This is a genomic window from Streptomyces sp. NPDC031554 (assembly GCF_055580685.1).
The window spans coordinates 258,538-315,921 of sequence record NZ_JBVIKX010000006.1 but is presented as its reverse complement, the minus strand read 5'-3'; the positions used below and the strand labels follow the sequence as shown (position 1 = coordinate 315,921).

The window sequence follows — 57,384 nt, the reverse complement described above, 5'->3', positions numbered from 1 at the left end:
GACGTGGCACGTACGCTGAGTGCATGACCATTCCGGGCCGGGGTCTGCACGGCCGCGTACTCGACACCCTCGGCCCCGCCATCACCGCGGGTGAGTACCCTCCGGGCAGCGTCCTGCGCACCGACGAACTGGCCCAGCGTTTCGACGTCTCACGCTCCGTGATGCGTGAGGCGGTCCGCGTCCTGGAGTCGATGCACCTGGTCGAGTCGCGGCGCCGGGTGGGCGTGACCGTACGCCCGAAGGCCGAGTGGAACGTCTACGACCCGCAGGTCATCCGCTGGCGGCTGGCCGGCGCCGACCGCCCCCACCAGCTGCGCTCCCTCACCGTCCTGCGTTCGGCGATCGAACCGGTCGCGGCGGGCCTGGCGGCGCGCAACGCCACGGCGGAGCAGTGCGCCGAACTCACCGAGTGCGCGCTCGGCATGGTGGCCAACTCGCGCGGCCACCGGCTGGAGGGCTACCTCCTCCACGACGTGGCCTTCCACCGCGTGATCCTCACGGCCTCCGGCAACGAGATGTTCGCCCGCCTCGGGGACGTCGTCGCGGAGGTCCTCTCGGGCCGCACCCAGCACGAGGTCATGTTCGAGGACCCCGACCCGGCCGCCGTCACCCTGCACGTACGGGTCGCGGAGGCGGTCCGCGAACGCGACGCGGACCGCGCGGAGAGGCTGACGCGCGAGATCACCGTCGGCGCGCTCCAGGAACTCGACATCCTGGCGCCGTGACGCACCCCGCGACCCGCCCCGCGTCCCGGGCGGCGCGGCCCTACCCCTCCGGGAACTCCCCGTCCACGTACACCCAGGCGCCCGCCACCCGCTCGAAGCGGCTGCGCTCCCGCAGCGCCCCGCCCCGGTAGGAGGCCCGGAACTCCACGACCCCCGTGGCGTGGAACGCGGAACCGTCGACCGTGTCGAGGATCTCCAGCCCCGTCCACCGCGTCCCCGGATCGAGGTCCAGCCGCCCCGGCCGGGTCCGCGGGTGCCAGGTCCGCAGCAGGTACCCCGCGTCGCCCTTCACGAAGGCGCTGTAGCGCGACCGCATCAACGCCTCGGCGGTCGGCGCGGCGGCGCCCGAGTGGAAGCGGCCGCAGCACTCCGCATAGGTCCCGGACAGCCCGCAGGGGCAGTTACGCGTGCTCATGACGGCCATTGTGCGGGAAACACGCCCCGGGGTGCGTCCGACCGTTCCCGCCGGGCGCGCGACGCGAAGGGCCGGACATGCCCTAGTGACCCGAGTCGGAAGTTCTTCGTCAGATGGGCGGTCGTCAACCGGATGCGGTGCGGCCGCCAGGTCCGCCCCGGCCTGCTGGAGTCCGGCCTCCGGCACGCCGAGCAGCCCGCTAGAACTACCCGAAAACCTTCGACTCAGGTCACTGGACGGCCGCCCGCGTGCCGGCCCGCGGCAGCGGCGGCAGCGCCGTCGCGTACAGCCACGCGTCGAACAGGTCGTCCAGCGGCTCGTCCGCGAACCGTGCCGCGTGCGCCGTGAAGGCCGCCGTCGTCACCGCGCCGCCGCGGTGCAGACCGAGCCAGGCGCGCAGCATCCGGAAGAACGCCTCGTCGCCCAGTGCGCAGCGCAGCGCGTGCACGGTCAGCCCGCCCCGCTCGTAGAGCCGGTCGTCGAACATCGACTTGCGGCCGGGGTCGGCCAGCCTCAGGTCCTGCGGCAGGGCGGAGAGCGACCGGTGCGCGGCGAGGGCCAGTTGCTGCGCCGTACGCCCGCCCGAGCGCTCCGACCACAGCCACTCCGCGTACTTGGCGAAGCCCTCGTTCAGCCAGATGTGCCGCCAGTCGGCGATGGACACGCTGTTGCCGAACCACTGGTGCGCCAGCTCGTGCGCCACCAGCCGCTCCGAACCCCGCGCCCCGTCCACGTGGTTGGCGCCGAACAACGACAACCCCTGTGCCTCGACGGGCACGTCGAGTTCCTCCTCGGTCACCACGACCGCGTACTCGTCGAACGGGTAGGGCCCGAAAAGCTGCTGGAAGAGGTGCATCATGCCCGGCTGGCGCGCGAAGTCCCGCGAGAACTCCGGCAGCAGGTCCGCCGGGATGTGCCCGTGCTGCGGCACCCCGCCCAGCCCCGGGTCGCCCAGCAGCACGGTCTGGTACTTGCCGATCGACAGCCCGACCAGATAGCTCGACGTCGGCGCCGACTGCTCGTACACCCAGGTCGTCGTGGACGCCTTCGTCGTCCGGGTCAGCAGCCGGCCACCCGCCACCACCGCGTACGCCGACGGCGTCGTCACCGAGATCTGGTACGACGCCTTGTCGGCGGGCCGGTCGTTGCACGGGTACCAGGACGGCGCCCCGACGGGCTGGCTCGCCACCAGCGCCCCGTCGCCCAGCTCCTCCCAGCCGATCCCGCCCCAAGGGCTGTTGACCGGCTTGGGGTTGCCCGCCCAGTGCACCTCCACGGTGAACGCGGCCCCCGACCGCAGCGCCTTGGCGGGCCGGACGCGCAGCCTGCCGCCGCGGTGCGTGTAGTGCGCCGGCCGGCCGTCCACCCGCACCCGGCCGATCTTGAAGTCGGCGAGGTTGAGCTGGAACTCGGGGAGCGGCGAACGGCCGGCTATCGCGTTGATCCGGGCCGTGCCCGCGAGCCGGTTCGGCCCGGGCCGGTAGTCCAGCGTGAGCTCGTAGCGATGCACCCGGTACCGGGAATCACCGTTGGCCGGGAAGTACGGGTCCGCCCCGCCTGCCTGCTGAACTGCCACTGCCGCGTCCGCTCCCTGCGCCGTGCCGCCACTCCCCGCCGGTGTCCCGTCGTCCGGTTCCGAGCGGCCGGCGTTCAGGGACGCCACGCCTCGATCGGGTTGCCGAGCCAGCGGGTGTCGTCCGGGACGGACTCCGCGGCCATCACGAGCGACGCGGGGCCCAGGGTCGTACGGGCCCCGACCGTGCTGCCGGGCAGCACGATCCCGCCAGGGCCCAGCGTGGCACCCTCACGGAGGACCACAGTATCCGTCCGCAAGATCCGGTCGTGGAAGAGGTGAGTCTGGAGCACGCAGCCCCGGTTGACCGTGGCCGCGTCCCCCAGCGTCACCAGGTCCGCCTCCGGCAGCCAGTAGCTCTCCACCCACACGCCCCGGCCGATGTGCGCGCCGAGCCCGCGCAGCCACGCCGACAGCACCGGCGTGCCCGCCACCGGACCGGCCAGCCACGGCACCGCCACCACCTCGACGAAGGTGTCCGCCAGCTCGTTGCGCCACACGAAACCGCTCCACAGCGGGTGCTCCCCGCGGCGGTGCCGCCCCACCAGCAGCCACTTCGCGACGATCGACAGCAGGGCCGCCGCCCCGCCCGCCCCGAGCAGCACCGGCCCGGACAGCAGGGGGGCCCACGCCCCCAGCGCGCACAGCGCGGCCACGGTCAGCACCGCGAGACCCGCCGAGCAGAACACCGGCACGATCCGGCACAGCTCCACCAGCGCGCGCGCCCACAGCAGCCGCGCCGGCGGCTCGTAGGTGCGGCTCCGGTCGCCGTCGGCCGTCGCCCGCGGCAGCTTCACCGGCGGCAGCCCCAGGTAGGAGCTGCCCTTCTTCGCCTTCTTCGGCGTCGCCGACAGCACCCCGACGAGCCCGCCGTCCGGCACGCTCCGCCCCGGCGCGGTCATCCCCGAGTTCCCGAGGAACGCCCGCCGCCCGATCTCCGCGCGCCCGATCCGCACCCAGCCGCCCCCCAGCTCGTACGGCGCGGTCAGCGTGTCGTCGGCCAGGAACGCGCCCTCGCCGACCGTGGTCAGGCTGGGCAGCGCCAGGACGGTCGACACCTCGGCGCCCTTGCCGATCCGCATCCCGAGCAGCCGCAGCCACACCGGCGTCGCCAGCCCGGCGTACAGCGGGAAGAGCGTCTCGCGCGAGCGGTCCATCAGCTGGGTGACCGTCCAGGCCTGCCAGCCGATCCGGCCGTGCGTCGGATGCGTGCCCTCCCGCAGCCCCACGCTCAGCAGCCGCACGGCGACCAGGAGCAGCAGCGCGTACGCCAGCCCGTAGGCGAGCGTGGCCGGGACCAGCGCCAGGGCGGCACCCCGCAACGGGGCGTCCGGCGGGACGAGGGGGTACGCCACGAGCAGCGCGGCACCGGCAGCCGACACCGGCAGCAGCGTCAGCCCCGCCCCCGAGACCCCGTACAGGGCCCGCCACAGCCGGCTCCGCGCCGGCCGTTCCTTCGGCCAGTTGCGCTTGGCCTTGCCGACCTTGACCGCGGGCGCACCCGCCCAGCGCTGCCCGGTCGGGATCCGGCCGGTGACGGCCGAACCCGGCGCCACCTCGGCCCGCTTGCCGACCCGGGCCCCCGGGAAGAGGATGCTGCGCGTGCCGACGACGGCGTGCGCGCCGACCCTGACCGGGCCGATCTCCAGCCGGTCGCCGTCCAGCCACCAGCCGGAGAGGTCCACCTCGGACTCGACGGCCGCGCCCCGGCCCAGCCGGAGCATCCCGGTGACCGGCGGCAGCGCGTGCAGGTCCACGTCCGGACCGATCCTCGCCCCGAGGGCGCGGGCGTACCGCTGCAGCCAGGAGCCGGTCAGCGAGGTCGCCCCGCTGAACTCGACGAGCCGCTCGGCGGCCCACAGCCGCAGGTGGACCCCGCCGCCCCGCGGGTGACGGCCCGGCGTCACCCCCCGCAGCAGCAGCCGCGCCCCGCCCGCGCCGAGCGCGAGCCGGCCGGGCGGGCTGAAGAACAGCAGCGCGCCCGCGACCACCAGCCACCAGGGCGCGGTCGGCAGCCATCCGTACGCGGGCAGGACGTTGCCCGCGGCGGCCAGGACCAGCGTCCAGCGCAGCCCCAGCAGCGTGAACAGCGGCAGGAGCAGCAGCACCTGCGCCAGCTGCGCACGACGCGGCATCGGGGCTACGGTGCGCCGGGAACCGTCGCCGCGCGCGGACTCCTCCAGGTACCGGGCCAGCTTGCGCAGCGTCGGCCGCTGGTAGACGTCGAGCACGGCGGCGCTCGGGTACCGGGTCCGCAGTCGCGTCGTCAGCTGCGCGGCGGTCAGACTGCCGCCGCCGATCGCGAAGAAGTCGTCACGGGCACTGCCGACCGGGACGCCGAGGACCGCCGTCCACTGCTCGGCGAGCCAGGCCTCGGTGCCGTGGAGCCGCTCGGCCGGCCCGCCCGTCTCCAGGCCCTCCAGCGGCCACGGCAGCGCGGCCCGGTCGACCTTGCCCGACGTCCGGGTCGGCAGGTCCGCCACCGGCGCGAGCAGCGGCACGAGCGCGGCGGGCAGCGCCGCACGGAGCCGGTCCACGGCCGCGGCCCGGTCCCAGCCGTCCGCCGCGACCACGTACCCGACGAGGAGCTGGTTGCCGCCGCGCGCGGTGCGCACGGCGGCGGCCGCGCCCGCGACCCCGGGCAGCGCCTGGAGCGCCGCGTCGACCTCGCCCAGCTCGATCCGCCGCCCGCCGAGCTTGACCTGCTCGTCGGCCCGCCCGAGGAAGACCAGCCCCTCCGGCTCCGCCCGCACGAGGTCACCGCTGCGGTACGCCCGCTCCCAGCCCAGCGACTCCAGCGGCGCGTACTTCTCCGCGTCCTTCCCGGCGTCGAGGTACCGGGCGAGTCCGACACCGCCGATCACCAGCTGCCCGCTGCCGCCCATCGGCACCGGCTCACCGGCCTCGTCCACGACGGCCAGCTCCCAGCCACGCAGCGGCAGCCCGATGCGGACCGGCTCCGCTCCGCCCATCAGCGCCGCACAGGCCACCACGGTCGCCTCGGTCGGCCCGTACGTGTTCCAGACCTCGCGCCCCTCGGTCACCAGCCGCTGCACCAGGTCGGGCGGACAGGCCTCACCGCCGAAGATCAGCAGACGGACGTCGTCGAGGGTCTCGGGCTCCCAGAGCGCGGCGAGCGTGGGCACCGTCGAGACGACGGTGATCTCCTGCTCCACCAGCCAGGGACCGAGGTCGGCACCGCTCCTGACCTGCGCCCGCGGCACCGGCACCAGACAGGCGCCGTACCGCCAGGCCAGCCACATCTCCTCGCAGGAGGCGTCGAAGGCGACGGACAGCCCCGCCATCACCCGGTCGCCCGGCCCGATCGGCTCGTCGGTGAGGAACAGCGCGGCCTCGGCGTCCACGAACGCGGCGGCGCCGCGGTGGCTGACGGCGACGCCCTTGGGCTTCCCGGTGGAGCCGGAGGTGAAGATGATCCACGCGTCGTGTCCGGCCCCGGGCCGCGCGGCCGGCGCCCCGGAGCGGCCGTGCACGGTCAGCTCGTGCCCGGCACCGACGACGGCCCCGACCCCGGCCTCCCCGAACACCAGCTCGGCCCGCTCGTCGGGGTCCTCGGCGTCCACGGGGACGTAGGCCGCCCCGGCGGCGAGCACGGCGAGGATCGCCACGTACAGCTCGTTCGTCCCCGACGGCACCCGGACCCCCACCCGGTCGCCGAGACCGACCCCGGCACCGGCCAGCCGGCGGCGCAGCCGCTCGACCTCGACGGCCAGCTCGCGGTAGGTCAGCGCCGTGGTGCCGTCGTCCAGGGCGGGCTCGTCGGGGTACGAGCGCACCGACGCGTCGAGGATGTCCACGAGGGTGCGCGGGGAGGCGGCGGGGCCGCCCGAGAAACGCGCCGTGTCGCCGAACCGTCCGCGGATCTCTTCGTCGAGCAGGCCGAGAGCGCTGCTCTCGTCTGTGGCTGCCATCGGGACCTCGCGTCTCGTTCCCGGAGCCCTCCGGGGCGCTGGCGGGCCCGCAGGTCTGCCTGGGGTTGTCCGACTCCAGCCCGTAACAAGCCGGAAATTTTAGTACGACGCTAGGCTCGCCCCCCTTGTGCCGGCCAGCCGGGACCGCCGAACGGGGCGCGCCGGGGGCGGCGGGACCGCCGTGACCTGGCGATCTTCGAACCAGGGAGAGATGCCCCACAGCAACGGGTGAGGGCCCCGACCTGACGGTCGGGGCCCTCACCCATCTCGCGTGTCCGAGGGGGGACTTGAACCCCCACGCCCGATAAAGGGCACTAGCACCTCAAGCTAGCGCGTCTGCCATTCCGCCACCCGGACAAGGTGTCTTTCGCGCGGGTTTCCCCCGCGGTGACGTCGTAAACATTACCAGGCTTTCCGGGGTGCCCGATCACGGCCCGCCCGCCGCCCGCCGCCCGCCGCCCGCCGCATCCGGCGTGAACGGCGTGAACGGCGTGTGACGGGCCGGGACCGGTCTTGGGCGCGGGCGCGGGGGAGGGGGAGGATGAGGGGAACCACCAGCAGCGACAGCGGGAGGAAGCAGCGTGAGCGCGACGGACGACACGGCCAGGGGCGTCACCGGCGAGGACGAGGTCGTGGACCTCTGCCGCGAGCTGATCCGGTTCGACACCAGCAACTACGGCGACCACTCGGGTCCGGGCGAGCGCAAGGCGGCCGAGTACGTCGCCGAGAAGCTCGCCGAGGTCGGGCTGGAACCGAAGATCTACGAGTCCCACCCGGGGCGCGCCTCCACCGTGGCCCGCATCGAGGGCACGGACCCCTCGCGGCCCGCGCTCCTCATCCACGGCCATCTCGACGTCGTCCCCGCCAACGCGGCCGACTGGACCCACGACCCCTTCTCCGGAGAGGTCGCCGACGGGTGCGTGTGGGGCCGGGGCGCGGTCGACATGAAGGACATGGACGCGATGACCCTGGCGGTCGTCCGCGACCGGCTGCGCTCCGGACGCAGGCCGCCGCGCGACGTGGTCCTCGCCTTCCTCGCCGACGAGGAGGCGGGCGGCACCTACGGCGCCCGGCACCTCGTCGACCGTCACCCCGACCTCTTCGAGGGCGTCACCGAGGCGATCAGCGAGGTGGGCGGGTTCTCCTTCACGGTGAGCGAGGAGCGCCGGCTCTACCTGATCCAGACGGCCGAGAAGGGCATGCACTGGATGAAGCTGGCGGTGGCCGGCACCGCCGGGCACGGCTCGATGATCCACCGGGACAACGCGATCACGGAGCTGTCCGAGGCCGTGGCCCGGCTCGGCCGCCACACCTTCCCGGTACGGGTCACCAAGACCACCCGGGCCTTCCTCGACGAACTGGGCGACGCGCTCGGCACCCCGCTGGACCCGGAGGACATGGAGTCCACCCTCGCCCGGCTCGGCGGCATCGCCAAGCTGATCGGCGCGACCCTGAGCAACACGGCCAACCCCACCCAGCTGAACGCCGGTTACAAGGTCAACGTCATCCCCGGCGAGGCCACCGCCCACGTCGACGGGCGCTTCCTGCCGGGACACGAGGAGGAGTTCCTCGCCGACCTCGACCGGATCCTCGGCCCCCACGTGCGCCGTGAGGACGTGCACTCCGACAAGGCCCTGGAGACCTCCTTCGACGGGCCCCTGGTCGAGGCCATGCAGTCCGCGCTGCTCGCCGAGGACCCCACCGCCAAGGCGGTCCCCTACATGCTCTCCGGCGGCACCGACGCCAAGTCCTTCGACGACCTCGGCATCCGCGGCTTCGGCTTCGCGCCGCTGAAGCTGCCGCCGGAGCTGGACTTCGCCGGCATGTTCCACGGCGTCGACGAGCGCGTGCCCGTGGACGGCCTCCGGTTCGGCGTCCGCGTGCTCGACCGCTTCCTCGACGCCTCCTGAACGGCACCCCGCTATTCGGCAGCGTGTACGGGAGCGACTGGAAAGAGTGAATGCGCCGATAAGCACGTAGCCCCATTACTTCCTCGTCGTTACTGCTGATGCGACCCGTTGCTTGGGGTCGCATTGCCAACAAGGAGGAATAATGCTCAAGAAGGTCGTTGCTGCTGCGGCTGCCACCGGTGGTCTGGTTCTGGCGGGCGCGGGCATGGCCGTCGCCGATTCGGGTGCCCAGGGTGCCGCCGTGCACTCCCCGGGCGTCGCCTCCGGCAACGTGGTCCAGGTGCCCGTCCACGTCCCCGTGAACGTCTGCGGCAACACGATCTCGGTGATCGGGCTGCTGAACCCCGCCTTCGGCAACGTCTGCATCAACAAGTGACGTCGACTCGCTGAGGGGGCGTCCACGCCGTCGGCTCCGGAGCGCACACCGTGTGCTCCGGGGCCGACCGGTCTTTTCTCCTGGCATTTGTGCGAAATCCGAATGACATGAGAAAAGAAAGCCGAAGAAGTCGTAGTGCCCGGAGGGCTCGCGAAGCTGGAAGGATGCGAGCGATTCGGGACGAGATCGAAAGCAGGGATTCAGTAATGCGACAGGCCACCCGTAAAAGCCTCATGACCGTCGCCGCGGCGACAGGAGTGATCGCCGCCGCCGGGGGCTACGCCCACGCCGACTCCGGCGCGAGCGGCTACGCCTCCGACTCGCCCGGCGTCCTGTCCGGCAACAACATCCAGGCGCCGGTGCACGTGCCGGTCAACGTCTGCGGCAACACCGTCGACGTCGTCGGGATCCTCAACCCGGCGGTCGGCAACTCCTGCGCCAACCGGAGCACGGGACACGACGGTGACAAGAGCGGCGGGCACAGGAACGGCGGCGGTAGCCACGCCGGGAACGGCGGCGGCCACGGCGGCTCGGGCTCGCACGCCGGCTCCGGCCGCCACGGCGGCTCCGGCTCGTACGGCGACCCGGGCTCGCACGCCGGCCGGGGCGGCGCGCAGGCGGACGGCCACACGTCCGGTTCGCCCGGCGTCGGCTCCGGCAACAACGTCCAGGTGCCGATCGACCTGCCGGTCAACGTGTGCGGCAACAGCGTCGACGTCGTCGGAATCCTCAACCCGTCCCTGGACAACGAGTGTGTCAACGACAGCGGCCCCGGCCGCGACTACGGCACGCCTCCCGGCGAGGAGGAGACGCCCGACACACCGGACAAGGGCAAGCCCGGCCACCCCCAGGACGAGGTCACCCCCGCCAAGCCGGGTCACGTGACCCCGGTGGGACACTCCTCCGTCCACTCCCCGCAGCTCGCGGAGACCGGCAGCGGACTGCCGCTGGGCCTCGCGCTCCCGGCCGGCGCCGGCGCGCTGCTCGCGGGCGCGGTCCTCTACCGCAAGGCGCGCGCCTCGGCCTGACGGCCTCCGGCACCGCACAACGGAGCGGGCCCCGCCTCGGCGGGGCCCGCTCCGTTTCCGTCGTCACCGGTTCACCACGTGGCGCGTACCTGGCGGATGATGCGCCGGCGCAGCCGCACGCGGCGGCTGCCGTCCCGCAGCAGGCTCAGACGGTCCAACTCCCAGTGTCCGTACTCCGCATGGTCGGTCAGCAGACGTGTCGTGTCCTTGCGGGAAACCCCGCGCGGTACGTAGACGTCGACAAATTCGTATTCCGGCATCGCATCTATTGTGCGGGCTGGGGCCCGGTACGGATAGCGTCTGCACTATGTCTGATGCTGCGCAGCCCACCGCTGCCGAGGTACGCGCCGCCGCCGAGGCGGTCAAGACCGCGCTCGACCGCCACCTTGCGGCGGTCGAACGCCGGACGGGTGAGGACGACCCGGCCGTCTACGAGGCGTTCAACGAGCTGGCCGCTGCCGCGGAGGCGTACGACGAACTGCTCTACGACCGTTACGACGAGGTCACCCCCTTCGAGATCCCCGGCGCCGACGACTCGCTGCCGCCCTACGCGGGACCCGAGGAGCCCAACGCCCTGAGCGTCCTGATCCGCCGCGACTACGCGGTGGCCGAACCGCAGCGGCTGCTGGCGCAGGCCCGGCGGGTCGAGGCGGCCGAGTTCGAGGACGGCGCGGACACGGAGGCCTCCGGGACCGTCCACGGCGCGCTGGGACTGCTCTTCGGCGAGTTCGAACCCGACGAGATCGCCTCCCGGCACAAGGAGTTCGGCCTGGAGGAGGGCGACTCCACGCTGTGGGTGCTGGCGGCCGACGAACCCGCCGAGCCGGGCGAATGGCTGGAGACGCCCTTCGAGCAGCCGGATCCGCAGCAGGTGGTGTGCCGCTTCGACGTCAGCTCCGTCTTCGACGACGACATCGACGACGACATCGAGGACGAACTGACGGACGACGAGGAAGAGGAAGCGGAGGACGAGGACGACGAGGCGGCGGAGGAAGGCGATCTGGAGCCCTTCGACGCCGAGCGGGCCGACCGCTAGCGGAACGGCCGCGTCGGCCCCCGCGGGGACGGCGGCGGTCACGGCGGGGAGTCGCTCCCCGGCCGTGACCGCCGCCGTCCCACGTCTTCGCGACGTCAGCGCTTCGCGACGTCAGCGCTTCGCGACGTCAGCCCGCCGCCGGGACCTGCGCGCGCAGCAGGGCCGGCAACCGGGTCGTGCGGGGCTTCGCCGTGACCTCGGCGACCGCTCGGGGCAGCGCCTGCTCGACCCCGTGGACCACGGACAGGTGGCGCTCCGCCCGGCCGAAGGCCGTGCAGACCCAGGGGCGGGACAGGACCTGCGCGGCGTCACCGGGCAGCACCACGACCGCCGCCGGCCACCGGCTGCCCACCGCCTGGTGCGCCGTGAGCGCCCATCCGTGCCGGACGCAGTGCTCCACCCGCTCCTTCGGCACGACCACGGTCGCACCGGCCAAGGACAGGTGCAGCCCCTCCGCGTCGGCCGTCACCACCTGGCCCGTCACCGTACGGCCCGGAACGGGGGAGTAGGCGATCCGGTCACCGGGGTCGAAGCCGCCGAACCGGCCGGGGCCGGGGTTGAGACGCTCCTTCAGCGCCGCGTTCAGCGCGCGGGTGCCGGCCGCGCCGCCATGACCCGGGGTGACGACCACCGTCTCCCTGGCGGTGACGCCGAAGGCCCGCGGCACGGAGTCCGAGACGAGCTGCACCGTGCGGTGCACGGCCTCGCCGGCGTCCCGAACCGGCACGATCACGATCTCCTTGCCGGGCGCCTCGACCTGGTTCAGCTCACCGACGCCCACCCCGGAGACCAGCTCGCCGAGCGGCCCCGGGTCCGGGACGCGGGAGGCGACCTGCGGGCACACCCGGGCGGCGAGGAGATCGGCGAAGACCCGGCCCGGCCCGGCCGACCACAGCAGCGCGGGGTCGCCGCTGAGCACCAGCCGGGCGCCGTCCGGGAGCGATTCCACCACCATCGCGGCGGTCTCCACATCCAGCTGCGGCGCGTCCAGCAGGATCAGCAGGTCGAGGGCGAAGGCGCCCTCGGCGTCCCGGCCGGGACCCTCGGCGCCGGACAGCAGTCCGGCGAGGGTGACGACGGAGCCGTCCCCCTCCTTCGCCGTGTCCCTCTCGTCCGCCGTGTCCGCCGTGTGCACCGCGTTCAGGTGCGCCGCCAGCCGACGCCGTCCGTCCGGTGTGTGGCAGGCGGCGAACGCACGCACCCCCAGGGACCGGGCGGCGGCGAGCAGGGCGGCCGGTTCGGCGCGCGCCGCCTCGCCGCCGGTGTGCACGACGAGGCCGTGCCCGGCGACCGCGCGGATCAGCTCGGCCGTACTGCCGGACGCCCGGGCGGCGGCGGACTCCCACCGCGTCGGGGTCTCCTCGGCCGGGGCGTTGGCCACGCGGGCCAGACCGTCGGCGAGGCTCTCCTCCGCGAGCGCGTACCGCTCGAGACCGACGAGGACCCGGACCGGGCCGGTCTCCTCCCCGCCGTCCTCGCCGTCCTCCTCGTGCTTCTCGTCCGCGGCCACCGGGGCCGCGGTGGCGCCGGGCTCCTCCAGGGCGTCGTGGAAGGCGAGGGCCTCGCCCTCGGCCAGGGTGCTCTGCACGGCCGCGTCCGCGTCCGGGACCCCCTGCCGGGCCAGCACCGCCGTCAGCGTCGGCAGTTCCAGCGCGGTGTGCCCGGCCAGGGCCGCCTGCTCCAGCAGCCAGACGGTCACCGCCTGGCCCCGCCGCTCGTCGTCCGGGGCGCACTCCGCGCCGAGCAGCGCCCGCGCGAAGCCGTCCGCCTGCTCGGGCCGCACGCCGGGGACGCGCAGCAGCTGCCAGGGGTCCTCCTCCAGGGCCTGCGCGGCCCCCTCGCCGAGAGCCTCGCAGGCCCGCGCCGCCAGCGCCTCGGGAGCACCGCCACCGGCCAGCACCCGCCGTACGGCCTCGACGGCGTCCGGTGCCGGCGCGGTGGCGACGGGCGCCGCGGCCACCGGCTGCGGGCGTCGCACGGGCTCCGGCGCGGTGGGACGCGGGGCGGGTTCCGGATCGGCGAACACGGTGGCCGCGGGCTTCTCCCCACCCTCCACCGCCCGTACGGCCGCGAGGAGGTCGGCCGCCCTGCCGCTCAGCTTGGCCCCGGCGGGGACGGGACCCTGCTTCTCCGCCTTGCGCCGCTCGATCCGCTCACGCTCCAGCTTCTGGGCGGCGAGTTCGGCCTCGGCCTCGGACAGCTTCCGGGCGGACTCCTCGGTCGCGGACTCCTCGGTCGCGGACTCCGGCACGGTGACGCCGTCGGACCCCGGCACGGTGGCGTCGGCCGCCGCGGAGCCGGCCTGCGGTGAGCCCTCGGCGGGCGGGGCGTCGTCCGGGGTGCCCGGCCCGGTGTTCTCCGTGGTGCTGGGGGGCTCCGGCTCCGTGCTCACAGCGTGCTCCAGTCGTGATCGGGATAGCGGTGCACGGGCGCCGACACGTCGTCGAGCGCCCGGCAGATCTCGTCAGGAAGACTAAGGGCCTCCACTGACAATGCCGCCGTGAGCTGCCGCGCGTTGCGCGCGCCGACGATCGGGGCGGTCACTCCGGGCCGGTCGCGGACCCAGGCGAGGGCGACCTGGAGCGGGCTCACCGCGAGCCCGTCCGCCGCGGTCGCCACGGCGTCCACGATGCGACTCGCGGTGTCGTCGAGGTAGGGCTCGACGAACGGCGCGAAGTGGCCGGAGGCGGCGCGGGAGTCCGGCGGCAGGGCGTCGCCGCGGTACTTGCCGGTGAGGACGCCCCGGCCGAGCGGGGAGGAGGGCAGCAGACCGATGCCCAGGTCCAGCGCGGCCGGCAGCACCTCGCGCTCCACACCACGCTGGAGCAGGGAGTACTCCATCTGCGTGCCGGCCAGCCGGGTGCGCGCGCCCGGTGCCGCCAGCTGCCAGGTGGCGGCCTTGGCGAGCTGCCAGCCGCAGAAGTTGGAGACGCCGGCATAGCGGGCGCGACCGCTGGAGACCGCGATGTCGAGGGCCTGGAGGGTCTCCTCCAGCGGGGTGCCGGGGTCGAAGGCGTGCACGTGCCACACGTCGACGTGGTCCGTGCCGAGCCGGGCGAGCGAGGCGTCCAGGGCCGCGAGGAGGTGACCGCGGGAGCCGTCGAAGTGCCGGTCCGGGCCGGGCACGCTGCCGGCCTTCGTGGAGACGATCAGGTCCCGGCGCGGCACCAGGCCCTCCATGAGCCGCCCCAGCAGGTATTCGGCCTCCCCGTCGCCGTACACGTCCGCCGTGTCGACGAGGGTGCCGCCCGCCTCCCAGAACGTCTTCAAGAGGTCCGCCGCGTCGTGCTCGTCGGTGTCACGGCCCCAGGTCAGGGTGCCGAGCCCGATGCGGGACACACGCAGTCCGGTGCGACCGAGATGCCTCTGCTCCATGGACGCCGAGATTACTGGCCGGAACTGGGCCGTGGGTCGCCTGTGGACAACGGAGTCCCGGGCGGGCCGGGACCGGTTCGGGCAGGCCGGGGGCCCCGCGGGCCGCCGCGACCCTCGCCACACCGGCCTCCCCCGGGGCCGCCCCCGCGCTACTGTCTCCGCAACAGCGTCGTTACCGATCAGTAAGGGGAATCGGCCATGCAGCTCGGGATCAACCTCGGCTACTGGGGTGCCGGAATGGACGGGGACAACCTGGCCGTGGCACAGGAGGCCGACCGGCTGGGATACGTGGTCTGCTGGGCCGCGGAGGCCTACGGCTCGGACGCCGCCACCGTGCTCAGCTGGGTCGCCGCCCAGACCGAGCGCATCGACGTCGGCTCCGCCATCTTCCAGATCCCGGCCCGCCAGCCGGCGATGACCGCCATGACCGCCGCCACCCTCGACTCGTTGTCCGGCGGCCGCTTCCGCCTCGGCCTCGGCGTCTCGGGCCCGCAGGTCTCCGAGGGCTGGTACGGCGTCAAGTTCGACAAGCCGCTGTCCCGCACGCGCGAGTACGTCGAGATCGTCCGCAAGGCGATGACGCGCGAGCGGCTGTCGTACGAGGGCGAGCACTGGACGCTGCCGCTGCCGGGCGGGCCCGGCAAGCCGATCAAGCTGACCGTGCACCCGGAGCGCGAGCACATCCCGCTCTACATCGCCGCGATCGGCCCGAAGAACCTGGAGCAGACCGGTGAGATCGCCGACGGCGCCCTGCTGATCTTCCCGTCCGCCGACCACATCGAGGACACCGCGATCAAGCACCTGCGCGCGGGGCGCGAGAAGGCCGGCAAGACGCTGGACGGCTTCGACGTCTGCCCGACGCTGCCGCTGGCCGTCGGCGCCGACGACGACGTCGAGCGGCTCGCCGACACCTTCCGGCCCTACACGGCGCTCTACGTCGGCGGGATGGGCAGCCGCAAGCAGAACTTCTACAACCAGCTCGCCCGGCGCATGGGCTACGAGCAGGCCGCGGACGAGATCCAGGACAAGTACCTCTCCGGGGACAAGCAGGGCGCCGCGGCGGCCGTTCCGCACGAGCTGATCGACCGGACCACGCTGCTGGGCTCCACGGAGCGCATCGCCGACCGGATGAAGGCCTATGCGGCGGCCGGCGTCACCACCCTCACCCTCGCCCCCGCCGGCTTCACGCTCGACGAGCGGCTCGCCTCGCTGCGGGCGGGCGCCGAGGCGCTGGAGCTGGCCGGACTGGCGTAGCACGGGCCGGTCCCCGCCCCGCCGGCACGGCGAGGACGAGCGGGAAAGAAGTCAGCGGCCGTGGTGGGGGCTCGGGGGTCTTCCCCGCCACGGCCGTCACGGGGAACAACGCCCCGCGGCGCGCGCGGTTACGCCTCCCGCGCGAGCTTCTCGGCTCATCCGTTCGGCGCAGTCGTTCCGGCACAGCTGTTGCAGCGCTTTCCCCTCCGCACTTGACTCGTTCTGCGCGGAGCCTGCGGAATCCCCCGGGACGCAGAGAGGTGTCTCACGATGCTTTCGGCCAAGAGCCTGTTCCAGGAGATCCTGGACGACGACGAGTCCTTCCGGCTGTTCTGTTCCATCGCCGCGAGCGGGGAGTCGCAGGGCGGCTGGGAGAACGCGCGGATCGCCGCGCTCGTCCCGCCGGACCAGCGCGACCTCGCTCCCAAGATCGCCCGGCACGGCGCCGACGAGGACAAACACGGGCGGATCTTCAACGCCCTGCTGGGCAAGCGCGGTCTCGAGGCCGTCCCGGTCCCGCCCGACACCGACTACACGATGCTCCTGGAGCGCGGCGGCATCGGCCTCGCCCACGACCGGCTCGAGGCCGACCTGCCGCTCACCGTGCGGGACGTCGTCGCCTACCTCGCCCACAGCCGGGTCACCGAACAGCGCGCCTCGGAGCAGATGGAGCTGCTGCGCAAGCACTTCGCCGACCACCCCGACATCGGCCGCGCGGTGCGGATGATCTCCCACGACGAGGACAACCACCTCGCCTACTGCCACGAGGAGCTGCTGCGTCTCGCGCGCGCGGGGCACGGCCGCGTGATCCAGCGCACGCTGCGCGAGTCCGCGCTCGCGGAGATCCGCGTCTACCGCGACGTCAGCCTGGCCGTGATGTCCCACATGGGCCGCATCCTCGGCTGGTCCCGGCCCAAGGCGGCCCTCCTCGCCGCCGGCATCCACGCCGTGTACGCGTGGGAGCGGCTGGCGGGCTGGCACCGCATGGTCACCCTGAGCATGCCCGAACGCCGCGACGCCCTGGGCGGCCCGGCCACCCCGGCCGCCGAGTTCGCCTGAGCGACGGGCCCCGCGCGTGCGGCGCCCGCACCGCGCGGCACGGCACCCGCGCGCGGCGCGCCCCCGCCCCGCCGCGGCCACTCCCGCCCCCTACAGCCACCCCCGTCGCTTGAACGTCCGGTACAGGACCACCTCCAGGACGGCCATGACCGCGATCACCGCCGGATACGACCAGGTCCAGTGCAGCTCCGGCATGTGCTCGAAGTTCATGCCGTAGATCCCCGCGATCATGGTGGGGATCGCGGCCATGGCCGCCCACGCGGAGATCTTCCGCATGTCGTCGTTCTGCCGGACGCTCATCTGCGCCAGGTGCGCCGAGAGGATGTCCGACACCAGCCGGTCCAGGCCCTCCACGGACTCGTTCACGCGTGAGAGGTGGTCCCCGACGTCCCGGAAGAAGGGCCGAGCCTTGTCGTTCACGAACGGCAGTCCCGCCGCGGACGGTCCCGCCCCGGACCCTCCGGCGCCGGCCAGCCGGGACACCGGGGGCGCCAGCGGCACCGTGGCCCGGCGGAACTCCAGCACCTGCCGCTTGAAGGTGTAGATCCGGGAGGCCGTGTTGCGCGACCCGCCGCCGTCCGGCGAGAACACCTCCGTCTCCAGCTCCTCCAGGTCGGTCTGCAGCTCCGTCGCCACCTCCAGGTAGTGGTCGACGGTGGCGTCGGCTATCGCGTAGACCACGGCCGTCGGCCCCTTCGCCAGCATCTCCGGCTCGTGCTCCAGCCGCCGCCGCACCGCCGCGAGGGGCGCGCCCTCGCCGTGCCGGACGGTCAGCACGAAGGAGTCGCCGAGGAAGACCATGACCTCCCCGGAGGACACGGCGTCGCTCTCCGGCTCGTACACCACCGGTTTCAGCACCAGGAACAGCGAATCGTCGTACACCTCCAGCTTGGGCCGCTGGTGGGCCTTCAGGGCGTCCTCCACCGCCAGCGGGTGCAGCGCGAACTCCTGCGTGACGTGGGCGAACTCCTTCTCGGTGGGCTCGTGCAGCCCGATCCAGACGAAGCCGCCCGCCGCCCGCGCCTCGTCCAGCGCGTCGGAGAAGTCCTGCGGGCCCTCCGCCCGGTGCCCGTCCCGATAGATGGCGCAGTCGACGATCACGAACTACTTTCTCCCTTCCGCGGTTCCCCGTGCCCCCAGGAGTACCCCTACCCTGGGCGGCATGCCCACGCTGATCCTGGTCCGGCACGGTCGGTCCACCGCCAACACCTCCGGAGTGCTCGCCGGCTGGACGCCCGGCGTCGCCCTCGACGAGCGCGGCGCCGCACAGGCCGCCGCGCTGCCGGCCAGGCTCGAGGGCCTGCCGATCGCCGAGGTCGTCGCCAGCCCGCTGCAGCGCTGCCAGGAGACGGTCCGGCCCCTGCTCGACGCCCGCCCCGGCCTGCCCGTCCACTCCGACGAGCGGATCGGGGAGGCCCACTACGGCGACTGGTCCGGACGCAAGCTCGCGGAGCTGAAGGACGACCCGCTGATGGAGGTCGTCCAGGCGCACCCCTCGGCGGCCGCCTTCCCCGGCGGCGAGTCCATGCGGGCCATGCAGACCCGCGCCGCCGAGGCGGTGCGCGAGTGGAACGCGCGCGTGGAGCGCGACCACGGCCCCGACGCCGTCTACCTCATGTGCTCGCACGGCGACATCATCAAGTCGCTCGTCGCGGACGCGCTGGGACTGCATCTCGACCTCTTCCAGCGGATCTCCGTCGAACCCTGTTCCGTCACGGTGATCCGCCACACCCGGCTGCGCCCCTTCCTCGTACGCCTCGGCGACACCGGTGACTTCGCCTCCCTCGTGCCGCGCGAGGAGCCCCCGCCGCAGGACGCCACGGTCGGGGGCGATGCGGGCGCACCGTGATCGTCGGCCGCAGTAGGGTGAAGCGGTCCACATGCGCGCGCGTTCACGCGTGGACGTTCCGTACCCACGATCCCCATGGAGACAGGACGTGTCCCGTCAGGTGTTCCTCTACGACCCCCCGGACCGCTTCGTGGCCGGTACGGTCGGACTGCCCGGGCGCCGTACCTTCTTCCTCCAGGCCACGGCCGGCTCCCGGGTGACCAGCGTGGCCCTGGAGAAGACCCAGGTCGCCGCGCTCGCCGAGCGCATGGACGAGCTGCTGGACGAGGTCGTACGCCGTAGCGGCGGAAGTGCCGCGGTGCCCGCCGTCGCACCCACCGAAGCAGCCGACTCCGCTCCCCTCGACACCCCCGTCGAGGAGGAGTTCCGGGTCGGCACGATGGCCCTCGCCTGGGACGGCGAGGAACAGCTCATGATCGTCGAGGCGCAGGCCCTCGTGGAACTCGACGCCGAGACCGACGAGGATCTCGCCGAGGCCGAGGAGCGGTTGCTCCAGGACGAGGAGAACGGGCCCCCGATGCTGCGGGTCCGCCTCACCGGCGCGCAGGCCAGAGCCTTCGCCAAGCGTGCCCTCGACGTCGTCAACGCCGGCCGGCCCCCGTGCCCGCTGTGCAGTCTGCCGCTCGACCCGGAGGGACACGTATGTCCGCGCCAGAACGGATACCGCCGCGGGGCGTGACGACCACCGGCCGGGCCGACGCCGACCTGCTCGCGCGAGGCGAGCTGACCGTGCGCGGCCGCATCCGGGAGGCGTCCAACGCGGCCCTGTACTGCACCGTCGCGCACGAGGGCCGCGAGGCGGCCTGCGTCTACAAACCGGTCGCCGGCGAGAGGCCCCTGTGGGACTTCCCCGACGGCACCCTCGCCCAGCGGGAGGTCGCCGCGTACGCGGTCTCCGAGGCGACCGGCTGGGGGCTCGTCCCGCCGACCGTGCTGCGCGACGGGCCGTACGGCGAGGGCATGTGCCAGCTGTGGATCGAGGTGTTCCCGCAGGCCGAACTCCTCGCCCTGGTCGACGCCGAGGAGCCCGGGCCGGGCTGGAGGGCGATCGGCCTCGCCGAGGCCGGCGAGGGGCGGACCGCGCTGCTGGTGCACGCCGACGACGAGCGGCTGCGCCGGCTCGCCGTCCTCGACGCGGTCATCAACAACGCCGACCGCAAGGGCGGCCACCTGCTGCCCACCGCCGACGGGCGGCTCTACGGCATCGACCACGGCGTCACCTTCAACGCCGAGGACAAGCTGCGCACCCTCCTGTGGGGCTGGGCGGGGGAGCCCCTGACCGGGGAGGCCGTCGAGGTGCTCAAGGGTCTCCAGGGCGCCTTGGAGGCGGGCGGGGCGCTGACGGCCACCCTGGCCGAGCTCGTCACCCCGGCCGAGGTCGACGCCACGCGCGCGCGTGTCGGAGCGCTGCTGGAGTCCGGCAGGCACCCCGAGCCCGGCGGCGACTGGCCCGCCATCCCCTGGCCACCGGTATAGCCCGGTGCCGCCCGGTGCCGCCCGGTGCCGGCACCGCCGGGCCGGTCCCGTCCCGCCGCGGCCGCCCCGGCACGCGGGACGGAGCGGCGCAAGAGCGCCTTCCCGGTCATCCGGCCCGCTCCGGTTCGTACCCGGCGGATCCCTCCGGTTAGGCTCGTGACATGCATGCCTGGCCCGCTTCCGAGGTCCCCGCCCTGCCTGGTCAGGGCCGCGACCTGAGGATTCACGACACCGCGACCGGCGGCCTCGTCAGCCTCGACCCCGGTCCCGTCGCCCGTATCTACGTCTGCGGCATCACGCCGTACGACGCGACCCACATGGGTCACGCGGCGACCTACAACGCGTTCGACCTGGTTCAGCGCGTGTGGCTCGACACCAAGCGGCAGGTTCACTACGTCCAGAACGTCACCGACGTCGACGATCCGCTCCTGGAGCGCGCGCAGCGGGACGGCCTCGACTGGGTCGCCCTCGCCGAGAAGGAGACGGCCCTCTTCCGCGAGGACATGACGGCCCTGCGGATGCTGCCGCCGCGGCACTACATAGGCGCCGTCGAGGCCATACCCGGCATCGTCCCGCTCGTCGAGCGGCTGCGGGAACTCGGCGCCGCCTACGAACTCGAGGGGGACGTCTACTTCTCCGTCGGGTCCGACCCGAACTTCGGCAAGGTCTCCGGCCTGGACGCCGCCGCCATGCGGCTGCTGTCCGCCGAGCGCGGCGGGGACCCGGACCGTCCCGGCAAGAAGAACCCGCTCGACCCGATGCTGTGGATGGCGGCCCGCGAGGGCGAGCCCAGCTGGGACGGCGGCTCGCTGGGCCGCGGACGGCCCGGCTGGCACATCGAGTGCGTGGCCATCGCCCTGGACCACCTCGGCATGGGCTTCGACGTGCAGGGCGGCGGCTCCGACCTCGCCTTCCCGCACCACGAGATGGGCGCCTCGCACGCCCAGGTGCTCACCGGCGAGTTCCCCATGGCCAAGGCCTACGTCCACGCCGGCATGGTCGCGCTGGACGGCGAGAAGATGTCCAAGTCCAAGGGCAACCTCGTCTTCGTCTCGAAGCTGCGCCAGGACGGCGTCGACCCGGCCGCGATCCGGCTCACCCTGCTCGCCCACCACTACCGGGCCGACTGGGAATGGACCGACCAGGTCCTCCAGGACGCCGTGGACCGGCTCGGACGCTGGCGCGCGGCCGTCTCCCGGCCCGACGGCCCGCCCGCCGAGGCCCTGGTGGACGAGGTCCGCGCGGCCCTGGCGAACGACCTGGACGCCCCCGCCGCGCTGGCCGCCGTCGACCGCTGGGCCGCGCTCCAGCAGGAGCGGGGCGGTACGGACGCCGGCGCGCCCGGCGTGGTGTCGCGGGCGGTGGACGCGCTGCTGGGCGTGGCGCTGTAGCCCACCGGAACGGAACGACCGGGGTGCCCCCTCCCGTGGAGGGGGCACCCCGGTCGTGTGTCGGGATCCGGACGGCCCGTCGTGCGAAGGGGAGTGAGCGTCCGTCACCGCTCCGCCGGCCGTGGGCCGACGATCCGCTCAGTCCTCCGGCGGGTCGTCCCCGTCGGCGCCGTCCCCGCCCGGCCTCGGAGGCCTCGGCGGCCGCGTCCGCTCGCCGGGGCCGGGCGGCCCGCCGCCGTCCCGGCGCCGCAGATACCGTTCGAACTCCCGGGCGATCGCCTCACCCGAGGCCTCCGGCAGCTCCGCGGTGTCACGGGCCTCCTCCAGCGTCTGGACGTACTCCGCGACCTCGCTGTCCTCCGCGGCCAGTTGGTCGACCCCCACCTGCCAGGCGCGCGCGTCCTCGGGCAGCTCGCCCAGCGGGATGCGCACGTCGATCAGGTCCTCCAGCCGGTTCAGGAGAGCCAGCGTGGCCTTCGGGTTCGGCGGCTGCGACACGTAGTGCGGTACGGCGGCCCAGAGGCTGACCGCCGGCACACCCGCGTGCGTGCACGCCTCCTGGAGGACCCCGACGATGCCCGTGGGGCCCTCGTACTTCGTCTCCTCCAGGTCCATGCGCCGGGCCAGGTCCGCGTCGGACGTGGTCCCGCTGATCGGCACCGGACGGGTGTGCGGGGTGTCGCCCAGCAGGGCGCCCAGGACGACGACCAGTTCCACGCCCAGCTCGTGCGCGAAGCCGAGCAGCTCGTTGCAGAACGAGCGCCAGCGCATGGACGGTTCGATGCCGCGCACGAGCACCAGGTCGCGCGGCTTGTCGCCGCCGACGCGCACCACCGACAACCTCGTCGTCGGCCACGTGATCTTGCGCACCCCGTCGTCCATCCACACCGTGGGCCGGTTCACCTGGAAGTCGTAGTAGTCCTCGGCGTCCAGCGCCGCGAACACCTCGCCCTTCCATTCCCGCTCCAGGTGCGCGACCGCGGTGGAAGCGGCGTCGCCGGCATCGTTCCAGCCCTCGAACGCGGCCACCATGACCGGGTCGATCAGCTCGGGAACCCCCTCGAGCTCGATCACCCAGCGCCTCCTTCCGACGTGCCCTCGCCTGACCACACAACCTTACGGCGTCCGGCGGGGGCGCCCGCAGCCCCCTCGCGCGGGCCGGTGAACGGATCACTGCCCCGTTCACCACCCCCGGACACCCCGCGCGGGACGCCGAGCGAAGGCCCGCCCCCGGCCACCGTCCGACGCTCGCGATGCGCACCGCCGCCCGCGATCCGGGCCCGCGCGCTGGGCCCGGACAGGCCCTCGAGGAGGGAGCACGACACCGAGTCGCCGGCACCGCGCACGACGCCCCGGCGGAACTCCACGTCGCGGGCGACGAGTTCCGCCACCGAGGGCGTGGCGCCCGGCGCGGACGACCGGTCTCCTCCCGCCACGGCGAAGGGACGGCCCCTCACCGAGGAACCGTCCCTTCGCCGTCGTGGCGGCTACTTCCCGTCGAGCAGGTCCTGCACCTTCGCGCGGACCTCGTCCGTGGCCAGACCGCGGATCGTCAGGGTCGTGCGGCGGCGCAGCACGTCGTCCTGCGTCTCGGCCCACTCGTGGTCCCGGGCGTACACGACCTGCGCCCAGATCTCCGGGGCGTCGGGGTGCACGCGCTCGCCCAGCTCCGGGTTCTCGTTCGCCAGCCGGGCGATGTCGAAGGCCAGCGAACCGTAGTGCGTGGCCAGGTGCCTGGCGGTGTCGGCCGCCATGCGCGGCCCCGGCGCCGGGTGGTCGACGAGCAGCCGGTGGGCGACCGCGCGCGGGTTGGCGACCCCCGGCAGCGGCAGCTTCTTGGGCAGTGCGGAGACCGGCTCGAAGTCGTCGCCGAGCGGGTGGCCCGGCAGCACCTGCAGCTTCTGCATGACCGTCCGCCCGATGTGCCGGAAGGTCGTCCACTTGCCGCCCGCCACCGACAGCATCCCGCCCCTGCCCTCGGTCACCACCGTCTCCCGCTTGGCCTTCGCGGTGTCGCCGGGACCACCCGGCAGCACCCGCAGACCGGCGAACGCGTACGTGATCAGATCACGGTCGAGCTGCTGGTCGCGGATGGAGAACGCGGCCTCGTCGAGTATCTGCGCGGTGTCCTTCTCGGTGACCGCGACGTCGGCCGGGTCGCCCTCGTACACCTCGTCGGTCGTGCCGAGCAGCAGCATGTCCTCCCAGGGGAGGGCGAAGGTGATCCGGTACTTGTCGATGGGGGTCGCCAGCGCGGCCTTCCACGGGGACGTCCGCTTCAGGACCAGGTGCGCGCCCTTGGACAGCCGGATCGACGGCGCGGCGTCCGGGTCCTCCATCCGCCGCAGGTGGTCCACCCACGGCCCCGTGGCGTTGAGCACGAGCCGGGCGTTGACGCCGAACTCGTCGCCGGAGAGACGGTCGCGCAGCTCGGCGCCCGTCACCCGGCCCTTGGTGAAGCGCAGCCCGGTCACCTCGGCGTGGTTGAGCACCACCGCGCCCGCCTCGACGGCCGCGCGCACCGTCATCAGCGCCATCCGGGCGTCGTTCATCTGGTCGTCGCCGTACACGGCCACGGCCTTGAGGTTGTCGGTGCGCAGCTCGGGCACGTCCTGCCGGGCCTTGGCCGGCGACAGCAGGTGACCCACGCCGTCGCCGAAGGCCGACAGGGCGGAGTAGGCGAAGACGCCCGCCCCGAGCTTCGCCGCGCCGTGCGGCCCGCCCTTGTACACGGGGAGGTAGAAGGTGAGCGGGTTCGCCAGGTGGGGGGCCACCTGGCGGGACACCGCACGGCGCTCGAAGTGGTTCTCCGCCACCAGCTTCACCGCGCCGGTCTGCAGGTAGCGCAGACCGCCGTGGAGCAGCTTGGAGGAGGCGGAGGACGTGGCGCCGGCGAAGTCGCCGGCATCGACCACTGCCACCCTGAGGCCGGACTGCGCGGCGTGCCAGGCGGTGGAGATGCCCAGGATGCCGCCGCCGATCACGAGGAGGTCGTACGACGCCTTGGCGAGCTGCTCCCGGGTCTCGGCGCGGCTCGGGTTCGAGCCGGAGGCCGGGCGCGTACCCAGGGCAGGCACGGACTTCAGGGTGGACTCGGTGGTCATTGCGGTTCTTACTCCTCGTCAGTCTTCGTCGGCGATCCAGCCCATGGTCCGCTCGACGGCCTTGAGCCAGCTCTTGTACTCACGGTCGCGGGTCTCCGCGTCCATGCGGGGGGTCCACTCGGCGGCCCGTCGCCAGTTGGCGCGCAGATCGTCGGTGCTGGTCCAGAAACCGACGGCGAGGCCGGCGGCGTAGGCGGCGCCGAGGCAGGTCGTCTCGGCGACCATCGGACGCACGACGGGCGCGTCCAGGAAGTCCGAGAGGGTCTGCATCAGCAGGTTGTTGGAGGTCATGCCGCCGTCGACCTTGAGGGCCGCCAGCTCGACGCCGGAGTCCTTGGTCATGGCGTCGCTGATCTCACGGGTCTGCCAGGCGGTCGCCTCCAGGACGGCGCGCGCCAGGTGCGCCTTGGTGACGTACCGGGTGAGGCCGGCGATCACCCCGCGGGCGTCGGGACGCCAGTAGGGGGCGAACAGGCCGGAGAAGGCCGGCACGAAGTAGGCGCCGCCGTTGTCCTCGACCGACAGCGCGAGGGTCTCGATCTCGGCGGCGGTGGAGATCAGGCCCATCTGGTCGCGCATCCACTGCACCAGCGAACCGGTGACGGCGATGGAGCCTTCCAGGGCGTAGACCGGCTTGTCGTCGCCGATGCGGTAGCCGACGGTCGTCAGCAGGCCGGAGTACGAGTTGATGATCTTGTCACCGGTGTTCATCAGCATGAACGTGCCGGTGCCGTACGTCGACTTGGCCTCGCCCTCGGCGAAACAGGTCTGGCCGAACAGGGCCGCCTGCTGGTCGCCGAGCGCGGAGGCGACCGGGATGCCGCCGAGCAGATCGCCCAGCTTGCCACCGGTGATCTCGCCGTAGACCTCGGCGGAGGAGCGGATCTCCGGGAGCATCGCCAGCGGGACGCCGATGGACTCGGCGATCTTCGGGTCCCACTCCAGGGTGTGCAGGTTCATCAGCATGGTGCGCGAGGCGTTGGTGACGTCGGTGACGTGCCGGCCGCCGTTGACGCCGCCGGTCAGGTTCCAGATGACCCAGCTGTCCATGGTGCCGAACAGGATGTCCCCGGCCTCGGCGCGCTCGCGCAGGCCCTCGACGTTGTCGAGCAGCCAGCGGGCCTTCGGGCCGGCGAAGTAGGAGGCCAGCGGCAGGCCGGTCTCGCGGCGGAAGCGGTCCTGGCCGACGTTGCGGCCGAGTTCGCGGCACAGGGCGTCGGTGCGGGTGTCCTGCCAGACGATGGCGTTGTGGACGGGCTCACCGGTGTTCTTGTCCCACAGCAGCGTGGTTTCGCGCTGGTTGGTGATGCCGATGGCCTTGATGTCGTCGCGGGTGATGCCGGCCTTCGCGATGGCGGAGGCGACGACCTCCTCGACGTTGGTCCAGATCTCGGTGGCGTCGTGCTCGACCCAGCCCGGCTTCGGGAAGATCTGCTCGTGCTCCTTCTGGTCGACGGAGACGATCCGGCCGTCGCGGTCGAAGACGATGCAGCGCGAGGAGGTGGTGCCCTGGTCGATCGCGGCGATGAACGGGCCGGCGGTGTGGGCGTCGGTCACAGTGTGCTCCTGGAGGTTCCGTGGTTGAGGGGCTGTACGTACGGCGCGCGCTCGGGGTGCGGCGTGAAGCTCATGTTCCTAAGCGAATGCGACGTTGTAGAGACCTGCGGCGATCGCTCCGCCGATCAGCGGACCGACCACCGGGATCCAGGCGTAGCCCCAGTCGGAACCGCCCTTGTTGGGCAGGGGCAGGAGGGCGTGCACGATGCGCGGGCCGAGGTCGCGGGCCGGGTTGATCGCGTAACCGGTCGGACCGCCGAGGGACAGGCCGATCGAGACGACCACGAGCGCGGTGATCAGCGCGCCCAGGGTGCCGAGGCCGTTGCCCTTGTCGTTCAGGCCCTGCGTGAGGATGGCGAGCACCAGCACGACGGTGCCGATGATCTCCGTGGCGAGGTTCTGCACCACGTTGCGGATCTCCGGGCCCGTGGAGAAGACGCCGAGCACCGGGCCGGCCCCCTTCTCCTGGGCCTCGACGGCCTTGGTCGTCGTGGCCTGCGCACCCGGGCCGCCGACGATCTCCCGGTCGGTGAGGTGCGCCTGGAACTGGCCGTAGTAGGCGACCCACACCAGGGCCGCGCCGATGGCGGCGCCGAGCAGCTGACCTGCCCAGTAGACCGGCACGTCGCCCCAGCCGCCGTCCTTGATCGCGAGCGCCAGGGTCACGGCCGGGTTCAGGTGGGCACCCGACAGCGGTGCCGAGGTGTAGACCGCCGTCAGAACGGCGAAGCCCCACCCGAAGGCGATGGCGAGCCAGCCGGCGTTGCGGGCCTTGGAGGCCTTCAGCGTGACGGCGGCGCAGACTCCGCCGCCCAGCAGGATGAGTATGGCGGTACCGATGGTCTCGCCGATGAAGATGTCGGAGCTGGACACCCGCGACTCCTTTGTCCTTCGTCCAGGGGACCGAACCCCGGGTCCCTCCGGGAGTTCGAGCTTGCCCTCGGGGATGAGAGCGGTGTCGGCCCTTGGCGTCGTCACACTCTAACGCGTATTGCCGGTAGGTGTTCGACAATGCCGACCGATGGACGGGAGTCTTGCCCGGTGTCGCGAGTGCGTCAAGAGTCCTGTTATCGAAAGTGCGATCGTTATTGATCGCGGGCGTCCGCCGGTCCGGACGGCGCGGCCCCGCCCGCCGCGGCGGCGCGCCCCGCACGGCCCCACCGGCCGCGGCGCGGCACGGGCGGCCCGTCCCGCCGGGCACGGCCCGGCGCCCTTCGCCCGTCCCGGTCGCGTCCCGTACGGCCCGCTCCGCCCCGCACGGGCACGACGACGACCGGAACGCCGTGCGGCGTCCCGGTGCGCTCCCGTCCGGCTCTCAGAACCGTGCGGCGCCCAGGTCACGCGACACGGCGCGGGCGCAGTCCCGTACGGCCGCGATCAGCTCGGTCCGCACCTCGCCGTCCCGGCACACGCGCTCCACGGCGCCGGTGATGCCGACCGCCCCCACCGGCATGCGCCGCCGGTCGTGGATGGGCGCGGCGATGGAGGCGACACCCTCCCAGGTCTCCTCGACGTCCGCCGCGTACCCCCGCGCGCGCGTGAGGTCGAGGAGCTGCTCGAAGTCCTCCGGCTCGCACACCGTGCGTTCGGTGAACGGCTTGCGGTCGGCCTCCAGGGCCTCGCTGTGCGCCACCGGGTCGTACGCCGACAGCACCTTGCCCAGGGCCGTCGAGTGCAGCGGCTGCATGGCCCCGATCTCCAGGACCTGCCGGCTGTCGTCGGGCCGGAAGACGTGGTGCACGATCAGCACGCCCTGCTGGTGCAGCACCCCCAGGTGGACGCTCTCGCCGCTGGAGCGGGCCAGGTCGTCCGTCCACACCAGGGCACGCGCGCGCAGCTCGTGGACGTCCAGGTAGGTGGTGCCCAGGCGCAGCAGTTCCGCGCCCAGCTGGTAACGGCCGGAGGCGTCGTCCTGTTCCACGAAACCCTCCTGCTGGAGGGTGCGCAGGATGCCGTGGGCGGTGCCCTTGGCCAGGCCCAGGGCCGAGGCGATGTCCGACAGGCCCAGCCGCCGCTCACCGCCCGCGAGCAGTCGCAGCATCGCGGCCGCCCTTTCGAGCGACTGGATGTTCCGTGCCATCGCCGTTCCGCCTCCGTCCCCTTCAACCGTTCACGCGCAGCCAGTGCTGCCGTCGTTCGGCATTGTCGAACACTACCGGTCGATGTCGACCTCCCGCCAACAGTCGGTCGATTCCCGTCGCCCCACACGCCCCCGGCCGGCCACGGAGCGGATACCGGTCCGTCTCGTGGACGCCCTGACCATAAGCCCCCCGTCCCGGCTACGCTGGCCGCGAGCGCCCGCCACGGGAGGCTCCCCGACCGATCCCGCGGGACGGTCCGGGAGCGGCCACCGGGCGCCGTGAAGCCGACAGCCGTCGCACCCGAGGGAGCCCTTACATGGCCTCTGTGCCGCCGACCCCTTCCGCCGACAGCCGGACCCGTGTGTCCGAGCTCCGCGAGGCCCTCACCACCCGAGTGGTGGTGGCCGACGGAGCGATGGGCACGATGCTCCAGGCCCAGGACCCCACCCTGGAGGACTTCCAGAATCTCGAGGGCTGCAACGAGATCCTGAACGTCACCCGGCCCGACATCGTGCGCTCGGTGCACGAGGAGTACTTCGCCGCCGGCGTGGACTGCGTGGAGACGAACACCTTCGGCGCGAACTTCGCCGCCATGGCCGAGTACGACATCCCCGAGCGGGTCCACGAACTGTCCGAGGCGGGCGCCCGCATCGCCCGCGAGACGGCGGACTCCTTCGCCGCGCGCGACGGCCGCACCCGCTGGGTCCTCGGCTCGATCGGCCCCGGCACCAAGCTGCCCACGCTCGGGCACGTCGCCTACACCACCCTGCGCGACGCCTACCAGCAGAACGCCGAAGGACTCCTCGCCGGCGGCGCGGACGCCCTGATCGTCGAGACCACCCAGGACCTGCTCCAGACCAAGGCCGCCGTGCTCGGCGCCCAGCGCGCCCGCCGCAACGCCGGACTCGACGTGCCGCTCGTCGTCTCCGTCACCGTGGAGACCACCGGCACCATGCTGCTCGGATCCGAGATCGGCGCCGCCCTGACGGCCCTGGAACCGCTCGGCATCGACATGATCGGCATGAACTGCGCCACCGGCCCCGCCGAGATGAGCGAGCACCTGCGCTACCTGGCCCGCAACGCCCGCGTCCCGCTGGCCTGCATGCCGAACGCGGGCCTGCCGGTGCTCGGCAAGGACGGCGCCAGCTACCCGCTCACGGCCCCCGAGCTGGCGGACGCCCAGGAGAACTTCGTCCGCGACTACGGCCTCTCCCTGATCGGCGGCTGCTGCGGCACCACCCCCGAGCACCTTCGCCAGGTCGTCGAGCGCGTGCGCGGTCTCGCCCCCGCGGCCCGCGACCCCCGCCCCGAACCCGGCGCCGCCTCGCTCTACCAGAACGTCCCCTTCCGCCAGGACACCGCCTACCTGGCCATCGGCGAGCGCACCAACGCCAACGGCTCCAAGAAGTTCCGCGAGGCCATGCTGGAGAGCCGCTGGGACGACTGCGTGGAGATCGCCCGCGAACAGATCCGCGAAGGCGCCCACATGCTCGACCTGTGCGTGGACTACGTCGGCCGCGACGGCGTCGCCGACATGGAGGAACTCGCCGGCCGCTTCGCCACCGCCTCCACCCTGCCGATCGTCCTGGACTCCACCGAGGTCGAGGTCGTCAGGGCCGGCCTGGAGAAGCTCGGCGGCCGGGCGGTCATCAACTCCGTCAACTACGAGGACGGCGACGGCCCCGAGTCCCGCTTCGCCCAGGTCACCCGGCTGGCCCAGGAGCACGGCGCCGCGCTGATCGCCCTCACCATCGACGAGGAGGGCCAGGCCCGCACCCCCGAGAAGAAGGTCGAGATCGCCGAACGGCTCATCGACGACCTCACCGGGAACTGGGGCATCCGCGAGGAGGACATCCTCATCGACACCCTGACCTTCACCATCTGCACCGGTCAGGAGGAGTCCCGCAAGGACGGCGTCGCCACGATCGAGGCGATCCGCGAGCTCAAGCGCCGCCACCCCGACGTCCAGACCACGCTGGGCCTGTCGAACATCTCCTTCGGCCTCAACCCGGCCGCCCGCGTCCTGCTCAACTCGGTCTTCCTCGACGAGTGCGTCAAGGCCGGCCTGGACTCGGCGATCGTGCACGCGTCCAAGATCCTCCCGATCGCCCGCTTCACCGAGGAGGAGGTCACCACCGCCCTCGACCTCATCCACGACCGCCGCAGCGAGGGCTACGACCCCCTCCAGAAGCTCATGGCCCTGTTCGAGGGCGCCACCACCAAGTCCCTCAAGGCGGGCCGCGCCGAGGAACTGGCCGCCCTGCCGCTGGACGAGCGCCTCAAGCGCCGCATCATCGACGGCGAGCGCAACGGACTGGAGGCCGACCTCGACGAGGCCCTCACGACCCGCCCCGCCCTGGAGATCGTCAACGAGACCCTCCTGGACGGCATGAAGGTCGTCGGCGAGCTGTTCGGCTCCGGCCAGATGCAGCTGCCGTTCGTCCTGCAGTCGGCCGAGGTCATGAAGACCGCGGTCGCCCACCTCGAACCCCACATGGAGAAGGTCGAGGGCGAGGAGGGCAAGGGCACCATCGTGCTGGCCACCGTCCGCGGCGACGTCCACGACATCGGCAAGAACCTCGTCGACATCATCCTGTCCAACAACGGCTACACCGTCGTCAACCTCGGCATCAAGCAGCCGGTCTCCGCGATCCTCGAAGCCGCCGAGGAGCACCGCGCCGACGTCATCGGCATGTCCGGACTCCTGGTCAAGTCCACGGTGATCATGAAGGAGAACCTGCAGGAGCTCAACCAGCGCGGCCTGGCGGCGAACTACCCCGTCATCCTCGGCGGCGCCGCCCTGACCCGCTCCTACGTCGAACAGGACCTGCACGAGGTCTACGAGGGCGAGGTCCGCTACGCCCGCGACGCCTTCGAGGGCCTGCGCCTGATGGACGCCCTCATCGGCGTCAAGCGGGGCGTCCCCGGCGCCGCGCTGCCCGAGCTCAGACAGCGCCGGGTCCGCGCGAGCGCCACCGCCGTCGAGGTCGACGAGCACCCGCAGGAGGGGCACGTCCGCTCCGACGTCGCCACCGACAACCCCGTCCCCACCCCGCCGTTCTGGGGCACCCGCGTCATCAAGGGCATCCAGCTGAAGGAGTACGCCTCCTGGCTCGACGAGGGCGCCCTCTTCAAGGGCCAGTGGGGCCTCAAGCAGGCCCGCACCGGCGACGGCCCCACGTACGAGGAACTCGTCGAGACCGAGGGCCGGCCGCGGCTGCGCGGACTGCTGGACCGGCTCCAGACCGAGAACCTGCTCGAGGCCGCCGTCGTCCACGGCTACTTCCCCTGCGTCTCCAAGGACGACGACCTGATCGTCCTGGACGAGCAGGGCAACGAGCGCACCCGCTTCACCTTCCCCCGCCAGCGCCGCGGCCGCCGCCTCTGCCTGGCCGACTTCTTCCGCCCGGAGGAGTCGGGGGAGACCGACGTGGTCGGCTTCCAGGTCGTCACCGTCGGTTCCCGCATCGGCGAGGAGACCGCCAAGCTCTTCGAGTCGAACTCCTACCGCGACTACCTCGAACTGCACGGCCTGTCCGTCCAGCTCGCGGAGGCCCTCGCCGAGTACTGGCACGCGCGCGTGCGGTCGGAACTCGGATTCGCCGGCGAGGACCCGGCCCACGTCGAGGAGATGTTCGCCCTCAAGTACCGCGGCGCCCGCTTCTCCCTCGGCTACGGCGCCTGCCCCGACCTGGAGGACCGCGCCAAGATCGCCGAGCTGCTGCGGCCCGAGCGGATCGGCGTCCACCTCTCCGAGGAGTTCCAGCTGCACCCCGAGCAGTCCACGGACGCCATCGTGATCCACCACCCGGAGGCGAAGTACTTCAACGCACGGTGAGGCTCCGGACACCGTCCGGCGCACCCCGCTCCGCACATCGATCGGACGAGTCGTACACTGGTCGGTCCACTGCAGGCCGGTTCCCCCGGGGGAACCGGCCTGCTCGTCCCTCGAGGAGGTACGTGGATGACCAGCACGGTCCCCGCGCTCGGAACCCGCACGGCCGAAGGCTCGGCCCTTCAGGCGGTGCTCCTGGACATGGACGGCACCCTGGTGGACACCGAGGGGTTCTGGTGGGACGTCGAGGCCGAGGTCTTCGCCGGGCTCGGCCACACCCTCGACGAGTCCTGGCGCCATGTCGTCGTCGGCGGCCCCATGAGCCGCAGTGCCGGATTCCTGATCGAGGCGACCGGCGCCGACATCACCCTCGCCGAACTCAGCGTCCTGCTCAACGAGGGCTTCGAGCGGCGCATCGGACGCGACCTGCCTCTGATGCCGGGAGCCGCCCGGCTGCTGGCCGAACTGGCGGCGCACGAGATCCCGACGGCCCTCGTCTCCGCCTCGCACCGGCGCATCATCGACCGCGTCCTGACCACGCTGGGCCCCCGGCACTTCGCGCTGACGGTGGCCGGCGACGAGGTCCCGCGCACCAAGCCGCACCCCGACCCCTATCTGTACGCCACCGCCGGCCTGGGCGTGGACCCGGGCAGATGCGCCGTCGTCGAGGACACCGCGACCGGGGTCGCCGCGGCCGAGGCGGCGGGCTGCCACGTCGTCGCCGTACCCTCCGTGGCGCCCATCGCCCCGGCCCACCGGCGCACCGTCGTCTCCTCACTGGAACAGGTCGACCTGACATTCCTGCGCGGCCTGATGCCGCTCGAATGATCGCCGAGGAGATCAACCGTGATCGCCGATGACAGAAATGCGAGAGGTGTTCACCCAGCGTGCACCGCCGATAGCGGGGAATTCGGCGCGTGCTCGCGCGGTGAATTCATCCCGCCACGGACGGCCGAATTCACCCGCACGCGACTGTCGCCGGATCTGTGAGCTTCGCCACGCCCGAAGGTCTGGACGAAGGCGTTCCGTTATGCAGTTCCCCCCTGCCCGGGGGGTGCGGGCAGGCCCTTGTGTCCCGGTTCATATGGCGCTGCACGAATCATTCCGCTGTCGGGTTTTCGGTGCGTCCACGCCCGGTTTCGCTCCGTGATGAGCTTTCGGCTCCGGCGGCTGTGAACTGTCCTGCGGGTGCGGACTAATCTCGTCGCGAGAACCTCGCCCCTACCCCCGTGATCCGCCGCAACACCCCTGCATGCCGGGTACACGGACCTGACAGCTCTGGAGAAACTCGAGCATGAACCGCAAGACTTTGGTGCTGCCGGCCGTGGCAGGTCTGCTCGCGCCCGTGCTCGCCGCCTGTGGTGGGTCCGACAGCGGCAGCGGCAGCGGCGGCGCCATCGTCGTGGGCACCACGGACCGGTTCACCGCCACCAAGGACGCCCCCGCGCCCATCGACCCGGCGTACTCCTACGACGTCGGCACCTGGAACATCCTGCGCCAGACCGTGCAGACCCTGATGATCCAGCCCAAGGGGGAGGGCGACCCCGTCCCCGAGGCCGCCGAGAGCTGCGGCTTCACCGACACCGGCAACGAGCGCTACGCCTGCAAGCTCCGCAAGGACCTGAAGTTCGCCAACGGCGACCCCGTCACCGCCGAGGCCGTCAAGTTCTCCATCGACCGCGCCCGCGCCATCAAGGCCGACTCCGGCGTCTTCGCCCTGCTGTCGACCATCGACACCGTCGAGGCGAAGGGTGACAACGAAGTCATCTTCCACCTCAACACCGCCGACGCCACCTTCCCCTTCAAGCTGTCGACCCCGGTCGCCGGCATCGTCAACCCCGACAACTACGACAAGGGCAAGCTGCGCAACGGCTTCGAGGTCGACGGCTCCGGCCCGTACACCCTCAAGGCCGAGACCGACGGCGACGAGATGACCCGCGCCGTCTTCACCAAGAACCCCGACTACAAGGGGGCCCTCGAGGTGAAGAACGACAAGGTCGAGATGGTCTCCTTCGCGGACGCCGAGGAGATGGGCAAGGCCATCGACAAGGGCGACATCGACGTGATGACCCGCACCATGTCGCCCGAGCAGATCCAGGAGCTCTCCGACGCCTCCTCCGACAGCAGTGTCGACATCGTCGAACTGGCCGGCCTCGAGATCCGCTACCTCGCCTTCAACACCACCGCCCCGACGGTGAAGGACAAGGCGGTCCGCCAGGCCATGGCCCAGATCGTCAACCGCGGCCAGCTCGTCACCGACGTGTACGGCTCCCAGGCCGAGCCCCTCTACTCGCTGGTCCCGGCTTCCGTCACCGGCCACTCCAACTCGTTCTTCAACAAGTACGGCGACCCCAACGTCGGCAAGGCCAAGAACCTGCTGTCCAAGGCCGACATCACCACCCCGGTGAAGCTGACGCTGCACTACACCACCGACCACTACGGTCCGGCCACGAAGAAGGAGTTCGAGCTGCTGAAGAAGCAGCTCGACGACAGCGGCCTGTTCGACGTCTCCATCGAGGGCACCGCCTGGGAGACCTTCGTCCCGGCCGAGCGCAAGGGCGAGTACGACGTCTGGGGCATGGGCTGGTTCCCCGACTTCGCCGACGGCGACAGCTACATCGCGCCGTTCCTCGACAAGGACAACTTCCTCAACTCGCCGTACCAGAACAGCGAGGTCATCGACAAGCTCATCCCCGAGTCCCGTCGCGAGGCCGACCGCCTGTCGGCCGGCAAGACGCTGACGGAGATTCAGGACATCGTCGCCGAGGACGTCCCCGTGCTGCCGCTGTGGCAGGGCAAGCAGTACGTCGCCTCCCGCGACGACGTCACGGGCACCGCCTACGTGCTGAACTCCTCCGCCACCCTCCAGCTGTGGGAGCTCTCCCGCGGCGTCAGCGAGTGACGGACTCCTCGTCGGGGGCCGTCCACGACGGCCCCGCGAGCACCGGCACGGCGCGGAGGAACCGCACCTGAGCACGCGCGACCGGTGGCCGGTCCCGCCCGTCGTGGCGGGGCCGGCCACCGGCCTGCCGGACGCCGCGGGACGGCCGCACCACCGGTGACGCCCCCGGCCGAGAGGCCCGCACGGACGCGGGGGGGCGCCCCTTGTCAGGAAGGGGCGCCCCCCCGCGTCCGTGCGTCCCGGGACCGGCGCTACTGCGCCCCGGGACGCACCAGACCGCTCTCGTAGGCGTACACCGCGGCCTGCACCCGGTCGCGCAGGCCCAGCTTGGTCAGCACATGCCCGACGTGCGTCTTCACGGTCGTCTCGCTGACGAACAGGTCCGCGGCGATCTCCGCGTTCGACAGCCCCCGCGCCACCAGCTTGAGCACCTCGACCTCGCGGTCGGTGAGCGTGTGCAGCGTGTCCGGCACCGGTTCGTCGCCCGAGGGCAGATGCGTGGCGTACTTGTCGAGCAGCCGCCGGGTGATGCTCGGCGCGAGCAGCGCCTCGCCGGCCGCCACCACCCGGATCGCCTGCACCAGTTCGTTGGCCGGCGCGTCCTTGAGCAGGAACCCGCTCGCCCCGGCGCGCAGCGCCTCCACCACGTACTCGTCGAGGTCGAAGGTCGTCAGCACCAGCACCTTCGCCGGTCCGTCCCGGCCCGGCCCGGTGATCTGCCGCGTCGCCTCCACCCCGTCCATGCGGGGCATGCGGATGTCCATCAGCACCACATCGGGCTGCAGGGCCCGCACCTGGTCGAGGGCCTGGAGGCCGTCACCGGCCTCACCGACCACCGCGATGTCCTGCTCCGCCTCCAGGATCATCCGGAAGCCGGTGCGCAGCAGCGGCTGGTCGTCGACCAGTAGGACACGGATGGCCACGTGAGTCTCCTTCGGTAGTCCGGCCCCATTCTGCCCTGCGCGCCGACGCCGGACCCGGCCGCCCTCACCGACGCCCTGGGGCCTTTCGTTCGGATCGGGCCGGATCGGGGAGCGGGGTGCGGTGCCGGGGCCCGCGAGCCCGGCATGATCCGAACGAGAGGCCCTAAGCCGGAGCCGTACCCCCGTCCGCGGCCGCGGACGGAGCCCCGGCCGACCGCACCGGCAGCGGATAGGGCGGGGGAGTGCCGCCGAACTCCGGGCAGTGCGCCTGGTGGTCGCACCACCCGCACAGCTTCGTCGGACGAGGCCGCCAGTCGCCCGTCTCCGTCGCGAGCCGGATCGCCTCCCACAGCGCGAGCAGCTTGCGCTCGACCTGCTCCAGATCGGCGCGCACCGGGTCGTACGTCAGCACGTCACCGCTGCCCAGGTACACCAGCTGCAGCCGGCGGGGGACGACCTTCTTCAGCCGCCACACCACCAGCGCGTAGAACTTCATCTGGAACAGCGCGCCCTCGGCGTACTCGGGCCGGGGCGCCTTGCCCGTCTTGTAGTCGACGATCCGCACCTCGCCGGTGGGGGCCACGTCGACCCGGTCGATGATCCCGCGCAGCCTCAGCCCCGACTCCAGCTCGGTCTCCACGAACAGCTCCCGCTCGGCGGGCTCCAGCCGCGTGGGGTCCTCCAGCGTGAACCACCGCTCGACCAGCCGCTCGGCCTCGGCCAGCCAGCCGGCCATCCGCTCGCCCTCGGGATCGTCGGCGAACAGCTCCATGACCTCCGGCCGGGACTCGCGCAGCCGGTCCCACTGGCCGGGGACCAGCGACCTGGCCCGCGGCGCGGTCCGCTCCGCGGCCGGCGCGTCGAACAGCCGCTCCAGCACCGCGTGCACCAGCGTGCCCCTGGTGGCCGCCGCGCTCGGCTTCTCCGGCAGCCGGTCGATCACCCGGAACCGGTACAGCAGCGGACACTGCATGAAGTCCCCGGCACGCGACGGCGACAGCGAGGCGGGCGCCGTCGGGACGGCGGCCCTCCCACCGGCGGCCTTCCGCCCGGCGGCCCGCACCGCCGCCACGGCCGTCTCCCCGGCCGCCGCCCCCGGCGGACCCCCCACGCCGTCCCCGACGCCGGACCGGGCGACACCCTCGCTGCTGCTCTCCATGCCACAGACCTTACGGCCCGCCACCGACAGCGACCCCACACCGCCGACGCCGGGACGCCGGCGGTGAAAACACCAGGGGTGCCGGAGCCGGACGCGTCCCGGCGGACGCATACCATCGGTCCCAGACCTTCCCGCCCGGCAGGAGCGGGAGTCGCAACCAACGAGGGGACACCGTGGTGGAAAGCGGCGGGAGCGGGCGGCCGCGGCCGGGCAGCGAAGAGTCGGCCGAGCACCACGTGACACCTGCGCCCCCGGCCGCCGGCGAGGAGACCGCCGCCGAGACCGACGACACCTCCGCGCAGCGGCAGGCGGGCCCCGCGGAGGCGGCGGCGAACGAGAGGGCCCACGAGGCCCGGCAGGAGCGCGAGGACCGGCAGCGGCGGGAGACCGAGCACGCCGGGACGGACCGGCGGACGACGGGACCGGCCGCGGCGGAGCCCGCCGCGACGGGACCGGCCGCGGCGGAGCCCACCGCGACGGGACCGGCCGCGGCGGAGCCCACCGCGACCGAGCCCGCCGCGACGGACCCCGGGAGCACCCCGGACCCGGCGGACCGCCGGACCCCGGACGGCCACGACCTCCACCCCGACCGCCCCCACGCCCACGGCACCCCCGCCCTCGGCGCCGCCCCCGCCAAGGGCCGCCGCCCCCCGCGCCCCCCGGAGTCCCGCGGCGGCCTGCTGATGGGACGCCCCTTCGGCGTCCCCGTCTACGTAGCCCCCAGCTGGTTCCTGGTCGCCGCCCTGATCACCTGGGTGTTCGGCGGCCAGCTCGACCGCGTACTGCCCGAGCTGGGCGCCGCCCGCTACCTCGTCGCCCTCTTCTTCGCGGTCGCCTTCTACGCCTCCGTCCTCGTCCACGAACTGGCGCACACCGTCGCCGCCCTCCGCTTCAAACTCCCGGTCCGCCGCATCCAGCTCCAGTTCTTCGGCGGCGTCTCCGAGATCGAGAAGGAGGCCGAGACCCCCGGCCGGGAATTCGTGCTGGCCTTCGTCGGCCCCCTGCTCTCCCTGGCGCTCGCCGGCCTCTTCCACCTCGCCATGCGGACCGTGGAGCCCGGTACCGTCCCCGGCGTCCTGCTGGCCGGCCTGATGGTCTCCAACCTCATCGTGGCCGCCTTCAACCTCCTGCCGGGACTCCCGCTCGACGGCGGCCGCATGCTCCGCGCCGTCGTCTGGAAGATCACCGGCAAGCCCATGACCGGCACCGTGGCCGCCGCCTGGGTCGGCCGCGCCCTCGCCGTCTCCGTCCTGATCGGCCTCCCCCTCCTCACCCAGTCCGGGGCGCTCGGCTCCCAGGCCGAGGACAGCGTCGGCATGGACACCGTCCTGGACGCCCTGCTCGCCGCCATCCTCGCCGCCATCATCTGGACCGGCGCCGGCAACAGCCTGCGCATGGCCCGCCTGCGCGAACACCTCCCCGAACTGCGCGCCCGCAAGCTCACCCGCCGCGCGGTCCCGGTCGAGACGAACACCCCCCTCTCCGAAGCCCTGCGCCGGGCCAACGACGCGGGCGCCCGCGCCCTGGTCGTCGTCGACGCCCACGGCGAACCCCTCTCCCTGGTCCGCGAGGCCGCCATCGTCGGCGTACCCGAACATCGCCGCCCCTGGGTCGCGGTCAGCGGCCTCGCCCAGGACCTCACCGAAGGCATGCGGGTCTCCGCCGAACTCGCCGGCGAGGACCTCCTGGACGCCCTGCGCGCCACCCCCGCCACCGAATACCTGGTCGTCGAGGAGACCGGCGAGATCTACGGCGTCCTCTCCGCGGCCGACGTGGAGCGCGCCTTCGTGAAGGCCATGGCCAGGCCCTCCTAGCCACGACCCCCGTGGTCGGCGGCCCCCGCGAACCCCGGTAGGCTGTTCACATGTCCGAACCGACCGGTGCCGCCCGCAGGCGCGGGCCCTTCAAGGTCGGGGACCAGGTTCAGCTGACCGACCCCAAGGGCCGCCACTACACGTTCACGCTCGAGGCCGGGAAGAATTTCCACACCCACAAGGGTTCCTTCCCGCACGACGAACTGATCGGTGCTCCCGAGGGCAGCGTCGTCCGCACCACCGGGAACGTCGCCTACCTCGCGCTGCGCCCCCTGCTCCCCGACTACGTCCTGTCCATGCCCCGCGGCGCCGCCGTGGTCTACCCCAAGGACGCGGGGCAGATCCTCGCCTTCGCCGACATCTTCCCCGGCGCGCGCGTCGTCGAGGCCGGCGTCGGCTCCGGCTCGCTCAGCAGCTTCCTGCTGCGCGCCATCGGCGACCAGGGCATGCTGCACAGCTACGAGCGCCGCGAGGACTTCGCGGACATCGCCCGGCAGAACGTGGAACGCTACTTCGGCGGCCCGCACCCCGCCTGGCAGCTCACCGTCGGCGACCTCCAGGACAACCTCAGCGACACCGACGTCGACCGCGTCATCCTCGACATGCTCGCCCCCTGGGAATGCCTGGAGGCCGTCTCCAAGGCACTCGTCCCCGGCGGCATCCTGTGCTGCTACGTGGCCACCACCACCCAGCTCGCCCGGACCGTCGAGTCCATCCGCGAGATCGGCTCCTTCAACGAGCCGACCTCCTGGGAGACGATGATCCGCAACTGGCACGTCGAGGGCCTGGCCGTCCGCCCGGACCACCGCATGATCGGCCACACCGGCTTCCTCCTCACCGCCCGCCGCCTCGCCGACGGCGTCGAACCGCCGATGCGCCGCCGCCGCCCCGCCAAGGGCGCCTACGGCGAGGACTACACCGGCCCCAACGCCGACGGCGGCACCCGCTGACCGTCGCCCCGACACCGCACCAACGAACTCGTGCCGTGGCGCAGTTCCCGCGAACCCGCGGGAACTGCGCCACGGCACCGTCGGTTTGACACCACCCGCAGGACGCCGACCGGGAACGAGGACCCCCCTGTTCCCCGCACTGTGACGTGTGGCACGATGCAGGCCACCCCCACCGGCACAGCCCTCACAGGAGACGCTCCTCGTGCAGCAATCCGCCGTCCCGGAACTGGCGCACACTCACACCCGGCCCATCCACTGGGTCGCGACGGCCACCGCCGTCGCCGGTGTCGTCGCCCTGTCCTCGGTGCTCCAGCCCGGCCCCGCGACCGCCGCCCAGGCGAGCACCCCCGGCGCGGCCCCCGCACCCGTCACCGCGGCCGCCCCGGCCACCACCGGCGTCGACTTCCCGATCGAGTGCGGCCCGGTGAAGGCACTGGTGATGAAGAAGGCCTCCGGGGACCTCGACGGCGACGGCAGACCGGAAACGGTCGCCGCCGTCCACTGCGACGCCCCCATGGGAACCCCGCCCGACGGCGTCTACGTCCTCACCCGGGCCGCCGGCACCACGACCCCCCGGGTCGTCGCCACCCTGATCGACCCCGCGGAACGCCGTACCGTCACCGCCCTGTCCGTCGGCGACCGCACCGTCCTCGCCGACTACCTCGGCTACTCCTCGGCCGACGTGCCCAGTTGCTGCCCGGACGTCGAGGAGAGCGCCGAGTGGCGATGGCGGGACCACGCCTTCGTCCGCTCGACACCCGCCGCCAGCCACAGCGTCTGAACCCGGCCACCGGCCGCCGTGAGGAACCGGACAGCCGTCACCCTCGGTACGGAACCGCTCACCCGGCGTCCGGGCCGTGGACCTCGACCCCGTCCGAAACCCTCCGCACATGGATGCATTCGCCCGGGCACTCCCGCACCGAATCCACCACGTCCGTCAACAACGGCAGCGGAACCGGCACCGTGGCACCCTTGTCCTGCACCAGTTCGTCGTCCGGGGTCTTGACGTACGCCAGACCGTCGATGTCCAGCTCGAACACCTCCGGCGCGTACTGCGCGCAGATGCCGTCACCGGTGCAGAGATCCTGGTCGATCCAGACCTCCAGCGCCTCGCCACCGACACCGGCCTCCTGCTGTACGCCCATATCTCCTGCCGATTTTTCTGCCGAGCCGTACGGGAACGATGCAGGCTCTGACGGGTGTTGAACACCTCGACCCTACCTCCGGCGGCTTTCCCTTCGTGTTCCGTGGGTATTCCCCTGGCGTGAGGGAGAGCGCAAGGGTGAAGATCGGACACACCCCGACAGTCTTTGTGATCTAGGGGTTTCAATCGACACCCACCCAGGTAGGGTCTGGAAGCGTCCAGCTCCCCTTGGAGGAGGTGAGGACCGTGGCAGCCCACGACGACGACATGAACCGCGGCATCCGCCCGGGACGAGGGTCCGACGACCCCGCCGGACAGATTGCCTACCTTGAGCAGGAGATCGCCGTCCTGCGACGCAAGCTCGCCGACTCTCCGCGACACACGAGGATTCTCGAAGAGCGGATCGTCGAGCTGCAGACCAACCTGGCCGGCGTGTCCGCCCAGAACGAGCGACTGGCCAGCACCCTCCGCGAGGCCCGCGACCAGATCGTGGCCCTCAAGGAGGAAGTCGACCGGCTCGCACAGCCGCCGGCCGGCTTCGGTGTCTTCCTTCAGGCGAACGAGGACGGCACCGCCGACATCTTCACCGGAGGCCGCAAACTCCGGGTGAACGTCAGCCCCGGCGTCGAACTCGAAGAGCTCCGGCGCGGCCAGGAGCTGATGCTCAACGAAGCACTCAACGTGGTCGAGGCCATGGAGTACGAGAGCGTCGGCGACATCGTCACCCTCAAGGAGATCCTCGAGGACGGCCAGCGCGCCCTGGTCGTCGGCCACACCGACGAAGAGCGGGTGGTCAGGCTCGCCGAGCCCCTGCTGGACACCGTCATCCGGCCCGGCGACGCCCTGCTGCTCGAACCCCGCTCCGGATACGTCTACGAGGTCGTCCCCAAGAGCGAGGTCGAAGAACTCGTCCTCGAAGAGGTCCCGGACATCGGGTACGAGCAGATCGGCGGCCTCGGCGGCCAGATCGAGGCCATCCGCGACGCGGTCGAGCTGCCCTACCTCTACCCGGACCTCTTCCGCGAGCACGAGCTGCGGCCGCCCAAGGGCGTCCTGCTCTACGGCCCCCCCGGATGCGGCAAGACGCTCATCGCCAAGGCCGTCGCCAACTCGCTGGCCAAGAAGGTCGCCGAGGTCACCGGCCAGGCCGCCGGCAAGAGCTTCTTCCTCAACATCAAGGGCCCCGAACTGCTCAACAAGTACGTCGGCGAGACCGAGCGGCAGATCCGCCTCGTCTTCCAGCGCGCTCGCGAGAAGGCCAGCGAGGGCACCCCCGTCATCGTCTTCTTCGACGAGATGGAATCCCTCTTCCGCACCCGCGGCTCCGGCGTCAGCTCCGACGTGGAGAACACCATCGTCCCGCAGCTGCTCGCCGAGATCGACGGCGTGGAAGGCCTGCAGAACGTGGTCGTGATCGGCGCCTCCAACCGCGAGGACATGATCGACCCGGCCATCCTGCGCCCCGGCCGGCTCGACGTGAAGATCAAGATCGAACGTCCGGACGCCGAAGCGGCCAAGGACATCTTCGGCAAGTACCTCACCGAACGCCTCCCGCTCCACTCCGACGACCTCGGCGAACACGCCGGCGACCGGACCACCACCGTCGAAAGCATGATCCAGACGGCAGTGGAACACATGTACGCCGAATCCGAGGAGAACCGCTTCCTGGAAGTCACCTACGCCAACGGCGACAAGGAAGTCCTCTACTTCAAGGACTTCAACTCCGGCGCCATGATCGAGAACATCGTGGGCCGAGCCAAGAAAATGGCGATCAAGGACTTCCTGGAGAAGAGCCAGAAAGGCCTCCGCGTCTCCCACCTCCTCCAGGCCTGCGTGGACGAGTTCAAGGAGAACGAGGACCTCCCCAACACCACCAACCCCGACGACTGGGCCCGCATCTCCGGAAAGAAGGGCGAGCGGATCGTCTACATCCGCACCCTGATCACCGGAAAGCAAGGCTCCGACACCGGCCGCTCCATCGACACGGTGGCGAACACCGGACAGTACCTGTAAAAACAGGGCGGCTGCGGGTGCCCTCCCCGGGCACCCGCAGCCGACTGCTTTTCGGGCCACGGCTGGAGCAGGCAATGACGCAAATGATCTCCCCACCAGCACAGAGGCGTTCTAGGCTCATCCGTACCGCCGGGCGCAGTGCGGGGACGGGCACCGCACACGCACCGGAGCACCACCGGTATCTGAGCGGCGCCCACGACCGAGGGTGCCGCCGGGCAAGGAGGGCCGCATGACCGTACGGCGAGTAATGGGCATCGAGACGGAGTACGGCATCTCCGTCCCCGGCCACCCCAACGCCAATGCCATGCTCACCTCGTCCCAGATCGTCAACGCCTACGCGGCGGCGATGCACCGGGCCCGCCGGGCCCGCTGGGACTTCGAGGAGGAGAACCCGCTGCGCGACGCACGAGGCTTCGACCTCGCCCGCGAAGCCGCCGACTCCACCCAGCTCACCGACGAGGACATCGGCCTCGCCAACGTCATCCTCACCAACGGCGCCCGCCTCTACGTCGACCACGCCCACCCCGAATACAGCTCGCCCGAGGTCACCAACCCGCGCGACGCCGTCCTGTGGGACAAGGCCGGCGAACGCATCATGGCCGAGGCCGCCGAACGGGCCGCGGCCCTCCCGGGCGCCCAGCCCATCCACCTCTACAAGAACAACACCGACAACAAGGGCGCCTCCTACGGCACGCACGAGAACTACCTGATGAAGCGGGAGACCGCCTTCTCCGACATCGTGCGCCACCTCACCCCCTTCTTCGTCTCCCGCCAGGTCTTCGCCGGAGCCGGCCGCGTCGGCATCGGCCAGGACGGCCACGAACACGGCTTCCAGCTCAGCCAGCGCGCCGACTACTTCGAGGTCGAGGTCGGCCTCGAGACCACGCTCAAACGCCCCATCATCAACACCCGCGACGAGCCCCACGCCGACGCCGAGAAGTACCGCCGCCTCCACGTGATCATCGGGGACGCCAACCTCTCGGAGATCTCCACCTACCTCAAGCTCGGCACCACGGCCCTGGTCCTGTCGATGATCGAGGACGGCTTCATCGCCGTCGACCTCGCCGTCGACCAGCCCGTCCGCACCCTCCACCACGTCTCGCACGACCCCACCCTCAAACGCCTGATCACCCTGCGCAGCGGCCGCACGCTCACCGCGGTCCAGCTGCAGATGGAGTACTTCGAACTGTCACGCAAGTACGTGGAGGAGCGCTACGGGGCGGACGCCGACGACCAGACCAAGGACGTCCTGGCACGCTGGGAGGACACCCTCACCCGCCTGGAGAACGACCCCATGAGCCTCGCCGGCGAACTGGACTGGGTCGCCAAGCGCGAACTGATGGAGGGCTACCGACGCCGCGACGGCCTGGACTGGGACGCCGCCCGCCTCCACCTGGTCGACCTCCAGTACGCCGACGTAAGGCCCGAGAAAGGCCTCTACAACCGCCTGGTCGCCCGCGGACGCGTCAAGCGGCTCCTGGACGAGACCGAGGTCCAGCGGGCCGTGGGCAAGCCCCCGGAGGACACCCGCGCCTACTTCCGCGGCCGCTGTCTGGAGCAGTACGCCGACGACGTGGCGGCGGCCTCCTGGGACTCGGTCATCTTCGACCTGCCGGGCCGCGACAGCCTCCAGCGGGTTCCAACCCTGGAACCGCTTCGCGGAACGCGAAATCACGTCAAGGCGCTCCTGGACCGCTGCCGCACCGCGGAAGACCTGGTCAGGGTCTTGTCCGGGCACTGAACGGGTACCCGGCCGGACCCGGGCGCGAGGGTGGAAACCCCCGCGCCCGGGAATCATCGAGATGGACCCCGTACGTTGTGGCAACTGCGGGGCCGATGTCGGACCCGGCTTGTAGGGTCTGATCATCACCGATCGGCAGGAATGCCGACCTGTCGACCATGTCGGGCGAACTGAGCGGGGTGAGGGTTATGGCGACCAAGGACACCGGCGGCGGCCAGCAGAAGGCGACGCGCTCCACCGAGGAGACCGAGGAGCAGGCGGCGGAGACGCAGGCCTCGGACGACCTCAAGGAACGTCAGGAGAAGCTGAGCGACGACGTGGACTCGGTTCTTGACGAAATTGACGATGTACTCGAGGAGAATGCCGAGGACTTCGTTCGAAGTTTCGTTCAGAAGGGTGGCGAATAGCCTTCGATTCGAAGGTTTCGGGGGCGCTGGGCTTGTTAACAGAAGAGAGCGGGAAGCGTTGCTCGCGGTGCAAGAAATCGAAGCCGCGAGCAGCCTTCGCCAGTAACGCGGCGGCCCGAGACGGGTTGCAGGCCTACTGCCGGGAGTGCTGGTCGGCTTATCACCAGGCCCGACAGCTGGCGAAGGGAAGGAACGTGCGGCCGCGGGTGGAGACGCCGGAGGGTCACAAGTTCTGCCGCAGCTGTGAAGAGATCAAGCCGCACGGTGAGTGGCACCGCAACGCAACGGCTTCTGACGGCCTCGCCACCTGTTGCAAAACATGCAAAGCCGCCAAAGGAAGGCGGGGGCACCTGAAGCGCCGGTACGGCATGACCGAAGCCGAGCGTGACGCGCTGGTCGCTTCGCAGAAGGGGCTTTGCGTCATCTGCCTCAAGGCTCCGGCCGTACATGTGGATCACTGCCACAAGACGGGTAGGGTCCGTGGCGTACTGTGCTTCAACTGCAATTCGGCCATCGGCAAGTTGGGAGACGACCCCGACGCTGTTCGTCGGGCAGCCGCCTACCTGGAGGGAACTTCGTGGAAGCCAACACTCGTAGCACCGGGCGTCTACCAGCTGCCTTCCTGACGCCTGGGTCCTCGTCCTTCATGGACTTTCTCTCCGACCACCAGCCGGAGCTGCTGCCCGGCAACCGGCAACTCCCCGCGATGCAGGGCGTGATCGAGGCGCCGCACGGCACGACGATCGTGGCCGTGACCTTCCCCGGTGGTGTGGTGCTCGCCGGTGACCGTCGCGCGACCATGGGCAACGTGATCGCGCAGCGCGACATCGAGAAGGTCTTCCCGGCGGACGAGTACTCGGCCGTCGGTATCGCGGGCACCGCCGGTCTGGCGGTCGAGATGGTCAAGCTCTTCCAGCTGGAGCTGGAGCACTTCGAGAAGGTCGAGGGCGCCCAGCTGTCGCTGGAGGGCAAGGCGAACCGGTTGTCGACGATGATCCGCTCCAACCTCGGCATGGCCATGCAGGGTCTGGCCGTGGTGCCGCTCTTCGCCGGGTTCGACGTGGACCGCGGCAAGGGCCGGATCTTCTCCTACGACGTCACCGGCGGCCGTTCCGAGGAGCACCACTTCGCGGCGACCGGGTCGGGTTCGGTCTTCGCGCGCGGTGCCATGAAGAAGCTCTACCGGCACGACCTGAGCGAGGAGGAGACCACGACGCTCGTGGTCCAGGCCCTCTACGACGCGGCAGACGACGACTCGGCGACCGGTGGTCCCGATGTCGCCCGCCGGATCTACCCCATCGTCACCGTGATCACCGACGACGGTTTCCGCCGGCTCTCCGACGACGAGTCCTCCGAGATCGCCCGCTCGGTGCTGGCCCGCCGTCTCGAGCAGCCGGACGGTCCCCGGGCCGCGCTGCTGTAGCGGGCCGGGTTCGTGGCGAGGTGATCGAGTGACTTCCACAGAAAGGGACGGATAACCGGTGTCGACGCCGTTCTATGTCTCACCCCAGCAGGCGATGGCGGACCGCGCGGAGTACGCGCGCAAGGGCATCGCCCGTGGCCGGAGCCTGGTCGTGCTCCAGTACGCCGACGGCATCGTGTTCGTCGGTGAGAACCCGTCCCGTGCGCTGCACAAGTTCAGCGAGATCTACGACCGGATCGGTTTCGCGGCCGCCGGCAAGTACAACGAGTACGAGAACCTCCGGATCGGCGGGGTGCGCTACGCGGATCTGCGGGGTTACACCTACGACCGGGACGACGTGACCGCCCGCGGTCTGGCCAACGTCTACGCGCAGACGCTGGGCACCATTTTCTCCTCGGCCGGTGAGAAGCCGTACGAGGTGGAGCTGGTGGTGGCGGAGGTCGGTGAGACGCCGGACGGCGACCAGATCTACCGGCTGCCGCACGACGGGTCGATCGTGGACGAGCACGGTTCGGTCGCGGTCGGCGGCAACGCCGAGCAGATCGGCAGCTACCTGGACCAGCGCCACCGGGACGGCATGAGTCTGGCGGAGGCCCTGAAGCTCGCGGTGCAGGCCCTGTCCCGTGACACCAACGGTACGCAGCGGGAGATTCCCGCGGAGCGTCTGGAGGTGGCGGTGCTGGACCGTACGCGTCCGCAGTCGCGCAAGTTCAAGCGGATCGTCGGGCGGCAGCTGGGCCGGCTGCTGGAGACCGACGGGGCGTCGACGGAGGCGGAGAGCGCAGAGGAGCCGGACGAGAAGTAGCCCGGCCCGCTTCTGACGGGTGTCGTGCCCCGGCCGGTCGTCCGGCCGGGGCACGGGCGCGTCTTGCGGGAGGTGTCCTCTCAGGCCCTGGGAGGGGCCGTGGAGCTGCGGACGACGAGGTGGACCGGGATCCGTGCGGTCTGGGGTGTCCGGCCCTCCAGGACCGCCAGCAGGGCTCGCATGCCGTGTTCCCCGAAGAGTTCGGCGTCCAGGCGTACGGTCGTCAGTTCCGGGTCGAGGGCGGCGGCGAGTGCGATGTCGTCCACGCCGGTGACGGAGAGGTCGTCGGGGACGCGCAGCCCGCGTCGTCGGGCGGCCTTGTAGACGCCGGCGGCGAGTTTGTCGTCGTCGCAGACGACGGCGGTGGGGTGGGGGCCGGGGGCGTCCAGGGCGGTTTCCGTGGCGGTGCGGGCGCCGTCGATGGTCATGGGGGTGGGGGCGGTGCGCAGGGTGGTGCCGGTGACGGTGCCCAGGTGTGCGGCCAGCTCGCGGGCGCGTACCTCGAAGGTCCAGGAGGGTACGTCGGAGGCCAGGTGCAGGAAGTGCCGGTGGCCGAGGTCGAGGAGGTGCTGTGCGACCTGGCGGGCGCCGTCGGCGATGTCGAGGTTGACGGTGGCGGCTCCGAGGCTGCCGTGGGGGTCGCTGTCGAGCATGACGAGGGGGAGTTGGTCGCCGCGGATGGCGGTGAGGGCGTCGGCGGCCATGGAGGAGGCGAGGACGCCGTCCAGGGCGGCGGGTGCGGAGGCGAAGGGGTCGGGGGCGGGGCCGATGCCTTCGGGGGAGGGGTAGAGCACGACGCCGAAGCCGTGGGCTGCGGCGAGCCGGGCGGCGCCGGTGTAGACGCCGGCGAAGAATTCGGTGGTCAGTTCCGGGACGACCAGCAGGATCGTGCGGGTGCGGCCCAGGCGGAGGTTGCGGGCGGCCAGGTTGGGGCGGTAGCCGAGGTCGCGGGCGGCCTGGCGGACCCGTTCGGCCGTGGTCTCGGAGACGCGGCCGCGCCATTTGTCGCCGAGGACGAGGGAGACGGCGGCCTGGGAGACTCCCGCGGCTCGGGCGACGTCGCGGCTCGTGGGGCGCGTGCTGGCTCGTGCCACCGTGGGCCTGCTCTTTCGTCTGGACGTGTGAACAGCGCACATGGTACGTATGACCGAGAGACGTTATACGTAAAACCTTGACGGGGTCGACCGTCTCGGGAGCCGACGGAGGCGGGACATGACCGCGGGATACCTGGAGATCCTCAGGGCGCGACACGCGGCCCGGCTCCTCGCCGGCACGCTGGTGGGACGGCTGCCCAACGCCACGGCCGCCATCGCGATCGTGTTGTTCGTGCGCGCCGAGGGCGGCAGCTACACGCTCGCGGGCGCCCTGGCGGCCGTGTACGGCGTCGCCAACGCCGTCGGGCAGCCGCTGCTGGGCCGTCTGGTCGATCTGCGCGGCCAGCCGCGCGTGCAGCTGCCCGCCGCGCTCGCCGCGGCCCTCGCCATGGGGGCCTTCGCCTTCACCGGTATCGCCCCGCTCCTGCTCGCCCACGCCCTGGTCGCGGCCGCCGGGCTGTTCACCCCGCCTCTGGAGGGGGGTCTGCGGGCGCTGTGGCCGTCGGTGCTGCGCCGGGAGGACCAGGTCCATGCCGCGTACGCCATGGACGCGGTGGCGCAGGAGGTGATGTTCACCGTCGGGCCGCTGCTGGTGACCCTGTGCACCTCGCTCTGGTCGGCGCAGGCCGCCCTGCTGGTCCTGAACGCGCTCGGTGTGCTCGGGGCGCTGTCCGTGGTCGTCTCGCCGCCTTCGCGCGCGTGGCGTTCCGCCCCGCGTGAGGCGCACTGGCTGGGCGCCCTGCGCTCGCCCGGTCTGCTCGTGCTGCTGGGCGCCTTCCTGTTCGTCGGTATCGCGCTGGGCTCCATCACGGTGGCCTCCGTGCCGTACGCCGACGGCCACGGCGGTGACGTGGTGTACGGCTGGCTGATGGCCGCGCTCGGTCTCGGCGCGCTCGTCGGCGGGGTGGCGTACGGGGCGCGGCGGTGGGTGGGTGTGCCGGAGCGGCGACTGCGGGTGCTGGTGGCGTTCCTGGCGTTGTGTTATCTGCCGCTGATGCTGATGCCGGGCGCGGTCGCGATGGTGGCGCTCACCGCGCTGGCGGGTGTGTTCCTCGCGCCCGCGCTCGCCTGCGCCTTCGTCCTCATCGACCGGCACGCGCCGCGGGGCACCGTCACCGAGGCGTTCTCCTGGCTGGTGACCACCTTCACGGTCGGTCACTCGCTCGGAACGGCCGTGGCGGGTCCGGTCGTCGAGGCGGGCGGTGCCCGGTGGGGTTTCGCGGTGCCGGGTGCGGCGGGTGCCGTGGCGTCGGTGGTTCTGCTGGCCACGGCGCGGGTGCTCGCGGTTCCCGTGGGAAGCGGGGTGGTTGCGGCTTCATCGGAAAATGATCCGAACCGTGCCGTCGAACCCCGTTTCAGTTCAGGGGATCGGGCGTAATGTTCAGTCATGGACCGCCGCATTTTCGGGCTGGAGAACGAGTACGGCGTCACGTGCACGTTCAGGGGACAGCGCCGCCTGTCGCCTGACGAGGTGGCGCGATACCTCTTCCGCCGTGTCGTGTCATGGGGCCGAAGCAGCAATGTCTTTCTGCGGAACGGCGCCCGCCTCTATCTCGACGTGGGATCGCATCCGGAATACGCGACACCCGAATGTGACAACGTGACCGAACTGGTCACCCACGACAAGGCCGGCGAGCGCATTCTCGAGGGACTCCTGGTGGACGCGGAACGACGCCTGCACGAGGAAGGAATCGCGGGCGACGTCTACCTCTTCAAGAACAACACCGACTCGGCGGGCAACTCCTACGGTTGCCACGAGAACTACCTGGTGGCCCGGCACGGGGAGTTCTCCCGGCTCGCGGACATCCTCATCCCCTTCCTGGTGACCCGGCAGCTGCTGTGCGGTGCCGGCAAGGTGCTCCAGACGCCCCGCGGGGCTGTCTACTGCGTGAGTCAGCGGGCCGAGCACATCTGGGAGGGCGTCTCCTCGGCGACGACCCGTTCCCGGCCCATCATCAACACCCGCGACGAGCCGCACGCCGACGCCGAGCGCTACCGCCGTCTGCACGTCATCGTGGGTGACTCGAACATGTCCGAGACGACCATGCTGCTCAAGGTCGGTGCCACCGACCTGGTGCTGCGGATGATCGAGGCGGGCACCGTGATGCGCGACCTGACGCTGGAGAACCCGATCCGGGCGATCCGCGAGGTCAGCCACGACATCACCGGCCGGCGCAAGGTGCGCCTGGCCAGCGGCCGTGAGGCCTCCGCCCTCGAGGTGCAGCGCGAGTACTACGAGAAGGCCGTGGACTTCGTCGAGCGCCGCGGCATCCGTACCGGCACCGTCGACCAGGTCCTGGAGCTGTGGGGCCGCACGCTGGACGCGATCGAGGCCGAGGACCTCGACCGGATCGGCACCGAGATCGACTGGGTGATGAAGTACAAGCTCATCGAGCGGTACCGGGCCAAGCACAACATGACCATGTCGCACCCGCGGGTGGCGCAGATAGACCTCGCCTACCACGACATCCACCGCCGTCGTGGTCTCTACTACCTGCTGGAGCGAAAGGGCCAGGCCGCCCGGATCTGCAACGATCTGAAGATCTTCGAGGGGAAGTCGGTTCCCCCGCAGACCACTCGGGCGCGGTTGCGCGGCGACTTCATCCGCCGGGCCCAGGAACAGCGGCGGGACTTCACCGTCGACTGGGTCCATCTCAAGCTCAACGACCAGGCACAACGCACGGTGTTGTGCAAGGACCCGTTCCGTTCGGTGGACGACCGGGTGGAGAAGCTGATCGCCGGAATGTGAGCGGGCACCGTGTTCTCCGGTAATGCCGGAACGTGAGAAGGGCGCCGTACGTTTCCCGTACGGCGCCCTTCTCGTGCCGGCGGTGCCGTACCGGGGGGACGGTCTCCGGGGCCCCGGCCGAAACGGGACCGGGCCGGAGCCTGAACCGGCGCGGAATCGTCAGTAAGGTAGCGCGCACGCCATCAGCAAGATCAATCGATTACGAGGCCCCCACCGTGCGCCGACGCTCACTCATTCTCGCCGCCGTACCCGCAGGACTGGTCATGCTCGCCGGATGCGGGGACGACGATTCGTCCGGCTCGTCGGGCAAGGTGGACAACAGCGCGTCGCCCTCCGCCTCGGCCCCTTCCGCCGCGCCCGCCCCCAAGATCGTCGACGGGCCGCTGCCGGCCATCACCGCGGGCACGAAGTTCGGGCAGAAGCCGACGGTCGCCAAGGGCAGCGGCAAGCCCTCCGACCAGCTCGCCGTCAAGACGGTCATCGCGGGCGGCGGCCGGACCGTCGCGGAGGGCGACTACATCCAGGCCCAGTACCTCGGCCAGATCTGGGACACCGGCAAGGTCCTCGACAACTCCTACGACCGCAAGACGCCGCTGCTCACCCAGCTGGCGCAGGGCAGCACCATGGAGGGCTGGCGCTATGCCCTGACCGGCAAGAAGGCCGGCAGCCGGGTGCAGTTCGCCGTCCCGCCCACCTGGGGCTTCGGTGATCAGGGCAACACGGAGGCGGGCGTCAAGGGCACCGACACGCTGGTGTTCGTGTTCGACATCGAGGCCGTCTTCAACGCCAGGAGCTCGGCGGAGGGCAAGAAGATCCCCCAGGACGACGCCGCGCTGCCGACGGTGGGGACGAACACCGACGGCAAGGCGCCCTCGATCGAGATCCCCAAGACCGACCCGCCGAAGAAGCTGGTGTCGGGCTACGTCATCGAGGGGGACGGCGAGGCGCTCGCGGCCGACGACACCGTCCTGGTGCAGTACAAGGGCGTCATCTGGGACACCGGCAAGGAGTTCGACTCGACGTACCAGCGGTCCGCGCTGACCTCGTTCTCGCTCCAGCAGGTCGTCAAGGGCTGGGCGCAGGGTCTGACCGGCAAGAAGGTCGGCAGTCGTGTCGTCATCGTCATCCCGCCCGACCTGGGGTACGGCGACCAGCCGCCGGCCGGCAGCGGCATCGAGAAGGACTCCACGATGGTCTTCACGGTGGACATCCTCGCGAAGATGTGACGCCGCCGTGATGTAAGACTGTGCTGTTGCCTTTCCGCGAACAAGCAGGAGCGTAAGACGTGAGCATCGAGAAGCCCGAGATCGACTTCCCGGGCGGCGAGCCCCCGGCGGACCTCGAGATCAAGGACATCTGGGAGGGCGACGGTGAGGTGGCGCAGGCGGGCCAGACCGTCTCCGTGCACTACGTCGGTGTCGCCTTCAGCACCGGTGAGGAGTTCGACGCCAGCTGGAACCGGGGCACTCCCTTCCGCTTCCCGCTGGGCGGCGGCCGGGTCATCAAGGGCTGGGACCAGGGCGTGCAGGGCATGAAGGTCGGCGGCCGTCGCCAGCTGACCATCCCGGCCCACCTCGCCTACGGCAACCAGAGCCCGACCCCGGCGATCAAGCCGGGCGAGACGCTGATCTTCGTGGTCGACCTGCTCGGGGTCTGATCGTCGTACGACCGGTCTCGACCGGCCGGGGCCCATGCCTGTCCGGGCATGGGCCCTCGGCTTTTGTCCGGGCACCGCGGAGGGGTACGGTCATCCGTCGGAAGCACCACAGGAGAGGCGAAGGGCATCGATGGCCATTGCCAAGGCAGAGCGGCTGATGAACCTGGCGCTGTGTCTGCTCGGGACGCGGCGGCCGCTGAGCAAGCGCGAGCTGCGCGACTCCATCGAGGCCTACGTCGAGGCGTTCGGTCCGGGCAGGGGCGGTGCGGGGGCGGACGACTCCTTCAACCGCATGTTCGAGCGGGACAAGGACGACCTGCGCGAGCTGGGTCTCGTCATCGAGACCGTCGAGAGCCTGGACGGCGAGATCGGCTACCTCGCCCGCCGCGACAGCAACCGGCTGCCGGCCATCACCCTCGACGCCGAGGAGGCCGCGGCCCTGGGGCTGGCCGCCAAGGTGTGGCAGCAGGCCCGGCTCGCCGGCGCGGCCAGCGGCGCCCTGCAGAAACTGCGCGCGGCGGGTCTGCCCGAGGACGTCGACCCGTACGAGCCGCACAGTGCGCTGGAACCGCGCATCCCCGTCCACGAGGCCGCGTTCGAGCCGCTGATGCTGGCCTGCCGCGACCGCCGCCCCGTCGTCTTCGACTACCGCAAGGCCACCGCCGCCCGTCCCGAGCCCCGGCACGTCGAGCCGTGGGCCCTGGAGTGCTGGCGCGGTCACTGGTACCTCGCGGGCTGGGACCGCGACCGGGGCGCCGAGCGCGTCTTCCGGCTGTCCCGCATCACCGGAAAGGTGCGCTCGCGCGGCACGGCGTTCAGCGCGCCCGTGCCCGACGTCGTCACCGTGCGCGAGACCGTGGCCGGCTGGGCGGGGGAGACCGCCGACCGCAGCGCGCTGATCCGGCTGCGCGCCGGCTGCGGCTACCCCTTGCGGGCGAGGGCCACGGCGGTGCGGGAACTCGGTGACGGCTGGGACGAGTTGGAGATTCCGTACGGGCACGGCCTGGACGCCTGGCTGGTGGAGTTCGGGCCGGACGTGGTGGTGCTGGAGCCCGCGGAGCTGCGGGCCGACGTGGTGGACCGGCTGCGCGCCGTGGCCAAGGGCTGAGGGGGAGCGAGCAACACAGTGGCAGGCAAACCGGTCAGGCCGGCGAACGCGATCGACCAGACCCGGCGGATGCTCTCCCTGGTGACGTATCTGCGGGAGCGTCCCGGAGCGCGCATCGAGGACGTCGCCCGCGCCTTCGGGATCACCGAGGACGAGCTGGTCTCCGACCTCGACGTGCTGCCCATGTGCGGCACCAGCTTCCGCGGCGGCGACCTGCTCGACATCGACACCGACGGCGAGCGGATCTGGTGGCACAACCCGGCCGCCCTCGGCGCGGACGCCGCCGAGCCGCTGCGGCTGGCCGCCGACGAGGCGACCGCGCTGCTGGTGGCCGCCCGCGCGGTGGCGACCCTGCCCGGACTGCGCGAGAGCGACCGGCAGGCACTGCTGCGGGCCACCGCCAAGGTGGAGACCGCGGCCGGGGAGGCGGCGGGTGCCAGCTCCCGCCTGTCGGTGACCTTCGAGTCCGAGGGCGGGGTCTTCGCCGACGTCGACCGGGCGATCTCCGAGCGCCGCCGGCTGTGGATCCGCTACTACTCGCCCGCCCGCGACGAGGTCACCGAGCGCGAGATCGACCCGATCCGCCTGGTCAGCGTCGGGCACACGTACGTGGAGGCCTGGTGCCACCGCTCCGAGGCGCGCCGCACCTTCCGTCTCGACCGGGTCGCCGAGATCAGGATCCTCGACGAGCCCGCCGTGCCGCCGGAGGTCGAACTGCGGGACCTGTCGGAGGGGCTGGTCCAGCCCGCCGCCGAGGACCCGGAGGTCGTCGTCGAGGTGGGGCCCGGCGGGCGCTGGGTCGCCGAGTACTACCCGCACGACAGCGCCGACGAACTTCCCGACGGCGGCCTGCGCATCACCCTGCGCACGCCCGAGCCGGCCTCGCTGCGGCGGCTGGCGCTGCGGCTCGGCCGCGACGGCCGCATCGTGGCGCCCGAAGACCTCGCCGACAGCGCCCGCCGCGCGGCCCGCGAGGCGCTGGCGGCGTACGACGGAGTGGAGGCCGCGGGGGCCGCGGGGCACGGCGGGGCGGACGATCCCGTCGGCGGGCGGGGCGGCACCGGGCGGCCCGGACCGGCGCGGGAGCACAGCGACGAGGGGCGGGAGCGGCAGCGGTGAGCGAGTCGGCGACGACGTCCGGTGCGCGGGGCATCTCGGTGGCCTCGGCCTTCTCGGGCATGACGAACGTGGCCCCGGTGGTCTTCAGGGCCGGCTGCCCGGACTGCCGCGGTCGTTTCGAACTCGCCGCGGGCGCGCTGCGCCTGGTCATCGGCGCCTCCCGCCGCACCACCTTCTACTCCTTCACCTGTCCCGGCTGCGACGCCGCCGTGCGCAGGCCGGCCGGGGAGCGGGTGGTCGAGCTGCTCACCGGGGGCGGGGTCAGGACCCTGCGGCTGCACACTCCGTAGGAAGGTCTAGGCTCGACGTCATGTTCTGGCCGATGTTCGCGGTAGCCATGGGTTTTCTGGGTCTCGCCGTCCTCGCGGTGTTCGCCGTCCGGGTCTTCCTGGAGGCGCAGCGACTCGGCCGTCAGGTGTCGGACTCCGCGCAGCGCATCAACCGGGCCGCGGAGGACCTGGAGCGGGCCTCCCTGAGCGCGGCCCGCGCCGTGGACACCCTGTGAGGGCCGCTGTCGCCCTCCTGTGAGTCCCGCGCGGAACACGTTTTGGGACACTTCGCCCTCCCGTCGCGGCGGCCCGGACAGGTACGCTGCTGGTCGCGCTCCGGAGAACGAGGCCCGGAACGCGGACCGGGAGTACGCACGGGGATTGCCTCACGTTCACCCCTGAGCGTTACGATCGCTGACAGCACGATCGTTCGGACAACTGTCCGGTCGGTCGGACAGCAATCCCACCCAGCCGCCTCGGTGAGAAGGTAAAGACTTATGTTCGGAAGGCTCGGAGCCCCCGAGATCATTCTCATCCTCGTCGTCATCATCCTGCTGTTCGGCGCGAAGAAGCTTCCGGACATGGCGCGCTCGCTCGGCAAGTCCGCACGCATCCTCAAGAGCGAGGCCAAGGCGATGAAGGACGACGGCAGCAGCACGGCCACCCCGGCCGGCCCGCCCCCGCCCAACGACGGCGAGCAGCCGCCGGCTCAGCGCACCATCCAGGCCTCCCCCGGTGACGTGACCAGCTCGCGCCCGGTCAGCGAGCCGACGGATTCGACCAAGCGCTGACGCAGGGCCGGTGACCTCCGGCCCGCCGCACGAGATGGGAACGTGGGTTGCTCAAGTCTGCCCGCAAGAAGGAGAAGGACCCCGAGGGGCGTATGCCCCTCGCGGAGCACCTTCGTGAGTTGCGCAACCGGCTGGCGAAGGCGCTGCTCGCCATCGTGGCCGTGACGATCGTCGCCGCCTTCTTCTACAAGGACATCATCGAGTTCTTCACGAACCCGATCCTGACCGCGGTGGGGTGCGATTCGACCTTCTCCGAGCTGGCGCAGCAGCGCACCGGCACCTGTGCCCGCATCGTCCTGAACGGTCTGCTCACCCCGTTCACGCTCGCCCTGAAGGTCTCCCTGATGGCGGGCGTGATCTTCGCGTCGCCGGTCTGGCTCTACCAGCTGTGGGGCTTCGTCGCGCCGGGTCTGCACCAGCACGAGCGCAAGTACGCCTACGCGTTCGTCGGCACGGGCGTCCCGCTGTTCCTCGGCGGTGCCTTCTTCGCGTACAAGACGCTGCCGACGATGGCGAAGGTGCTCCTCGAGTTCTCACCGGCGGACCTGGACAACCAGCTGCCGCTCGACGACCTGCTCGACCTCATCGTGCGCATGGTGCTCGTCTTCGGCCTCTCCTTCGAGCTGCCGCTGCTGCTGGTCATGCTCAACCTGACCGGGGCGCTGACCGGCCGGCGCATGATGAGCTGGTGGCGCGGCATGATCATCGGCATCACGGTCTTCGCCGCCGTGGCCACGCCCAGCACCGACCCGCTGACCATGCTGGCGCTCGCCGGGCCGATCTGGATCCTCTACTTCTTCGCGACCGGCTTCTCCCTGCTGAACGACCGCCGCAGGCGCCGCCGGGCCGCCCTGGGCCCCGCCGACGACGAGGCCTCCGAGCTGGATCTCACCCCCGAGGACATCGGCGCGGTCGAGGCGGTGACCCCGAGCCGGACGCTCCCCGGGCAGACGAGCACGGAACGGGTCAACGGCTACGACGACGTGACCTGAGCACCGGGACGGACCCGTTCGCGGCCGGGGCGCCCATGGGTGCCCCGGCCGCTCCGTGCACCCGGGCGGCGACGCACCGTGAGGGCCTGAGCTGCGCGGACAGCGGTCCGCCGGCGGTGGATCCGGATAATGATCGTCCTGTTGTCAGTGCGGCCCGGTACGGTGGAAAGCACGATGACAGAGGACCTCTCACCGGCCGAGCGGTACGCGGCAGCCCGTAAGCGCGCTGTCGAGCAGGCCACCGCGCTCGCCTCCTTCCGCGAGATGTACGACTTCGGTCTCGACCCCTTCCAGATCGAGGCCTGCCAGGCGCTCGAGTCGGGCAAGGGCGTCCTGGTGGCCGCCCCG

The 57,384-nt window shown here is 71.9% G+C and carries 50 protein-coding genes and 1 tRNA gene (1 of these 51 only partly in view); 34 read left to right on the top strand and 17 right to left on the bottom strand.

Going from position 1 to position 57,384, the window contains the following annotated elements:
- Window positions 1–23 precede the first annotated feature (23 nt).
- Complete coding sequence (locus tag ACZ5FU_RS18735; protein ID WP_451779674.1) at window positions 24–725, top strand: FadR/GntR family transcriptional regulator; 702 nt, start codon at window positions 24–26, stop codon at window positions 723–725.
- Between the two features lie 40 nt (window positions 726–765).
- On the opposite strand, the gene ACZ5FU_RS18730 is transcribed toward ACZ5FU_RS18735, so the two are convergent.
- The 4 genes from ACZ5FU_RS18730 to ACZ5FU_RS18715 all read right to left on the bottom strand — a co-directional run bounded on the left by ACZ5FU_RS18730 (window position 766) and on the right by ACZ5FU_RS18715 (window position 7,002).
- Window positions 766–1,140: a YchJ family protein gene (locus ACZ5FU_RS18730; protein ID WP_451527872.1), complete on the bottom strand. Its 375-nt coding sequence runs from the start codon at window positions 1,138–1,140 to the stop codon at window positions 766–768.
- 229 nt (window positions 1,141–1,369) lie between these two features.
- A complete protein-coding gene (locus ACZ5FU_RS18725; protein WP_451779676.1) occupies window positions 1,370–2,716 on the bottom strand; it encodes a M1 family metallopeptidase in 1,347 nt (448 codons plus the stop codon).
- Between the two features lie 74 nt (window positions 2,717–2,790).
- Window positions 2,791–6,645 (bottom strand): Pls/PosA family non-ribosomal peptide synthetase, encoded by a 3,855-nt coding sequence (locus ACZ5FU_RS18720; RefSeq protein ID WP_451779679.1) that lies wholly within the window; start codon window positions 6,643–6,645, stop codon window positions 2,791–2,793.
- 272 nt (window positions 6,646–6,917) lie between these two features.
- Window positions 6,918–7,002, bottom strand: a tRNA-Leu gene (locus ACZ5FU_RS18715).
- A gap of 224 nt (window positions 7,003–7,226) precedes the next feature.
- Here ACZ5FU_RS18715 and ACZ5FU_RS18710 point away from each other — a divergent pair.
- The 3 genes from ACZ5FU_RS18710 (at window position 7,227) to ACZ5FU_RS18700 (ending at window position 9,959) form a co-directional block, all read left to right on the top strand.
- Window positions 7,227–8,555, top strand: a complete 1,329-nt coding sequence (locus ACZ5FU_RS18710; protein WP_451527875.1) for a M20/M25/M40 family metallo-hydrolase — start codon at window positions 7,227–7,229, stop codon at window positions 8,553–8,555.
- A gap of 142 nt (window positions 8,556–8,697) precedes the next feature.
- Window positions 8,698–8,931, top strand: coding sequence for a chaplin ChpH (gene chpH, locus ACZ5FU_RS18705; protein WP_451527876.1), 234 nt, complete (start codon window positions 8,698–8,700; stop codon window positions 8,929–8,931).
- 206 nt (window positions 8,932–9,137) lie between these two features.
- Entirely contained in the window at window positions 9,138–9,959 is an 822-nt protein-coding gene (locus tag ACZ5FU_RS18700) for a chaplin (RefSeq protein WP_451527877.1), read from the top strand.
- A 71-nt stretch (window positions 9,960–10,030) separates the two neighbouring features.
- Here the strand turns inward: ACZ5FU_RS18700 and ACZ5FU_RS18695 are convergent, their stop codons facing one another.
- Window positions 10,031–10,219 carry a DUF5703 family protein gene (locus ACZ5FU_RS18695; RefSeq protein WP_326788735.1) on the bottom strand — a complete coding sequence of 63 codons (189 nt, stop codon included), beginning with the start codon at window positions 10,217–10,219 and terminating at the stop codon, window positions 10,031–10,033.
- 47 nt (window positions 10,220–10,266) lie between these two features.
- On the opposite strand from ACZ5FU_RS18695, the gene ACZ5FU_RS18690 reads away from it, so the two are divergent.
- A complete protein-coding gene (locus tag ACZ5FU_RS18690; protein ID WP_451527878.1) occupies window positions 10,267–10,995 on the top strand; it encodes a hypothetical protein in 729 nt (242 codons plus the stop codon).
- A 127-nt stretch (window positions 10,996–11,122) separates the two neighbouring features.
- Here ACZ5FU_RS18690 and ACZ5FU_RS18685 read toward each other — a convergent pair whose 3' ends face one another.
- Window positions 11,123–13,387 (bottom strand): helix-hairpin-helix domain-containing protein, encoded by a 2,265-nt coding sequence (locus tag ACZ5FU_RS18685; protein WP_468646645.1) that lies wholly within the window; start codon window positions 13,385–13,387, stop codon window positions 11,123–11,125.
- Window positions 13,384–14,370: an aldo/keto reductase gene (locus ACZ5FU_RS18680; protein WP_468646644.1), complete on the bottom strand. Its 987-nt coding sequence runs from the start codon at window positions 14,368–14,370 to the stop codon at window positions 13,384–13,386. Before ACZ5FU_RS18680 ends, ACZ5FU_RS18685 begins: the two co-directional genes overlap by 4 nt.
- 198 nt (window positions 14,371–14,568) lie before the next feature.
- On the opposite strand from ACZ5FU_RS18680, the gene ACZ5FU_RS18675 reads away from it, so the two are divergent.
- Together ACZ5FU_RS18675 and ACZ5FU_RS18670 are read left to right on the top strand one after the other, a co-directional pair.
- Window positions 14,569–15,624, top strand: coding sequence for an LLM class F420-dependent oxidoreductase (locus tag ACZ5FU_RS18675; protein WP_469045552.1), 1,056 nt, complete (start codon window positions 14,569–14,571; stop codon window positions 15,622–15,624).
- 270 nt (window positions 15,625–15,894) lie between these two features.
- A complete protein-coding gene (locus tag ACZ5FU_RS18670) occupies window positions 15,895–16,683 on the top strand; it encodes a ferritin-like domain-containing protein (RefSeq protein ID WP_469045551.1) in 789 nt (262 codons plus the stop codon).
- 90 nt (window positions 16,684–16,773) lie between these two features.
- On the opposite strand, the gene corA is transcribed toward ACZ5FU_RS18670, so the two are convergent.
- Window positions 16,774–17,784: a magnesium/cobalt transporter CorA gene (corA, locus tag ACZ5FU_RS18665; protein ID WP_451527883.1), complete on the bottom strand. Its 1,011-nt coding sequence runs from the start codon at window positions 17,782–17,784 to the stop codon at window positions 16,774–16,776.
- A gap of 61 nt (window positions 17,785–17,845) precedes the next feature.
- Here corA and ACZ5FU_RS18660 point away from each other — a divergent pair, with 61 nt between their 5' ends.
- The 4 genes from ACZ5FU_RS18660 to mshC all read left to right on the top strand — a co-directional run bounded on the left by ACZ5FU_RS18660 (window position 17,846) and on the right by mshC (window position 21,399).
- Entirely contained in the window at window positions 17,846–18,532 is a 687-nt protein-coding gene (locus tag ACZ5FU_RS18660) for a histidine phosphatase family protein (protein ID WP_451527884.1), read from the top strand.
- 88 nt (window positions 18,533–18,620) lie between these two features.
- Entirely contained in the window at window positions 18,621–19,211 is a 591-nt protein-coding gene (locus ACZ5FU_RS18655) for a DUF3090 domain-containing protein (protein ID WP_451527885.1), read from the top strand.
- Window positions 19,175–20,008, top strand: coding sequence for an SCO1664 family protein (locus tag ACZ5FU_RS18650; protein ID WP_451527886.1), 834 nt, complete (start codon window positions 19,175–19,177; stop codon window positions 20,006–20,008). The genes ACZ5FU_RS18655 and ACZ5FU_RS18650 overlap by 37 nt, the downstream gene beginning before the upstream one ends.
- 161 nt (window positions 20,009–20,169) lie before the next feature.
- A complete protein-coding gene (gene mshC / locus ACZ5FU_RS18645; protein WP_451779694.1) occupies window positions 20,170–21,399 on the top strand; it encodes a cysteine--1-D-myo-inosityl 2-amino-2-deoxy-alpha-D-glucopyranoside ligase in 1,230 nt (409 codons plus the stop codon).
- Window positions 21,400–21,537: 138 nt separating this feature from the next.
- On the opposite strand, the gene ACZ5FU_RS18640 is transcribed toward mshC, so the two are convergent.
- From ACZ5FU_RS18640 to ACZ5FU_RS18620, 5 genes are all read right to left on the bottom strand, one after another.
- Window positions 21,538–22,473 (bottom strand): PAC2 family protein, encoded by a 936-nt coding sequence (locus ACZ5FU_RS18640; RefSeq protein ID WP_451527888.1) that lies wholly within the window; start codon window positions 22,471–22,473, stop codon window positions 21,538–21,540.
- A gap of 413 nt (window positions 22,474–22,886) precedes the next feature.
- Complete coding sequence (locus ACZ5FU_RS18635; protein WP_468840248.1) at window positions 22,887–24,503, bottom strand: glycerol-3-phosphate dehydrogenase/oxidase; 1,617 nt, start codon at window positions 24,501–24,503, stop codon at window positions 22,887–22,889.
- 18 nt (window positions 24,504–24,521) lie between these two features.
- Entirely contained in the window at window positions 24,522–26,060 is a 1,539-nt protein-coding gene (gene glpK / locus ACZ5FU_RS18630; protein ID WP_451527890.1) for a glycerol kinase GlpK, read from the bottom strand.
- Between the two features lie 78 nt (window positions 26,061–26,138).
- Window positions 26,139–26,933: an MIP/aquaporin family protein gene (locus ACZ5FU_RS18625; RefSeq protein ID WP_451527891.1), complete on the bottom strand. Its 795-nt coding sequence runs from the start codon at window positions 26,931–26,933 to the stop codon at window positions 26,139–26,141.
- 442 nt (window positions 26,934–27,375) lie between these two features.
- On the bottom strand, window positions 27,376–28,140 hold the full coding sequence (locus tag ACZ5FU_RS18620; protein WP_451527892.1) for an IclR family transcriptional regulator: 765 nt from the start codon (window positions 28,138–28,140) through the stop codon (window positions 27,376–27,378).
- A 317-nt stretch (window positions 28,141–28,457) separates the two neighbouring features.
- Between ACZ5FU_RS18620 and metH the strand changes: the two genes are divergently transcribed.
- The 3 genes from metH to ACZ5FU_RS18605 all read left to right on the top strand — a co-directional run bounded on the left by metH (window position 28,458) and on the right by ACZ5FU_RS18605 (window position 34,878).
- Window positions 28,458–31,979: a methionine synthase gene (gene metH / locus ACZ5FU_RS18615; RefSeq protein WP_451527893.1), complete on the top strand. Its 3,522-nt coding sequence runs from the start codon at window positions 28,458–28,460 to the stop codon at window positions 31,977–31,979.
- Window positions 31,980–32,105: 126 nt separating this feature from the next.
- A complete protein-coding gene (locus tag ACZ5FU_RS18610; RefSeq protein WP_451527894.1) occupies window positions 32,106–32,804 on the top strand; it encodes an HAD family hydrolase in 699 nt (232 codons plus the stop codon).
- 466 nt (window positions 32,805–33,270) lie between these two features.
- Window positions 33,271–34,878: an ABC transporter substrate-binding protein gene (locus ACZ5FU_RS18605; protein WP_451527895.1), complete on the top strand. Its 1,608-nt coding sequence runs from the start codon at window positions 33,271–33,273 to the stop codon at window positions 34,876–34,878.
- Window positions 34,879–35,129: 251 nt separating this feature from the next.
- On the opposite strand, the gene ACZ5FU_RS18600 is transcribed toward ACZ5FU_RS18605, so the two are convergent.
- Window positions 35,130–35,801 carry a response regulator gene (locus ACZ5FU_RS18600; RefSeq protein WP_037670515.1) on the bottom strand — a complete coding sequence of 224 codons (672 nt, stop codon included), beginning with the start codon at window positions 35,799–35,801 and terminating at the stop codon, window positions 35,130–35,132.
- A 163-nt stretch (window positions 35,802–35,964) separates the two neighbouring features.
- On the bottom strand, window positions 35,965–36,960 hold the full coding sequence (locus ACZ5FU_RS18595; RefSeq protein WP_451527896.1) for a RecB family exonuclease: 996 nt from the start codon (window positions 36,958–36,960) through the stop codon (window positions 35,965–35,967).
- 173 nt (window positions 36,961–37,133) lie between these two features.
- Here ACZ5FU_RS18595 and ACZ5FU_RS18590 point away from each other — a divergent pair, with 173 nt between their 5' ends.
- From ACZ5FU_RS18590 to ACZ5FU_RS18580, 3 genes are all read left to right on the top strand, one after another.
- Window positions 37,134–38,774 (top strand): site-2 protease family protein, encoded by a 1,641-nt coding sequence (locus ACZ5FU_RS18590; protein WP_469045550.1) that lies wholly within the window; start codon window positions 37,134–37,136, stop codon window positions 38,772–38,774.
- Window positions 38,775–38,824: 50 nt separating this feature from the next.
- Window positions 38,825–39,724, top strand: coding sequence for a tRNA (adenine-N1)-methyltransferase (locus ACZ5FU_RS18585; protein ID WP_451527898.1), 900 nt, complete (start codon window positions 38,825–38,827; stop codon window positions 39,722–39,724).
- A 202-nt stretch (window positions 39,725–39,926) separates the two neighbouring features.
- On the top strand, window positions 39,927–40,505 hold the full coding sequence (locus tag ACZ5FU_RS18580; protein WP_451781339.1) for a hypothetical protein: 579 nt from the start codon (window positions 39,927–39,929) through the stop codon (window positions 40,503–40,505).
- A 58-nt stretch (window positions 40,506–40,563) separates the two neighbouring features.
- Here ACZ5FU_RS18580 and ACZ5FU_RS18575 read toward each other — a convergent pair whose 3' ends face one another.
- Window positions 40,564–40,869, bottom strand: coding sequence for a ferredoxin (locus ACZ5FU_RS18575; protein WP_451527900.1), 306 nt, complete (start codon window positions 40,867–40,869; stop codon window positions 40,564–40,566).
- A 245-nt stretch (window positions 40,870–41,114) separates the two neighbouring features.
- Here ACZ5FU_RS18575 and arc point away from each other — a divergent pair, with 245 nt between their 5' ends.
- From arc to prcA, 6 genes are all read left to right on the top strand, one after another.
- On the top strand, window positions 41,115–42,881 hold the full coding sequence (gene arc / locus ACZ5FU_RS18570) for a proteasome ATPase (protein WP_451527901.1): 1,767 nt from the start codon (window positions 41,115–41,117) through the stop codon (window positions 42,879–42,881).
- 229 nt (window positions 42,882–43,110) lie between these two features.
- Complete coding sequence (gene dop, locus ACZ5FU_RS18565; RefSeq protein WP_451527902.1) at window positions 43,111–44,622, top strand: depupylase/deamidase Dop; 1,512 nt, start codon at window positions 43,111–43,113, stop codon at window positions 44,620–44,622.
- 188 nt (window positions 44,623–44,810) lie between these two features.
- Window positions 44,811–45,029 carry a ubiquitin-like protein Pup gene (locus ACZ5FU_RS18560; RefSeq protein WP_363089217.1) on the top strand — a complete coding sequence of 73 codons (219 nt, stop codon included), beginning with the start codon at window positions 44,811–44,813 and terminating at the stop codon, window positions 45,027–45,029.
- A gap of 32 nt (window positions 45,030–45,061) precedes the next feature.
- Window positions 45,062–45,655, top strand: a complete 594-nt coding sequence (locus tag ACZ5FU_RS18555; RefSeq protein WP_451781336.1) for an endonuclease VII domain-containing protein — start codon at window positions 45,062–45,064, stop codon at window positions 45,653–45,655.
- On the top strand, window positions 45,607–46,452 hold the full coding sequence (gene prcB, locus ACZ5FU_RS18550) for a proteasome subunit beta (RefSeq protein WP_451527904.1): 846 nt from the start codon (window positions 45,607–45,609) through the stop codon (window positions 46,450–46,452). The genes ACZ5FU_RS18555 and prcB overlap by 49 nt, the downstream gene beginning before the upstream one ends.
- Before the next feature lie 58 nt (window positions 46,453–46,510).
- Window positions 46,511–47,257 (top strand): proteasome subunit alpha, encoded by a 747-nt coding sequence (gene prcA / locus ACZ5FU_RS18545; protein ID WP_451527905.1) that lies wholly within the window; start codon window positions 46,511–46,513, stop codon window positions 47,255–47,257.
- Between the two features lie 80 nt (window positions 47,258–47,337).
- On the opposite strand, the gene ACZ5FU_RS18540 is transcribed toward prcA, so the two are convergent.
- The gene (locus tag ACZ5FU_RS18540; protein ID WP_451527906.1) at window positions 47,338–48,351 is read right to left on the bottom strand and encodes a LacI family DNA-binding transcriptional regulator; all 1,014 of its coding nucleotides are present in this window, start codon (window positions 48,349–48,351) and stop codon (window positions 47,338–47,340) included.
- A gap of 118 nt (window positions 48,352–48,469) precedes the next feature.
- Between ACZ5FU_RS18540 and ACZ5FU_RS18535 the strand changes: the two genes are divergently transcribed.
- The 11 genes from ACZ5FU_RS18535 to ACZ5FU_RS18485 form a co-directional block, all read left to right on the top strand.
- Entirely contained in the window at window positions 48,470–49,729 is a 1,260-nt protein-coding gene (locus tag ACZ5FU_RS18535) for an MFS transporter (protein WP_468646758.1), read from the top strand.
- Window positions 49,730–49,738: 9 nt separating this feature from the next.
- Entirely contained in the window at window positions 49,739–51,100 is a 1,362-nt protein-coding gene (gene pafA / locus ACZ5FU_RS18530) for a Pup--protein ligase (protein WP_020117715.1), read from the top strand.
- A gap of 215 nt (window positions 51,101–51,315) precedes the next feature.
- Window positions 51,316–52,326: an FKBP-type peptidyl-prolyl cis-trans isomerase gene (locus ACZ5FU_RS18525; protein ID WP_451781334.1), complete on the top strand. Its 1,011-nt coding sequence runs from the start codon at window positions 51,316–51,318 to the stop codon at window positions 52,324–52,326.
- 59 nt (window positions 52,327–52,385) lie between these two features.
- Window positions 52,386–52,757, top strand: a complete 372-nt coding sequence (locus ACZ5FU_RS18520; protein WP_073495330.1) for an FKBP-type peptidyl-prolyl cis-trans isomerase — start codon at window positions 52,386–52,388, stop codon at window positions 52,755–52,757.
- Window positions 52,758–52,887: 130 nt separating this feature from the next.
- Complete coding sequence (locus tag ACZ5FU_RS18515; RefSeq protein ID WP_451527909.1) at window positions 52,888–53,865, top strand: helix-turn-helix transcriptional regulator; 978 nt, start codon at window positions 52,888–52,890, stop codon at window positions 53,863–53,865.
- Between the two features lie 18 nt (window positions 53,866–53,883).
- Complete coding sequence (locus ACZ5FU_RS18510; protein ID WP_451527910.1) at window positions 53,884–54,984, top strand: helix-turn-helix transcriptional regulator; 1,101 nt, start codon at window positions 53,884–53,886, stop codon at window positions 54,982–54,984.
- Window positions 54,981–55,274: a hypothetical protein gene (locus tag ACZ5FU_RS18505; RefSeq protein WP_468646756.1), complete on the top strand. Its 294-nt coding sequence runs from the start codon at window positions 54,981–54,983 to the stop codon at window positions 55,272–55,274. The genes ACZ5FU_RS18510 and ACZ5FU_RS18505 overlap by 4 nt, the downstream gene beginning before the upstream one ends.
- Window positions 55,275–55,294: 20 nt before the next feature.
- Entirely contained in the window at window positions 55,295–55,489 is a 195-nt protein-coding gene (locus ACZ5FU_RS18500) for a hypothetical protein (protein WP_366061381.1), read from the top strand.
- 261 nt (window positions 55,490–55,750) lie between these two features.
- A complete protein-coding gene (gene tatA, locus ACZ5FU_RS18495; RefSeq protein WP_451527912.1) occupies window positions 55,751–56,044 on the top strand; it encodes a Sec-independent protein translocase subunit TatA in 294 nt (97 codons plus the stop codon).
- 47 nt (window positions 56,045–56,091) lie between these two features.
- Window positions 56,092–57,036, top strand: coding sequence for a twin-arginine translocase subunit TatC (gene tatC, locus ACZ5FU_RS18490; RefSeq protein ID WP_451527913.1), 945 nt, complete (start codon window positions 56,092–56,094; stop codon window positions 57,034–57,036).
- Window positions 57,037–57,165: 129 nt separating this feature from the next.
- A protein-coding gene (locus ACZ5FU_RS18485; RefSeq protein WP_451781332.1) for a DEAD/DEAH box helicase crosses the window boundary here: on the top strand, window positions 57,166–57,384 show its 5' portion. The gene runs 2,634 nt beyond the window's last position; only the first 219 of its 2,853 coding nucleotides appear in the window; the start codon lies at window positions 57,166–57,168; its stop codon lies beyond the right edge, outside the window.

Excerpts from the sequence above, each read along its gene's own strand:
- metH (WP_451527893.1), top strand. The coding sequence starts at position 28,458 with ATGGCCTCTGTGCCGCCGACCCCTTCCGCCGACAGCCGGACCCGTGTG.
- ACZ5FU_RS18500 (WP_366061381.1), top strand. The coding sequence starts at position 55,295 with ATGTTCTGGCCGATGTTCGCGGTAGCCATGGGTTTTCTGGGTCTCGCC.
- ACZ5FU_RS18610 (WP_451527894.1), top strand. The coding sequence starts at position 32,106 with ATGACCAGCACGGTCCCCGCGCTCGGAACCCGCACGGCCGAAGGCTCG.
- ACZ5FU_RS18535 (WP_468646758.1), top strand. The coding sequence starts at position 48,470 with ATGACCGCGGGATACCTGGAGATCCTCAGGGCGCGACACGCGGCCCGG.
- ACZ5FU_RS18635 (WP_468840248.1), bottom strand. The coding sequence starts at position 24,503 with ATGACCACCGAGTCCACCCTGAAGTCCGTGCCTGCCCTGGGTACGCGC.
- ACZ5FU_RS18730 (WP_451527872.1), bottom strand. The coding sequence starts at position 1,140 with ATGAGCACGCGTAACTGCCCCTGCGGGCTGTCCGGGACCTATGCGGAG.
- ACZ5FU_RS18735 (WP_451779674.1), top strand. The coding sequence starts at position 24 with ATGACCATTCCGGGCCGGGGTCTGCACGGCCGCGTACTCGACACCCTC.
- pafA (WP_020117715.1), top strand. The coding sequence starts at position 49,739 with ATGGACCGCCGCATTTTCGGGCTGGAGAACGAGTACGGCGTCACGTGC.
- ACZ5FU_RS18620 (WP_451527892.1), bottom strand. The coding sequence starts at position 28,140 with ATGGCACGGAACATCCAGTCGCTCGAAAGGGCGGCCGCGATGCTGCGA.
- ACZ5FU_RS18515 (WP_451527909.1), top strand. The coding sequence starts at position 52,888 with ATGGCCATTGCCAAGGCAGAGCGGCTGATGAACCTGGCGCTGTGTCTG.
- ACZ5FU_RS18700 (WP_451527877.1), top strand. The coding sequence starts at position 9,138 with ATGCGACAGGCCACCCGTAAAAGCCTCATGACCGTCGCCGCGGCGACA.
- ACZ5FU_RS18720 (WP_451779679.1), bottom strand. The coding sequence starts at position 6,645 with ATGGCAGCCACAGACGAGAGCAGCGCTCTCGGCCTGCTCGACGAAGAG.
- ACZ5FU_RS18695 (WP_326788735.1), bottom strand. The coding sequence starts at position 10,219 with ATGCCGGAATACGAATTTGTCGACGTCTACGTACCGCGCGGGGTTTCC.
- chpH (WP_451527876.1), top strand. The coding sequence starts at position 8,698 with ATGCTCAAGAAGGTCGTTGCTGCTGCGGCTGCCACCGGTGGTCTGGTT.
- ACZ5FU_RS18595 (WP_451527896.1), bottom strand. The coding sequence starts at position 36,960 with ATGGAGAGCAGCAGCGAGGGTGTCGCCCGGTCCGGCGTCGGGGACGGC.
- ACZ5FU_RS18575 (WP_451527900.1), bottom strand. The coding sequence starts at position 40,869 with ATGGGCGTACAGCAGGAGGCCGGTGTCGGTGGCGAGGCGCTGGAGGTC.
- ACZ5FU_RS18585 (WP_451527898.1), top strand. The coding sequence starts at position 38,825 with ATGTCCGAACCGACCGGTGCCGCCCGCAGGCGCGGGCCCTTCAAGGTC.
- ACZ5FU_RS18560 (WP_363089217.1), top strand. The coding sequence starts at position 44,811 with ATGGCGACCAAGGACACCGGCGGCGGCCAGCAGAAGGCGACGCGCTCC.
- ACZ5FU_RS18680 (WP_468646644.1), bottom strand. The coding sequence starts at position 14,370 with ATGGAGCAGAGGCATCTCGGTCGCACCGGACTGCGTGTGTCCCGCATC.
- ACZ5FU_RS18660 (WP_451527884.1), top strand. The coding sequence starts at position 17,846 with ATGCCCACGCTGATCCTGGTCCGGCACGGTCGGTCCACCGCCAACACC.
- ACZ5FU_RS18605 (WP_451527895.1), top strand. The coding sequence starts at position 33,271 with ATGAACCGCAAGACTTTGGTGCTGCCGGCCGTGGCAGGTCTGCTCGCG.
- ACZ5FU_RS18650 (WP_451527886.1), top strand. The coding sequence starts at position 19,175 with ATGTCCGCGCCAGAACGGATACCGCCGCGGGGCGTGACGACCACCGGC.
- tatA (WP_451527912.1), top strand. The coding sequence starts at position 55,751 with ATGTTCGGAAGGCTCGGAGCCCCCGAGATCATTCTCATCCTCGTCGTC.
- ACZ5FU_RS18690 (WP_451527878.1), top strand. The coding sequence starts at position 10,267 with ATGTCTGATGCTGCGCAGCCCACCGCTGCCGAGGTACGCGCCGCCGCC.
- ACZ5FU_RS18675 (WP_469045552.1), top strand. The coding sequence starts at position 14,569 with ATGCAGCTCGGGATCAACCTCGGCTACTGGGGTGCCGGAATGGACGGG.
- dop (WP_451527902.1), top strand. The coding sequence starts at position 43,111 with ATGACCGTACGGCGAGTAATGGGCATCGAGACGGAGTACGGCATCTCC.
- ACZ5FU_RS18670 (WP_469045551.1), top strand. The coding sequence starts at position 15,895 with ATGCTTTCGGCCAAGAGCCTGTTCCAGGAGATCCTGGACGACGACGAG.
- mshC (WP_451779694.1), top strand. The coding sequence starts at position 20,170 with ATGCATGCCTGGCCCGCTTCCGAGGTCCCCGCCCTGCCTGGTCAGGGC.